This window comes from Lysinibacillus sp. NPDC093190 (genome assembly GCF_050280425.1).
In the GTDB taxonomy this organism is placed as follows: Bacteria; Bacillota; Bacilli; order Bacillales_A; family Planococcaceae; genus Lysinibacillus.
Map to the genome: position 1 here is coordinate 230,687 of NZ_JBNNVG010000002.1, position 57,671 is coordinate 288,357.

53 protein-coding genes, 5 pseudogenes and 1 riboswitch (1 of these 59 cut by a window edge) are annotated in these 57,671 nt (G+C 33.7%); of the genes and pseudogenes, 19 read left to right on the top strand and 39 right to left on the bottom strand.

Features of this window, described 5'->3' with window-relative positions; genetic code table 11:
* Positions 1-100: 100 nt before the first annotated feature.
* Positions 101-208: riboswitch (SAM riboswitch) on the top strand.
* Between the two features lie 108 nt (positions 209-316).
* Entirely contained in the window at positions 317-1,612 is a 1,296-nt protein-coding gene (locus ACQKOF_RS03105; RefSeq protein WP_427553609.1) for a Na+/H+ antiporter NhaC family protein, read from the top strand.
* 167 nt (positions 1,613-1,779) lie between these two features.
* Here the strand turns inward: ACQKOF_RS03105 and ACQKOF_RS03110 are convergent, their stop codons facing one another.
* The 6 genes from ACQKOF_RS03110 to ACQKOF_RS03135 all read right to left on the bottom strand — a co-directional run bounded on the left by ACQKOF_RS03110 (position 1,780) and on the right by ACQKOF_RS03135 (position 5,734).
* Positions 1,780-1,938: a DUF3951 domain-containing protein gene (locus ACQKOF_RS03110; protein WP_415732456.1), complete on the bottom strand. Its 159-nt coding sequence runs from the start codon at positions 1,936-1,938 to the stop codon at positions 1,780-1,782.
* 460 nt (positions 1,939-2,398) lie between these two features.
* Positions 2,399-2,944, bottom strand: coding sequence for a DUF2812 domain-containing protein (locus tag ACQKOF_RS03115; RefSeq protein ID WP_427553611.1), 546 nt, complete (start codon positions 2,942-2,944; stop codon positions 2,399-2,401).
* The gene (locus ACQKOF_RS03120; protein WP_427553613.1) at positions 2,944-3,261 is read right to left on the bottom strand and encodes a PadR family transcriptional regulator; all 318 of its coding nucleotides are present in this window, start codon (positions 3,259-3,261) and stop codon (positions 2,944-2,946) included. Before ACQKOF_RS03120 ends, ACQKOF_RS03115 begins: the two co-directional genes overlap by 1 nt.
* Before the next feature lie 136 nt (positions 3,262-3,397).
* Positions 3,398-4,504, bottom strand: coding sequence for a PA2928 family protein (locus ACQKOF_RS03125; protein ID WP_427553615.1), 1,107 nt, complete (start codon positions 4,502-4,504; stop codon positions 3,398-3,400).
* 32 nt (positions 4,505-4,536) lie between these two features.
* Complete coding sequence (locus ACQKOF_RS03130) at positions 4,537-5,373, bottom strand: CbrC family protein (protein WP_427553617.1); 837 nt, start codon at positions 5,371-5,373, stop codon at positions 4,537-4,539.
* A 52-nt stretch (positions 5,374-5,425) separates the two neighbouring features.
* Complete coding sequence (locus ACQKOF_RS03135) at positions 5,426-5,734, bottom strand: antibiotic biosynthesis monooxygenase family protein (protein WP_376071201.1); 309 nt, start codon at positions 5,732-5,734, stop codon at positions 5,426-5,428.
* A 91-nt stretch (positions 5,735-5,825) separates the two neighbouring features.
* Between ACQKOF_RS03135 and ACQKOF_RS03140 the strand changes: the two genes are divergently transcribed.
* Positions 5,826-6,512, top strand: a complete 687-nt coding sequence (locus tag ACQKOF_RS03140; RefSeq protein WP_427553619.1) for an ArsR/SmtB family transcription factor — start codon at positions 5,826-5,828, stop codon at positions 6,510-6,512.
* A gap of 36 nt (positions 6,513-6,548) precedes the next feature.
* Here the strand turns inward: ACQKOF_RS03140 and ACQKOF_RS03145 are convergent, their stop codons facing one another.
* On the bottom strand, positions 6,549-7,439 hold the full coding sequence (locus ACQKOF_RS03145; protein WP_427553621.1) for a DMT family transporter: 891 nt from the start codon (positions 7,437-7,439) through the stop codon (positions 6,549-6,551).
* A gap of 164 nt (positions 7,440-7,603) precedes the next feature.
* Here ACQKOF_RS03145 and ACQKOF_RS03150 point away from each other — a divergent pair, with 164 nt between their 5' ends.
* Together ACQKOF_RS03150 and ACQKOF_RS03155 are read left to right on the top strand one after the other, a co-directional pair.
* The gene (locus ACQKOF_RS03150; RefSeq protein WP_427553623.1) at positions 7,604-8,275 is read left to right on the top strand and encodes a response regulator transcription factor; all 672 of its coding nucleotides are present in this window, start codon (positions 7,604-7,606) and stop codon (positions 8,273-8,275) included.
* Positions 8,275-9,510 carry a sensor histidine kinase gene (locus tag ACQKOF_RS03155; protein WP_427553625.1) on the top strand — a complete coding sequence of 412 codons (1,236 nt, stop codon included), beginning with the start codon at positions 8,275-8,277 and terminating at the stop codon, positions 9,508-9,510. The genes ACQKOF_RS03150 and ACQKOF_RS03155 overlap by 1 nt, the downstream gene beginning before the upstream one ends.
* 55 nt (positions 9,511-9,565) lie before the next feature.
* Here ACQKOF_RS03155 and ACQKOF_RS03160 read toward each other — a convergent pair whose 3' ends face one another.
* From ACQKOF_RS03160 to ACQKOF_RS03175, 4 genes are read right to left on the bottom strand one after another with little or no spacing between them, the layout of a single operon-like run.
* Positions 9,566-10,117 carry a ferric reductase-like transmembrane domain-containing protein gene (locus tag ACQKOF_RS03160; protein WP_427553627.1) on the bottom strand — a complete coding sequence of 184 codons (552 nt, stop codon included), beginning with the start codon at positions 10,115-10,117 and terminating at the stop codon, positions 9,566-9,568.
* Complete coding sequence (locus ACQKOF_RS03165; RefSeq protein WP_427553629.1) at positions 10,118-11,017, bottom strand: FAD:protein FMN transferase; 900 nt, start codon at positions 11,015-11,017, stop codon at positions 10,118-10,120.
* Between the two features lie 13 nt (positions 11,018-11,030).
* Positions 11,031-11,273 (bottom strand): hypothetical protein, encoded by a 243-nt coding sequence (locus tag ACQKOF_RS03170; protein ID WP_427553631.1) that lies wholly within the window; start codon positions 11,271-11,273, stop codon positions 11,031-11,033.
* Between the two features lie 11 nt (positions 11,274-11,284).
* The gene (locus tag ACQKOF_RS03175; RefSeq protein WP_427553633.1) at positions 11,285-11,926 is read right to left on the bottom strand and encodes a copper amine oxidase N-terminal domain-containing protein; all 642 of its coding nucleotides are present in this window, start codon (positions 11,924-11,926) and stop codon (positions 11,285-11,287) included.
* 274 nt (positions 11,927-12,200) lie between these two features.
* Here ACQKOF_RS03175 and ACQKOF_RS03180 point away from each other — a divergent pair, with 274 nt between their 5' ends.
* From ACQKOF_RS03180 to ACQKOF_RS03190, 3 genes are all read left to right on the top strand, one after another.
* Positions 12,201-12,668: a LytTR family DNA-binding domain-containing protein gene (locus ACQKOF_RS03180; protein WP_427553635.1), complete on the top strand. Its 468-nt coding sequence runs from the start codon at positions 12,201-12,203 to the stop codon at positions 12,666-12,668.
* Between the two features lie 81 nt (positions 12,669-12,749).
* Complete coding sequence (locus ACQKOF_RS03185) at positions 12,750-13,307, top strand: hypothetical protein (protein ID WP_427553637.1); 558 nt, start codon at positions 12,750-12,752, stop codon at positions 13,305-13,307.
* Positions 13,291-13,674, top strand: coding sequence for a DUF3021 family protein (locus tag ACQKOF_RS03190; RefSeq protein ID WP_427553639.1), 384 nt, complete (start codon positions 13,291-13,293; stop codon positions 13,672-13,674). Before ACQKOF_RS03185 ends, ACQKOF_RS03190 begins: the two co-directional genes overlap by 17 nt.
* Positions 13,675-13,882: 208 nt before the next feature.
* Here ACQKOF_RS03190 and ACQKOF_RS03195 read toward each other — a convergent pair whose 3' ends face one another.
* The 11 genes and pseudogenes from ACQKOF_RS03195 to ACQKOF_RS03245 form a co-directional block, all read right to left on the bottom strand.
* On the bottom strand, positions 13,883-14,902 hold the full coding sequence (locus ACQKOF_RS03195; protein ID WP_427553641.1) for a DUF418 domain-containing protein: 1,020 nt from the start codon (positions 14,900-14,902) through the stop codon (positions 13,883-13,885).
* A 485-nt stretch (positions 14,903-15,387) separates the two neighbouring features.
* A complete protein-coding gene (locus ACQKOF_RS03200; protein WP_427553643.1) occupies positions 15,388-16,626 on the bottom strand; it encodes a HAMP domain-containing sensor histidine kinase in 1,239 nt (412 codons plus the stop codon).
* Between the two features lies 1 nt (position 16,627).
* Positions 16,628-17,323 (bottom strand): response regulator transcription factor, encoded by a 696-nt coding sequence (locus ACQKOF_RS03205; protein ID WP_427553645.1) that lies wholly within the window; start codon positions 17,321-17,323, stop codon positions 16,628-16,630.
* A gap of 85 nt (positions 17,324-17,408) precedes the next feature.
* Positions 17,409-19,388, bottom strand: a complete 1,980-nt coding sequence (locus ACQKOF_RS03210; protein WP_427553647.1) for an ABC transporter permease — start codon at positions 19,386-19,388, stop codon at positions 17,409-17,411.
* A gap of 2 nt (positions 19,389-19,390) precedes the next feature.
* Positions 19,391-20,098: an ABC transporter ATP-binding protein gene (locus tag ACQKOF_RS03215; RefSeq protein WP_376071119.1), complete on the bottom strand. Its 708-nt coding sequence runs from the start codon at positions 20,096-20,098 to the stop codon at positions 19,391-19,393.
* A gap of 324 nt (positions 20,099-20,422) precedes the next feature.
* Positions 20,423-21,094, bottom strand: coding sequence for a lipoprotein BA_5634 family protein (locus ACQKOF_RS03220; RefSeq protein ID WP_427553649.1), 672 nt, complete (start codon positions 21,092-21,094; stop codon positions 20,423-20,425).
* Positions 21,095-21,505: 411 nt separating this feature from the next.
* Positions 21,506-22,372, bottom strand: a complete 867-nt coding sequence (locus tag ACQKOF_RS03225) for a hypothetical protein (RefSeq protein WP_427553651.1) — start codon at positions 22,370-22,372, stop codon at positions 21,506-21,508.
* Positions 22,373-22,785: 413 nt separating this feature from the next.
* The gene (locus ACQKOF_RS03230; RefSeq protein WP_427553653.1) at positions 22,786-23,736 is read right to left on the bottom strand and encodes a quinone oxidoreductase family protein; all 951 of its coding nucleotides are present in this window, start codon (positions 23,734-23,736) and stop codon (positions 22,786-22,788) included.
* A 392-nt stretch (positions 23,737-24,128) separates the two neighbouring features.
* A pseudogene (locus ACQKOF_RS03235) lies at positions 24,129-25,205 on the bottom strand (sensor histidine kinase); the annotation flags it as partial.
* 80 nt (positions 25,206-25,285) lie between these two features.
* A pseudogene (locus ACQKOF_RS03240) lies at positions 25,286-25,589 on the bottom strand (two-component sensor histidine kinase); the annotation flags it as partial.
* On the bottom strand, positions 25,582-26,244 hold the full coding sequence (locus tag ACQKOF_RS03245) for a response regulator transcription factor (protein WP_370045809.1): 663 nt from the start codon (positions 26,242-26,244) through the stop codon (positions 25,582-25,584). The pseudogene ACQKOF_RS03240 and the gene ACQKOF_RS03245, both read right to left, overlap by 8 nt.
* 405 nt (positions 26,245-26,649) lie before the next feature.
* Between ACQKOF_RS03245 and ACQKOF_RS03250 the strand changes: the two genes are divergently transcribed.
* On the top strand, positions 26,650-26,808 hold the full coding sequence (locus tag ACQKOF_RS03250) for a hypothetical protein (protein ID WP_427553656.1): 159 nt from the start codon (positions 26,650-26,652) through the stop codon (positions 26,806-26,808).
* Positions 26,809-27,190: 382 nt separating this feature from the next.
* Here ACQKOF_RS03250 and ACQKOF_RS03255 read toward each other — a convergent pair whose 3' ends face one another.
* Together ACQKOF_RS03255 and ACQKOF_RS03260 are read right to left on the bottom strand one after the other, a co-directional pair.
* Positions 27,191-27,481, bottom strand: a complete 291-nt coding sequence (locus ACQKOF_RS03255) for a hypothetical protein (RefSeq protein ID WP_427553658.1) — start codon at positions 27,479-27,481, stop codon at positions 27,191-27,193.
* 48 nt (positions 27,482-27,529) lie between these two features.
* Positions 27,530-27,661, bottom strand: a pseudogene (locus ACQKOF_RS03260) (ABC transporter ATP-binding protein); the annotation flags it as partial.
* A gap of 222 nt (positions 27,662-27,883) precedes the next feature.
* On the opposite strand from ACQKOF_RS03260, the gene ACQKOF_RS03265 reads away from it, so the two are divergent.
* Positions 27,884-28,507: a hypothetical protein gene (locus tag ACQKOF_RS03265; RefSeq protein ID WP_427553660.1), complete on the top strand. Its 624-nt coding sequence runs from the start codon at positions 27,884-27,886 to the stop codon at positions 28,505-28,507.
* Between the two features lie 70 nt (positions 28,508-28,577).
* Here ACQKOF_RS03265 and ACQKOF_RS03270 read toward each other — a convergent pair whose 3' ends face one another.
* The 3 genes from ACQKOF_RS03270 to ACQKOF_RS03280 all read right to left on the bottom strand — a co-directional run bounded on the left by ACQKOF_RS03270 (position 28,578) and on the right by ACQKOF_RS03280 (position 33,577).
* Entirely contained in the window at positions 28,578-30,557 is a 1,980-nt protein-coding gene (locus ACQKOF_RS03270) for a cation:proton antiporter (RefSeq protein ID WP_427553662.1), read from the bottom strand.
* A 435-nt stretch (positions 30,558-30,992) separates the two neighbouring features.
* On the bottom strand, positions 30,993-32,471 hold the full coding sequence (locus tag ACQKOF_RS03275) for an Lsa family ABC-F type ribosomal protection protein (protein ID WP_427553664.1): 1,479 nt from the start codon (positions 32,469-32,471) through the stop codon (positions 30,993-30,995).
* A gap of 560 nt (positions 32,472-33,031) precedes the next feature.
* Complete coding sequence (locus tag ACQKOF_RS03280; protein WP_427553666.1) at positions 33,032-33,577, bottom strand: TetR/AcrR family transcriptional regulator; 546 nt, start codon at positions 33,575-33,577, stop codon at positions 33,032-33,034.
* 242 nt (positions 33,578-33,819) lie between these two features.
* On the opposite strand from ACQKOF_RS03280, the gene ACQKOF_RS03285 reads away from it, so the two are divergent.
* The 4 genes from ACQKOF_RS03285 to ACQKOF_RS03300 all read left to right on the top strand — a co-directional run bounded on the left by ACQKOF_RS03285 (position 33,820) and on the right by ACQKOF_RS03300 (position 38,657).
* On the top strand, positions 33,820-36,018 hold the full coding sequence (locus ACQKOF_RS03285; protein WP_427553668.1) for an MMPL family transporter: 2,199 nt from the start codon (positions 33,820-33,822) through the stop codon (positions 36,016-36,018).
* 271 nt (positions 36,019-36,289) lie between these two features.
* Entirely contained in the window at positions 36,290-36,727 is a 438-nt protein-coding gene (locus ACQKOF_RS03290) for a LytTR family DNA-binding domain-containing protein (RefSeq protein WP_427553670.1), read from the top strand.
* Between the two features lie 12 nt (positions 36,728-36,739).
* Positions 36,740-37,171 carry a DUF3021 family protein gene (locus ACQKOF_RS03295; protein ID WP_427553672.1) on the top strand — a complete coding sequence of 144 codons (432 nt, stop codon included), beginning with the start codon at positions 36,740-36,742 and terminating at the stop codon, positions 37,169-37,171.
* Between the two features lie 184 nt (positions 37,172-37,355).
* Positions 37,356-38,657, top strand: a complete 1,302-nt coding sequence (locus ACQKOF_RS03300; RefSeq protein WP_427553674.1) for an alpha/beta hydrolase family protein — start codon at positions 37,356-37,358, stop codon at positions 38,655-38,657.
* 314 nt (positions 38,658-38,971) lie between these two features.
* On the opposite strand, the gene ACQKOF_RS03305 is transcribed toward ACQKOF_RS03300, so the two are convergent.
* Complete coding sequence (locus ACQKOF_RS03305) at positions 38,972-39,583, bottom strand: class I SAM-dependent methyltransferase (protein WP_427553676.1); 612 nt, start codon at positions 39,581-39,583, stop codon at positions 38,972-38,974.
* A gap of 570 nt (positions 39,584-40,153) precedes the next feature.
* Between ACQKOF_RS03305 and ACQKOF_RS03310 the strand changes: the two genes are divergently transcribed.
* Positions 40,154-40,438 (top strand): gamma-type small acid-soluble spore protein, encoded by a 285-nt coding sequence (locus tag ACQKOF_RS03310; RefSeq protein WP_427553678.1) that lies wholly within the window; start codon positions 40,154-40,156, stop codon positions 40,436-40,438.
* A 408-nt stretch (positions 40,439-40,846) separates the two neighbouring features.
* Here ACQKOF_RS03310 and ACQKOF_RS03315 read toward each other — a convergent pair whose 3' ends face one another.
* From ACQKOF_RS03315 to ACQKOF_RS03330, 4 genes are all read right to left on the bottom strand, one after another.
* Positions 40,847-42,784 (bottom strand): LTA synthase family protein, encoded by a 1,938-nt coding sequence (locus ACQKOF_RS03315; RefSeq protein ID WP_427553680.1) that lies wholly within the window; start codon positions 42,782-42,784, stop codon positions 40,847-40,849.
* Positions 42,785-43,906: 1,122 nt separating this feature from the next.
* Positions 43,907-44,596 carry a hypothetical protein gene (locus ACQKOF_RS03320; protein ID WP_427553682.1) on the bottom strand — a complete coding sequence of 230 codons (690 nt, stop codon included), beginning with the start codon at positions 44,594-44,596 and terminating at the stop codon, positions 43,907-43,909.
* A 109-nt stretch (positions 44,597-44,705) separates the two neighbouring features.
* Entirely contained in the window at positions 44,706-45,476 is a 771-nt protein-coding gene (locus ACQKOF_RS03325) for a hypothetical protein (protein WP_427553684.1), read from the bottom strand.
* 961 nt (positions 45,477-46,437) lie between these two features.
* Positions 46,438-46,854, bottom strand: coding sequence for a hypothetical protein (locus tag ACQKOF_RS03330; RefSeq protein WP_427553686.1), 417 nt, complete (start codon positions 46,852-46,854; stop codon positions 46,438-46,440).
* A gap of 302 nt (positions 46,855-47,156) precedes the next feature.
* Here ACQKOF_RS03330 and ACQKOF_RS03335 point away from each other — a divergent pair, with 302 nt between their 5' ends.
* Entirely contained in the window at positions 47,157-48,221 is a 1,065-nt protein-coding gene (locus tag ACQKOF_RS03335) for a beta-propeller fold lactonase family protein (protein ID WP_427553688.1), read from the top strand.
* 702 nt (positions 48,222-48,923) lie between these two features.
* On the opposite strand, the gene ACQKOF_RS03340 is transcribed toward ACQKOF_RS03335, so the two are convergent.
* The 4 genes from ACQKOF_RS03340 to ACQKOF_RS03355 all read right to left on the bottom strand — a co-directional run bounded on the left by ACQKOF_RS03340 (position 48,924) and on the right by ACQKOF_RS03355 (position 51,389).
* Positions 48,924-49,727 (bottom strand): hypothetical protein, encoded by an 804-nt coding sequence (locus tag ACQKOF_RS03340; RefSeq protein WP_427553690.1) that lies wholly within the window; start codon positions 49,725-49,727, stop codon positions 48,924-48,926.
* 14 nt (positions 49,728-49,741) lie between these two features.
* Entirely contained in the window at positions 49,742-50,038 is a 297-nt protein-coding gene (locus ACQKOF_RS03345; RefSeq protein ID WP_427553692.1) for a hypothetical protein, read from the bottom strand.
* The gene (locus ACQKOF_RS03350; protein ID WP_427553694.1) at positions 50,031-50,606 is read right to left on the bottom strand and encodes a hypothetical protein; all 576 of its coding nucleotides are present in this window, start codon (positions 50,604-50,606) and stop codon (positions 50,031-50,033) included. The genes ACQKOF_RS03345 and ACQKOF_RS03350 overlap by 8 nt, the downstream gene beginning before the upstream one ends.
* Positions 50,607-50,750: 144 nt before the next feature.
* A complete protein-coding gene (locus ACQKOF_RS03355; RefSeq protein ID WP_427553696.1) occupies positions 50,751-51,389 on the bottom strand; it encodes a hypothetical protein in 639 nt (212 codons plus the stop codon).
* Between the two features lie 246 nt (positions 51,390-51,635).
* Here ACQKOF_RS03355 and ACQKOF_RS03360 point away from each other — a divergent pair, with 246 nt between their 5' ends.
* Together ACQKOF_RS03360 and ACQKOF_RS03365 are read left to right on the top strand one after the other, a co-directional pair.
* The gene (locus ACQKOF_RS03360; RefSeq protein WP_427553698.1) at positions 51,636-52,829 is read left to right on the top strand and encodes a hypothetical protein; all 1,194 of its coding nucleotides are present in this window, start codon (positions 51,636-51,638) and stop codon (positions 52,827-52,829) included.
* A gap of 251 nt (positions 52,830-53,080) precedes the next feature.
* Positions 53,081-53,695, top strand: a complete 615-nt coding sequence (locus ACQKOF_RS03365) for an exosporium glycoprotein BclB-related protein (RefSeq protein WP_427553700.1) — start codon at positions 53,081-53,083, stop codon at positions 53,693-53,695.
* 198 nt (positions 53,696-53,893) lie between these two features.
* Here ACQKOF_RS03365 and ACQKOF_RS03370 read toward each other — a convergent pair.
* Positions 53,894-54,070: pseudogene (locus ACQKOF_RS03370) on the bottom strand (YfiT family bacillithiol transferase); the annotation flags it as partial.
* A gap of 89 nt (positions 54,071-54,159) precedes the next feature.
* On the opposite strand from ACQKOF_RS03370, the gene ACQKOF_RS03375 reads away from it, so the two are divergent.
* Positions 54,160-54,399 carry a recombinase family protein gene (locus ACQKOF_RS03375; RefSeq protein ID WP_427553760.1) on the top strand — a complete coding sequence of 80 codons (240 nt, stop codon included), beginning with the start codon at positions 54,160-54,162 and terminating at the stop codon, positions 54,397-54,399.
* A gap of 361 nt (positions 54,400-54,760) precedes the next feature.
* Here the strand turns inward: ACQKOF_RS03375 and ACQKOF_RS03380 are convergent.
* Positions 54,761-54,907, bottom strand: a pseudogene (locus ACQKOF_RS03380) (hypothetical protein); the annotation flags it as partial.
* 542 nt (positions 54,908-55,449) lie between these two features.
* The gene (locus ACQKOF_RS03385) at positions 55,450-56,982 is read right to left on the bottom strand and encodes a thiol-activated cytolysin family protein (RefSeq protein ID WP_427553702.1); all 1,533 of its coding nucleotides are present in this window, start codon (positions 56,980-56,982) and stop codon (positions 55,450-55,452) included.
* 669 nt (positions 56,983-57,651) lie between these two features.
* Here ACQKOF_RS03385 and ACQKOF_RS03390 point away from each other — a divergent pair.
* Positions 57,652-57,671, top strand: the beginning of a protein-coding gene (locus ACQKOF_RS03390; protein WP_427553704.1) for a YjcZ family sporulation protein. It continues 97 nt past the right edge of the window; the window shows 20 of its 117 coding nt (coding positions 1-20); the start codon lies at positions 57,652-57,654; the stop codon falls past the right edge of the window.

A 57,671-nucleotide genomic window follows, 5' to 3' on the forward strand; every position in this document is an offset into this window, starting at 1 on the left:
CAGAATGTAACTTTGAAGTAAAGTTTGAATAAAAATATGTTGCAAATATTGATTTTTTATTTTAATATTTATTATTGTGAAAAAAGAATAATATTTTTGCTTCTTATCAAGAGAGATGGAGGGACTGGCCCGATGAAATCTCGGCAGCGGAACTTATGATTTAAGTTACTGTGCCAAATCCAGCAGGCAAAGGCTTGATAGATAAGAGGAGTGTTTTATAGATATAAGGCCTCTTCTTGTTGGTACAAGAAGAGGCCTTTTTTTCGTAAAAAGAATGGACAAAAGACGTGTCCAATTTTATTTTTTGGAGGTAGACATGAAGAAAGGGAATCCATGGGCGCTGATCCCATTTGTTGTTTTTTTGATTTTATTTATTGGTTCAGGGGTTATTACAGGTGATTTTTATGCCTTTCCTGTCATTGTAGCCATTTCCATTTCAGGCGCTGTGGCTCTGGCGATGAATCGAAAAGAATCGTTTGCGCAAAAGGTTGATATTTTTTGCAAAGGCGCAGGTAATTTAAATGTCATGCTGATGGTTGTTATTTTTCTCTTGGCTGGGGCCTTTTCAGAGGTAGCAAAAGGCATGGGGGCAGTGGACTCCACTGTTAACTTTGCTTTATCGGTCGTTCCACCAAACTTGCTTGTCGTAGGCCTGTTCATCATTGCCTGCTTTATCTCCCTGTCAATGGGTACATCGGTAGGAACGATTGTTGCACTGGCGCCAATTGGAGTTGGGATAAGCGGGCATATCGACCTTTCCATGGCTTTAGTAATGGCAGCGATTGTTGGCGGTTCGATGTTTGGCGATAATTTATCTTTTATTTCAGATACAACAATTACTGCTGTTCGTTCACAGGGTGCACAAATGAAGGATAAATTTAAAGTGAATTTTTGGATTGTGTTGCCGGCAGCTATTGTAACGAGCATTATTTTAGGGTTTATCACAATGGGTGAAACGGCACAAGTGGAACATTTAAGCTATAGTTGGGTAAAAATTATTCCCTATGTTTTGGTTATTATTTTAGCGTTAGCTGGAATGAATGTTTTCCTTGTTCTAGCATTTGGGATTGTTCTCGCTGGGGCTGTTGGCTTAGCGGATAGCAGCTATCATTTAATGAGCCTTTTCCAAAAGATTGGTGAAGGAATGGCAGGCATGTATGAAATGGCATTTCTTGCGATATTAATAGCTGGCATGGTGGAGGTTATTAAGTTTAACGGAGGAATTGACTTTCTGCTTCACCTTGCGACACGAAGAATTAAATCGAAAAAAGGTGCTGAATTTGGCATTGCTGGCCTAGTTGGCCTAACTAATTTATCTACGGCCAATAATACGATTGCTATTTTAATTGCTGGTCCGCTTGCAAAAAATATTGCTGAACAGTATGGGATTGAGCCAAGAAAGTCTGCAAGTATATTAGACATTTTCTCCTGTACGATCCAAGGCATACTGCCATACGGAGCCCAATTCCTGGCAGCCGCAAGCGTAGCTGGAATATCGCCAGTGAGCATGCTGCAATACTCTTTCTATCCAATCCTTATAGGAATTTGTGGAATTATCGCTATCCTTATCGGATACCCGAAAGAAAAGAAAGCCCGAACTTCATCACTTTAAAAAGTAGTGATTTTACATTAAAATAATCCAATTGTTTTGAAAAAAAATTAATCAAAACGATTGGATTTTTTATTTGAGGCAAGTCTGCAAGCTCGCTTTAATTAAATTAAGTTGGCACCTGTTAAAATTACCGTACTTTTTGAGGATTGAACCACTCACTTAAAAGTTCAATTGTCATGTTTTCCTCCTCCATTCATGGCATCATCATATGGTGTATAGGTCATAGTAGGTACTTTCTTTTTCACAAAAACGCGATAAATTGCACGAACCAAAATGCTTGAAAAAATCAGACTTACAATAAGCGCAACGCTATTCCCAATATTCATTCCATCTTATCCTTTCTCACCAAGTAGTTAGTTATGGTTTTCCTATTTTGTAGGCGTACTACCAATTAATGTAGGCAACTGTACTATTATATTGTCATCAAACATTGGACATGCTCAGATTGTAAAAATAATTATCCCAAAACACACTTAATTATATGATATTTCGACAATAAGTCAGTTTTTCCTGTAGTTCGGTGCATCTATTTCTTTTTCAGCAAAAACTTCATTACTGCAGGCATTCGCCGTGCCATTTCTTTCAAAGAAGTTGCTGTTTTTTTGCACTTCGCTTTCGTACAAAAAACATCTGTTCCCCGACGCCCCCAGGAAAGCCCCAGTTGGAACGGAAATCAATCCCCTCGTTTTGCCGAACCCCCTTACTTTATTTAATAGCATAATTTCATTGACACACTAATTTTCAACAACATGAAAAAACAGCTGATAAGCTTCAGCTGTTCGTTCTTTATATATGCTTAGATTTCAATCGTAGGTTTTTCCACATATGATAGTAAACTCCACCAGAAGTCATCACTGCTGGAACAGTAAAAACAAAGGAATATGTAAATCCTTGCTCTGCAATGTGTTGAATTATCCCAGTGGTAAATGTCATAAATACCCACAAAACCATCGTTATAGCAAGAGCAATGGATGCTGCTAGATTTACAGGCTTTGCAAGACGCGCTAATTTATCAATAGAAGACTCAGCGTCACTATAAATGGGTGTAGTTTCTGGTGCTGCCTTAAAAATATGCATATCTGCACTAGAACAAACATGTGTCCAGCCACCGAAAGCAAATAGTTCAAAATACTCCTCTTCTTCATCCTTCCGTAATTTACGATAATCAATACTAAAAATTACGTCTTCTGGTTCACCCTTCTCTAGCCCATAGCCAGCAAATCGAAATCTTTTTAAATGCCAGCCCTTTGCTGCTTTTTCGCTTAATTTTTTCATATCGCGCTCCTCAGAAAAAGCTAAACCATATGATTCCATATATCTCCTATTTCTCACTATTTTTGCCCCCCTTGTAGTCCCTGCTCTGCCAACTGAATCATAACCTTTCTTCTTTCGATATCTTCGAGCAATATTTCTCGACCTTTATCCGTTAAGACATAGACCTTTCTGCGAGAATCCGAATCATCGTGTAGCTGAATAAGCTGTTCAGCTACTAGTTTTTTTATAATTGTATAAAGGGATGCTGGACCAACTACGAAAGTACCCTTTGTTGTCTCCTCTATTAAACTCATGACCGCATAGCCGTGTCGAGGCTCTGTTAAGGCAGCCATAATATAAAAAACAGAATCTGTTAACTGCTCTAATGATTTCATGTCTACACCTCCAATATATCACAAAACGATATATCATTAAATAATATATCATTTTATGATATACAGAGCAACTCTATAAAAAATCCCCGCCAAGTCGTTACTTGGAGAGGATAAATAATACAATGCTCTGTAATTTTCACCGAATTGGGCGATTCCAACGTAGCTGATATCTGAACATTTCTTTTTTCGTATCCTTATCTAACAATAAAAACTCATCTCCTGCTTGAATCGCATAGTAGTTCTCTAAAGTACGAACACCTGGTTTTTTTTGCTCAGCGTTAACGACACCTATATTTTCTTCCCAAATAATGCGATGGTTTTTCATATCATATGATAATACGATACTGTCTGCACTTTCTCGCTTCGTTTGTCGATAAGAAACAATGGCATTTTGTTGTTGCAGATCAACATCTAACACAGCTGGCTCAAGATTCTTGTATGCTTGAATAGAAGGTTCAGCTAATACATTGCTACTAAATTCTCGAACCTCTTGATAATTCTCCAACGGTTGATTGTGCGAAGCAAAATAACCTGGAATATCAGATTCTATGAAAAATTTTGTAGAAAGGTATTTTTCAGCTTTGTTATCTTCAGTTAATTTTTTGCCATCAAAGCGATAAAATTTTCCATCGACACCCTCTAAATAAAGATTATTTTGCAACATGATTATATTGTGGGAACCATTATCTAAAACATCAATTAACTGTTTATGCTTTTCTGTAAATTCTTTTTCAGAGAGCTTTTCTTTTCCAGTTTGAATATCCAAGAGTGAAAGTTTTCCGTATTCATCATCACGATGATGAACAAGAAGTCCGCCCATAAAAATGCCAATGAGTGTCTCTTTACTTGAAGAAGATTTCGTCCACTGTTTTTCACCTGTTTGCAAATTAATTGCTACAATTTGATGATGTGAAATAATTTGCGTAATGCCATTACCTGTACCGTTATTTTCAGATCCTTCAACCATTTGGACAGCAATTTTCTGTGCATCATCTGTATAAATAGGAGATTCAGAATTGATTGGGAAGTTTCGACCAGCTAAGCCAAAAACAATCATCAAAAGATTACCTAAAAAAGCGTAAAGGATAAAGGTTATGACAAAAGCAAGATTAAGTCGGCGTTTGAACAAAGCATACAATAATAATAAAAGCCCAACGCCAATGACGATACCTAGAAAGATATCGTGGACAAACCAACCATTAAAGCGCCACGAATCAATATATCGTTGAAAAAAATTGTCCAATTCTCCTCCTCCTCACAGACTGTTTTTCAAATTTAACTAAAATCAGAATAAAGAACATAGCGACCACATTCTAAGCATTGAAATAAATACCCTTGATGATGGCCATCATTCACTAGTGATTTTGACAACTCCTCAGTAGAAAAACCAGTATAATTTTCAAATTGTTCTGTAATGCCCAACTCCACTAACTCACTCCAGCCAACATAGCCAATAAATGCACAATAATCTGAGCAATGAGCCACCCAATTATTACCTTGCCAACTAACATAACCAGGCGTTCTGCACATTACTTCTTCAGCAAAATCGGAATTTACAACATTCTCATCATTTAGTAAGTCCTGCTGGAAAGAACCGTCGTATTTTTTAGCAGCTGCACCACTATGTATACATGTCGGACAGAGATAATCAGCCTCTTCGATAGCGTAAATCCCTCCAGTATAATAAACATCTACTTTCTGTTCGCAGCAATCACAAGTAACAACTTCTTCCGCTTCAAAGATTTTAGATTTTAATGGAGCTGGCAAATATTTAAATTTAGGTATTAGCGTTTTAATTGTTTTATCCTCTTTAATTTTACAAGGATACAAAGGCTTCACACAATTTGGATTATCTACGTAATATTTTATTGATCCAAATTTTTTCTGATCTTTCTTGTTCTCTAAATCCATAACTGAAGTAAAAATCTTATATGCCTCTGAATACATTCTAAGCATACAGTAGATGTCTACAAGTATCCTTAAATTTCCTTCAGTATGCTCTTGAAGTTTCATTTTTTCCTTGAACTCATGCATTCGATTAATGCTAACAGGATCAGAAGGATTGAAATTTTTTCTTTGTTCATGCCACTCTTCTAAAATAAACGTGGTCATATTTTAACACCTTCTATAATTGAAATAATCGTTTTAACGTTTCTCGATTTAATTACATTGTAAAAGAATAATCTTTTATGACTTTACAAATTTCCACATTATATTGCATGTACCATTTTTCTTTTCCGAATTGCTGTGCGACTAGATGTTTTGAATTTTCTTTCCATGCCTGAATTGCCTCTAGTGACTCCCAATAGGATACAGTAATGCCCTTCCCTTCAGCATTTCTAGCACTTTCTACACGGAGAAAACCGGGCTGTTTTTGTGCTAGTTCATCCATTACTTCTGCCATCTTGGCATAGCCTTCTCCATCTTCGTCTGTTCTTTGCGATGTAAAAATTACGGCATAATAAGTTTCCATTACTATTTACTCCCTCCTCAATATGTATTATTGTAAACGATAAATACTTTTACGAATATCAAAATGTGGAATGCAGAAAGGATTGTGACAAATGGGTATTAATCCAAACATGGCTGAAGTTGCTTCACTCCTTGGAGAAACTTCAAGAGCTACAATGCTTGCTAGTATGATGGATGGTCGTTTTCATACAGCCAGTGAATTAGCTTATATGGCAGCCATTAAACCCCAGACAGCTAGCTTTCATCTTGCAAAGTTAGTAGAAGGCAAACTTGTGAAAGTAGAGAAACAAGGTCGTCATCGATATTTTCAATTAGCAGACGAAGAAATTGCTCATTTACTAGAATCCTTCCTAGCGATTTCTCCCCCACCTGAAGTACGCTCTTTAAAACAATCTAGCCAAATGAAATTACTACAGGGTGCAAGAACTTGCTATGATCATTTAGCTGGTAAACTAGGCGTTCAATTAACTGACTCTTTGGTTAACGCAGGCTATCTAAAACTAGAAGAAAAACAGTTTCTCATAACATCTGAAGGTGCACAATTTTTTACGGATTTCGGTCTTGATTTAGATGATTTAAAAAGAAAGCGTCGATCATTTTCCCCTGCATGTTTGGATTGGAGTGAACGACGTTATCATCTAGCTGGTGCTCTTGGTCAAGGAATGCTTACACATTTTTTAAGCTTGGGATGGCTGACTCGTGTCCCATCTATTCGTGCCATTAAAGTGACTGAAAAAGGAAGGGCTGGCTTTAAAGAAGTTTTTCAGTTAGATATTTAAAATAGCACAAGACTCTTCCTTCTTTCCGCGGACAGTCTATACTCGACTCCCCGCGGATATTTTTTTAACGTTAGTTGTAAAGTTACGATTCACTAAATAAATACCAGCAATAATAAACAGCCCTCCTACGACTAGTGTTGGTTTTAATGGTTCATTTAATAGTACCCAGCCTGTTAACACGCCAAAGAAAGGGGCTAAAAACAAAAAGGCACTCGTTTTTCCGGGATCACTATTTTGTAAAAGATAATACCAGCCTGCAAATTGAACAATTGACGAGAAAATACTGAGCCATAATAAAATGAATAAAGAATGACTATTCACAGTAAAAAATGGTTGTTCTAACACGAAACTTGCCAATAAAAGTAATAAACCACCAAAAAGCATTTGATAGGCTGATAGCACCCATGTATCAAATAATACGCCCCATTTTTTAGCTAATAGTGTCGCAATTGCCCAAAAAACCGCTGAAAGAATACCAAAAATAATGCCGATTTTCACTTCAACTTGTGCACCCATTGTAATCGCAACACCAATTAACCCCAAGAAAACACCGCACCATTGATACAATCGGTAACGTACCTTCATAAATATAGTAGCGAAGATGACTACAAGCAAAGGATTCGTAAATGTTAGAATAGAAGATTCACTTGCCGTAATTGTTCGTAAGCTTAAAAAAATACAGCCCATTACACCAGCAGTTTGAAATGCTCCAATCGTTAAAATTTTCATCCAGCCTTCTTTTGAAGTCGGGTGAGGTCTTTTTAACGCTATCACGACGACAGCCATCATAATCCCTGCTAGTATAAAGCGGAGTGCAGCTAATAACAGTGGAGATGCATAAGGCAACCCCAATTTTACAATGGCAAATGAAGATCCCATTAAAAATGTCGTTAAAACTAACAATGCTATAAATTTATAAATATTCATTATTTGTCCCCCTATTTCAATATTTAAGGACATTATAGATAGGAAAAACTTCAACTCTTATCGAAGTATGGAATACATATAGTGCAGGAAGGAACTTTTTTCAGTTTCATATCATTTTTTTCTGCGTATACTTAGCTGAATATAGGTAATAGGAGGAAGCTACTTTGAAAATATTACTAGCAGAAGATGATGCACGATTAAGAAGAAATATCGTTCATATGTTAAAAAAAGAATTTCACCATGTGACAGAAGCGGAGAATGGGCAGGAAGCGCTAGACCATACTCTTATAGAGCAATACGATCTTGTTATTTTAGATTGGATGATGCCGCATCTTAGTGGAATTCAAGTGTGCCAGCAGCTACGAAAAACTGGATTCAATGGTAGTATTTTAATGCTAACAGCGAAGGACGACACAGAGGACATCATTAAAGGACTTGATAGTGGCGCAGATGATTACATAGTAAAGCCATTTAAAATAGAGGAACTGTTAGCAAGAGTTCGCGCATTATTACGGAGAAAAGATAAAGTGATAGAACAGGTCATCCAGATCGATCAATTACAGTTGAATGTAGATTCCCGCGTGTTTTCGTACAATAATGAAAGTATAGAACTAACAAAAAACGAATTTTTACTGTTAGAATATTTATTTATCAATAAAGGTCGTGTACTAACTAGAGAACAAATTTGTATTTATATATGGGGCTACGATTACGATGTTTCGAATAATTCCTTAGATGCCTTAGTCAAGCTTGTTCGAAAAAAAATTGATGATAGTCAATCCAAATCACGTATTCAAAATATTAGAGGTATTGGCTATAAACTGAGGGAAGACTAATGTTTCATAAAACGAAAAAAAAATTATCCTTTTTGTATGCAACTCTTTACTTTTTGTTATTTTCACTATTCGTTATTGTTCTATACTTTTCCCTCGTAAAATTAATGGAAAATCAACAAATAAACGAATTAGAAGACTTTTATGGTAGACAAGAGCATGATTTCTTTGAACATGCTTATGCCAACACTAAATCTTTAAATTATGACCCAAATCGCAGTTTTTTTTACTATATTTACACAAAGGAGCATGAGTTTGTCCATGGTGACGAATCTTACAAGGGACTGAAGAATCAGATTGAAAAAGCATTTGGCAATAGGAGCCCAAATGAGGAACTTGTACAGCATTATGAATGGCAAGAAGAGCATTTTCTACTTCTAAAAAAGCCAATTTTCAACGACGATACCGTTGCAGGCTATATTATCGTTGGTAAATCTGTGACGTCACAGCATCATTTTTTCCAAATGACAAAGTATTTACTAATAGTATTAACTTGTATTTCAACGGTCTTAATCGGTCTACTGGCTTATTATATGGCGGGTAAAGCGATGATTCCTATTCAATGGTCGTTCGATAAACAAAAAAAATTCGTATCCGATGCATCCCATGAATTACGAACACCATTAAGTATTTTTTATAGTTCACTTGAAATTTTAGAAGATGAGGAAGCAAAGCAATTAAGTCCTTTTGGAAAAGAATTGATTGCGGATTTAAAAGATGAGGCTGAAATAATGAAAGAGCTCATAGAAAAGCTACTGTTCTTAGCAAGACATGATCAGCAGCAGGTTTCCACTCAAAAAGAAATCATACCGTTATCAACTTTACTCAAAAAAGTGAGTACAAAATTCCAAAGGATTATGCCTCCTGACATACAGTTTTCTACTGAAATCCAAGAAAACATCGAGCTGCTTGGTGATGCTTCAAAGATACAAGAGCTGCTCTATATTCTTTTAGATAATGCGATAAGATATACAAATAGTGGAGCAATAACACTGACGCTTTTAAAAAATAGAGATTCTGTAAAAATTACTGTTGCTGATAGCGGCGTTGGTATGACTGAACAGGAATTGCCTTTAGTGTTTGAGCGATTTTACCGAAGTGATACTGCTCGTCAACGAAATGGCACTGGTTTAGGTCTTGCCATAGCAAAAGCAATAGTGGAGCAGCATGAGGGGAAAATTTATGTGACAAGTAAAGTCGATAAAGGCACTACATTTCATATTGAATTCCCAATATAAATATTGTTCAATTAAAGGAAGCGGGGCTTTTTAAAACAGCCCCGCTTCCTTTTAATTATTGTTGTGACGTTGAAATATTTACTTTTTTCATGAACTGGCTTATTGTTCTAGCAATCAGTACTAACATGGTAACCCCCGCAGAAACTACATAAAACATGATAATCAACGTATTTTCTGTATCCGTTCCAATTAGCACTCCATGAGCAAGTGATAATGCCCATGCTGGTAACACAAGAAAGTGAATTTTTTTCCATAAGGAGCGATTCATTGTTCGGATCCATAAATCCGATGTCATGATTACTATTAAAAATAAATAAAATGCTATTGTTCCTAGAGCCGATGGTAGAGAATGATATTTTGCTGCGAAAGGAATTAAAATCCCAACTATGCTATAAGGCTGATAATGATCGATTAAAAGCACTAACATATGCGCGATTACGGTAATTAACCCTAGCCATCCCGCATTTTGATGTAGATGATAAATTAAATTTTTATGGGATTTGACAAATGATGATTTTCTCAACAAACCAAATATAATGGAAATTGTAAAGTAAAAATACGCTAAAAACCCTAATAATCGAATCCATTCCCACGTACTGATGATCATTTATTTCACCCCCGTCATTCTCCAATTTGCTGCTTGCCCTTTTTTAACAATGAAGCGGGCACTTTGTTGACACTTATTTTCGAACCATTGCTGCAATTCACACTCATCCATAAGAAAGCAAAGCTTTGCACCAACCTCTGCATCACATAAAGAGGGCGTTACGACTGAAGCTTGTAATACTTCAGTATTTGCAATTTCACCTGTTTGTCCGTTTAATAAATGATGCTTCTTCAATGTTCCTTGCATCCAGCTTCGATAAACTCGATTAGATGTAGCGATGGCACCTGTTTTCATCTTAATCGAGCTAATTTCCTTGTCGATATCCCAGGCATCTACAACACCGATTGTCCATGTCTTTTCCCCGGAAGACCACATTTTCATATCCCCTCCCCCGTCTATTAGCCCGAAATCTGGAGATACCTCTTCTTCAAGCCAATTCGCCAATTTTTCAATAGCATACCCTTTGGCAAATCCACCTAAATCAATTTCCTGCGGTGCTACTTTCATTACTTGCGCGTCGCCTAGAAATTGAAATGGTTGATCTGCAATCAGAGGTTTGTTTTGAAATGCCTTGCTTTTAGCTGCATCAAATGGAAAAGATTGATTGTAGCCATGCTGTTCTAATTGGCGTTTAAGATACGGTGAAAATAAACCATTAGAAAGTTGATAATATTGATCCGCTTGCATTAAACAATCATATAGTAATGAACTAATGCGTAGCGTTTCTCCAATTTTCAAATCATTTAGTTGTGATAATTCATTATTCGATTGAAATCTTGACCATTCTTGTGCTACGTATTGAAGCCATTTCTCGGCTTTTTCTTTCCATACAAAATGAACACCTTTTGGCATAGCTATATAAAATTCAGTATTCATTATTTGCAAAGTTAGTGTATCCACACGACCAACTCCATTAAGTTCTTTTCGTTTTGCGCTCACTTTTGACAGTAGGTTGACTTGTAATTTCAAAGTTTGTCCAATCTAGCTGAACTAGTTCTTTTTCTTTTTTCGTCATATTTTTCTGATCTACTTCCTGAATATTATTTGTGCGTGTTGTTTCGGCTTCTGTTGGGCTGTTAATTTGGGTTAATATCGCTGCAGACAAAAGAATCCCTGACGTACCTAATACCCATTTTGCCTTTTTCGAATCTTTCATAGTGCTTCCCCCTAATTCGTAATTGGTTGGCAGACAAATGTTTGATTATTCTCTTGCCACTCTGCTATATAACCTAAGCCATTCGTTATTGTACTAATAGGTACATATAATTCTTCATTCATGTAAAATACTTGTGCAGGAGATGGTGTTTTCACATTGTTATCATAAACAACGTTAGTTCCAGCTCGGTAAATTAATTCATTGGCTTCATTTTGGATAACTAAAATTTTACTTGCTTTGTAAAAGGTTGCTTTTGCTCCTAGAACCTGTGCTACTGCTTTTCCCGGTACAAATAATTCCCCGTCTTTTGGTATAACAAAAAAGCTCAGCTCCTTATTTGTACCTTCTACCTTTAATGTGACCTTTTGAGAGCTTGTAAAAGGTAGCACTTCTTTATCTGCAGCAACTGTTCGTGTCCAAATATTCCAAGTACCTTTTGCCCTTACAGCGTCTTGAAAATAGTAGGTTTCGCCTTCTTTTTCATCGTCATCGTAATATTTCTCATCGTGCTCGTCATCGTCGTCCTTATAGTCTTTATACTTTTCATGTTTTTTATCTTCATGTTTGTGATCATCTGCATGTACGACTACGTCATTTGTTATAAAACTTGCCAATATTAGAACTACAACAAGACTAATTTTTTTCAGCTTCATCTACAATACTCCTTTCCTTTGACTTCATTGTAGGTTTTAAAAATGATACAAGACTGAATTTTTCAAACAAATTTTTACATTTAAAAAGGCCATCTCTATGGACAGATTGCTCTGTACTTAAAAATGGCTTGGTTCATAAATCTATTTTTTGTATACAACATCTTGGTAAAAACTATCCTACAATTACAAAAATCAGAGTAACTTTTGATATACTCTTTACATATATTCACTTTAAATTACAAAGAATCAAGTTTGAAAGGAAAATTTGTCTTAAATGAAAGTAAACATTAAAATTATTGAAAAACTTAAAGAAGAATCATGTACATTTAACATTCACAAAGTAACGTCATTTATTCAAGATATCGTATCAACTCTTGAAAAAAACACTGACAACTATTTACTAGCAAAGTCTTCATCAAAAAACGAACAAGAAAAAATTCCTTATTCCAATATATTTTATTTAGAATATCTTGAACGAAAAATATTCATTTACACAAATGATACTATTTTTGAAACAAAAAGCCCTTTATATAAATTGGAGCATGATCTTCCCAATAACTTCATCAGAATCTCAAAAACGATCATTATCAATATTCATTTTTTAAATAAATTTTCGGTTAAACCTAATGGTAATCTTGAAGCAATTCTCTCGAATGAAGAGAAAGTAATTGTGTCAAGAAAATATGTATCTCATTTGAAAAAGACACTAACAAGATATTCCAAAAGTCCACTTATGTATTGATTTTCACCACATATGTTTAGACGTATTTCTTTATTCCCTTTTTGATGCCATTATGGATAACATCAAAGGAGGCAATAAAGAATGTATAACATTATTAAAGAAGTAGTTTTAGGAACGCCACTGTGGGTATGGATATTATTATTTATTTTAATAAAAAGAGGTATTGGTATTTCCCAGGAAAGACCAATCAATTTATCTAAAATGTTTTTAGTTCCTTTCATATTTATGGTATGGGGATTTGAAAAAATGATCACTCAATTTTCACACTTAGAATTTTGTTTGATTAGCTATTTCTTTTTCATATTTCCTGGGACTTTAATTGGTTATTTGTTGTATAAAAAATATCAAATTTTTTTCAAACAGGAATCAGTAATCTTTAGAAAGAAGTGTTATCTTCCATTAATCATTATTCTGATAAATTTTTTGGTGAAGTATCTTTTAAATGTAACTTTAGGCATCTCTCCATCATTTTATAATGACATAACATTTAATATAATTTATTCTGCCATAAGTGGACTATCTATAGGGCTTTTCTTCGGGGGAATTCTTTATACCTATAATGTACAAAAGGATGTAAATGAACCTATTTTAAATCATAAAAATTTTGAGAGGAAGACATTCTTTGCAATTAAAAAATAGAATATTTTCAGGTTTAGGAACTGGCGCATTTATTTATATGATCATTTTACTATCGAGAAATAAAAATATCATTACTTCAGAAGCAGAGATTATTAGTGTTTTAATAATCTCTGCTTCTGCGGGTATTTTTACAATCATTTTTGAAAAAATTAACTATTTGTTTGCTTTATTAATCCATTTTATCATGATGTTTCTAGTAGTCTTTTCTATATCTTTATATAACAAGTGGACAGATAATTTTCTAAGTGTAGATTTCCTTGGAGGATTTTTATTAATATATTTGTTTGCTTGGATCATAACACTTATTAAAACTAAAAAAGAGGCGAATGAACTCAATACCTTACTAAAACAGATAAGAAATTTTTAAAAAGGATGCGTTGGTTCATACATGTAGAACAAAAGACTGAATCTTTAGGGTCACATTTATCTAGTGACCCTTTAATACTATCATCTTAAAGAATCTCGTAAACGAACTGAAATAAGTAGATAGTGCGTTCAATAAATGTGTCAGTAAATCTATTGAATATATTTCGTTGGTAGCCAAGTAAAATCAAATTCCCTATTTATTGGGTAAATCAAGCTTCATTAAAACTCTCTTTAATGATTTTTTTCTTAATCGGAACTTTACGCCAATAAGTGAAGCATCGTAATAACAATTCAACTGGTCCGATATTAAAATACTTTAACCATACTATACTAAAAGTAATTAAAACAGCGTGGATTATGAAGCACACTATTAATGAATTAATCGGTGTAATACCAATTATGAAGCAAAATACAATAAGTAAGGCACTTTGTGCAAGATAATTTGTTAAAGACATTTGTCCATAAAATTTTAATGGAGATAATATCATTTTTGCCCTATCCCATTGTAAAATAATAAGAAGACTGCTAATCATCATAAAAGCAACTGTATAATCTTCTAGCATTTCAGTTCCTGAAGGAGGAATGTCAATTGACATCTTTATATAAAATAAAGATACATAAGTACAAATATTAACTATTAAAAAAATCGAAATATACTTTAATTTCCCACGGATATTTTCAAAAAATTTAAATTGCCCCATCGTAAAACCTAGCATCATCAATGCAAACCATTTACTTATGTCGGATAGTATTTCTAGCCATATGATTCTCTCACCATAATACGGTTGACAAAAAGATGTAACTATAGATAAGGCTATTAGTGAAATCGTTATTATTAAGTTGTTCCATTTACTTCTTTTAAAAAATATTGCCATAAACAGACCAAGTACTGCATACACCATTAATACATCGGTAATCCCTGGCGGTGCATATAATGTATGCAGCAGTCCTAGTACAAATAAAAAACCGATTCTGCGGAAATACAAAAGGTATCTATTGTTTATTTTTTGTTTGGATTGATTCATAAAAAGATAACATCCAAATCCAAATAAGAAGAATAAAATAGGGTAAAATTTCCTGTTGAATATAAAAAATAATACTTCGTGTAATTCATTATAGTTGGACGAATTCATAACCTGAAAGCTATTCACAAGAAGTACCCCCAGCAAGGCAAACCCTCGTAAGTAATCCATAGTGTCTATTCTTGCATACGTATTTAATTTATTCATTCAGAATCTCCTAGTAGAAAATTATATTTTTAAGCATTAATACATAAAAAAGCTACTGTTTTTTCATTTTGTCAGCTCCTTATTTTTGATACTTTAAACATAAACGTTATCTTTTGATAAATGAATGACTGTTCCCTTACAATATGACATTTAATCTTACTAAATTGTAAAATTACTGTAGAAGGTCCTTTCATGTTTTGATTTGATCAGGAAAAACCGAGGCATGTATTTAAGATTTTGCTTCCCAAATATCAAAAAAGTCATCCTTTCTAATCAAGTTAAATTAGAAAAGATGACTTTTTTTATGAATCTTTCGTTTTAAATAAACTATAATAATTAGCAGCAGAATTGCAGGGGTGTATCTGATTTAGATAAATTTCAACCTAAATTGCCATCGCTAATAGACAGCCTCCTATTTTTCACCCTAAAATAAGTACAGTTTTAAAAGAACTTTCATTCTTCTTGAATCAACGCCTTCTTACATTCTAAAATTTTATGAAGGTAATTGTAAATTTTGTATAGGCATTTTTCTCACTTTCAACTTTTATCAAGGCTTGATGCGCTTCAATAATTGCTTTTGTTAACGCCAAGCCAATCCCCGTCGAATCATGTTTTTTAGAACTACTTGCTTTATAGAATCGATTAAAGATATGCGGTAATTCCTCAACTGCAATCCCCTCTCCAAAGTCTTGAATCACAAGTTCCGTATAAATGGGTGTATCTTTGAGTTGAAGTGTGATTTTATCACCATGTTTGGAATGCTCAATCGCATTCTTTAACAAGTTCACCAAAGCTTCTTGCATCCATAATTTATCGTGGAAAACTACTATTTTCTCCGGCTCATCCCAGTCAATTGACAAGTTCCTTTCATTGATCATATTTTCCAAACGATTTAAAACTTCATGAATCGTTTCCACCAAGTTTAACGGTTCTTTATCAAATGAAATAGCTCTGGCATCAATTTTCGCTACTTTTAACAAGTTTTGAATCAAGACATTCATTCTGCTGATTTGAACTTCATTATTTTGCAATAATTGAACTTGCTGCTGACGGGGTAAGTCTTCATTCAATAACAATTCATTGTAGATGGATATCGTCGAAAGTGGTGTTTTTAATTGATGGGATATGTCTTGTAATACTTGACCTAAAAACTTCTTTTCTTCAAGCAAATCACTCATGCTTTTTCTAATAATATCTTTCATGGAACGTAAAGAAATTACTAGTTTGGCAATATCGCCTTCTTTATTTTCATTTATTGTAGCCGAGTAATCCCCTTCGATTATTTTTTTTGCAGTCGAAGTAAGTTGTTTGATTTTATTGAAGAAAATAGTGTATTGTATGTAGTTTGCCAAAAACAATAGACATCCGAAAATAATCAACCCCCAAAAGATTAATTGATTATGGCTAAAAATTTGGTTATTTAAAAGTGGAAAAAGTTCTGACTCCAAATCTTCATATAATCCATATTGTTTAAAGATTTCTCTTCCTTTTTCCTGATACTCATTGGAATCAGAAGAATTGTTTGTTAAGACTTTCATAATTTCTGCTTCATTCTCAGGATTTTGTTCAACCAATCTGGCGGTAATTTCCCCCCAGGTTGTAATCGAATCACTTTTTAAATGATTATAAAATAGTTGATGTGTCATAAACTGATAGATCATTAATAGAAAAAACAAAGCGAACAATATGATCATATAGCCTTTTATCTCTGTATTTTTTATCATGTTACTGTCTGCACACATCCTTATCCCAACGATATCCTAATCCTCTTTGGGTGATGATAAACTGTGGATTTTTTGGGTTATCTTCGATTTTGTCTCTTAAACGCATAATATATACAGATAACGTATTTTCATCAAAAAATACTTCATCACCCGTAATTTCCAGAAGAATTTCATTTCTTTTTAATACTTTGTAAGCATTCTTCATAAAAGTTAACAGAAGCTTATATTCTAAATTCGTTACTGGGACAACTTCTTGATTTTTATAAACCTTGACTTGGTTCATATCAATTTTTATATTCTCAGATGTTAAAATCAATGAAGCTTCTTCTAACTTAGTTTGTTTACGCAATTGCACTCTTACTCTCGACATAAGTTCTCTAACTCGAAAAGGTTTTGTTATATAATCGTCCCCACCAATATCTAGTCCCATTACTACATTCGCTTCTTCGTCAAGGGCGGTTAAGAAAATAATAGACATGGCATCGTTTTGTTTTTTAAAGTGCATGCATAGATCATAGCCATTTCCATCTGGAAGGTTGATATCTAATATAGCCAACTTAAAAATAGTATGATCAAACTGGTTTCTCGCTTCTTTTACACTAGAGGCTCTAATCACCTCATACCCTTCATTTCTTAATGAAAACTCGATGGCTAAACCAAGAGCCTCATCATCTTCAACCAGTAATATCTTATTCAAATATACCCTCTCCTTCCTCTCACTCCATATTAGCAGTTACTGCCAAATCAGAATAGCCTGACTATAAATAGCCAGGCCTTTCGTATTATTCTTCCCTTATCGTATCTATAATATTATCCTGCTGGATTCTTCTCAACGGTAGCAAAACAGAAACATAACTAATTAATAGAGCGGCAGCAAACGTAATGAAACAAGCCTCATAGGGAATCGGCCACGCAACCTTCAAGACACCGGAAGCAGCCAAATAAATAATATATGAAAGTATACAACCGAAGAAAATGCCTTGCAAGCTTCCAGAAAAACCGTAAATCAGTGCTTCATAGATAATCATTTTTTTCAAATCCCTTTGAGACATGCCTATGGATTTTAGTGCAGCCAATTCTTTTCGTCTAATCATGATACTTATAGTAATCGTATTGAGGATATTTAAACTGCCAATTAAAGCAATGACCACAATAAAAGCATAGACAAGAATTTTGATCACGAGAACGGTTTCCTTCTTGTCTTTATTCTCTTCAAAGTGATTAACCACTGTAATGGAGTGTTTATTTCCAATAGTCTTCTGGATGTCCTCAACAGTCGCGAGAGATTGAGCTGTATCCTTCAATACAATTTTAAAACTTAAGTCCTGATCGTAAACTTCGGATACATTTTGAATTAACTTTAACTGATCCATAATTTTCAGGTTCTCAGAAGATGCTTGATTGTCATTTGGCAGATAGATTGTAAGATCCGATTTAGTGGAAGGATCGTTCATAAATTTGGATGAAAATGCGATATCCATCAACGATGAAAAAGAAATAAACAAGACACTGCTTATAATAATTGATAAAATGGTAACCATATAGCGGTTTTTATTTCTTTTTACATTTTTCAAGGCCATGTTTAAGGGGAAAGATAAAGGCTTTTTCTGAACGGTATTCTTTTGTTTTCTGATTGCCTCTTTTTTAATTGACAGTCTGCTGCTGATTGCCAGCAATGGCGATATTTTGCCTGCAAAAAAAGCAGGGTAATAACTAGACGCTAAAACAGCTATCAGGGTAAGAATCGAACTGATTAATATTATCTTCCAATCGACATTGAACATCGAAATATTCTGACCATCTTCTAATAAAATCAAGAACATAGTTTGGAGAATAGCAAGTGCCAAAAAGCTGCATACAATCCCAATTGGTATAGCGATGACAGAAAGCACAACAGCTTCTTTCATAACAATTTGTCTAATTTGCTTTCGCGTAGCGCCGATGCTTCTCAACAAGCCAAACTGCTTCATCCGCTCTACGACACTGATTTGAAAGGCGTTATAAATGACAACAATTGTAGAAATGACAACTATACTGACAACAATAACAAGAATGGCCAGAACCCATTGCTCCGATTCCGGTTTCAAAGCTTGAATCAATTGAGTATTAATATCAATGTTATTGCCTTCAGTCATTGATTTTAATTCGTCTATAACCTCGTTAAAGTCTGCTTTCTCGTTAATTTCAATTAATATCCTTCCTTCTCCAATAGCAAACTCACTTTTATATGTTAATAATCGGCCCTCTTTACTTTTCTGTGTAAACTCACTATTATTCAGTAAACCAACCAGTTGATATGTTTTTCCATCCAGTTCAAATGAATCACCGATTTGAAGATCTTTTTTTATATAAGGAAGTACCCAGGAATCTACAGCTGCCTCATAGTCATTGGTTGGTAATTTGCCATCAAGAAGGCTATAGGTTAAAAATTTCAAGGCGTGATGATCCGCGAAATTCATTTTCACAGAAACATCTCCAACAGGAACGATGTCTCCCTGAGACATTAAACCAAACGATTCAATTTGGGGATTAAATTTGACTTTATTTAATAGCTCTTCATCATAATCTGAAATACCTACATGAAAAGAAACTCCGCTTAACTTCTTGGTATTCTCAATATGGGTAAGTTGTGATCCTTTCATAAAGAGGCCAATCGTTGAAATTAACGCTACAGAGAGTACGATTCCAACCAAGGTCAAAATGGTTCGTTTCATATTCTTCTTTAAATACCTGGTACCTAATTGCTGATAACTATGAATCAAAATCATTGTCCTCCAGTCTGTAACTTTTTCTCAGTCAGTCGCTGATCAGAAATGATTTTACCGTCTTGTATTGTGATGATCCGATCCGAAGCCGATGCTATCGTTAAATCGTGAGTAATCATGACAATGGTTTGATTGTATTTTTTTGCCGTGAATCTTAATAAATCCATAACTTCTTTCGTATTTCGAGTATCCAAATTACCAGTTGGCTCATCTGCAAGAATCAAATGCGGACGATTAATAAGCGCTCTACCAATTGAAACCCGTTGCTGTTGCCCTCCAGATAGTTCGGAAGGCAAGTGATTCATGCGTTCTTGAAGCCCAAGGATATTAATAATTTCATTTAGATACTCCATATCTATAGATTCACTATCTAATAACGTAGGCAACGCAATATTTTCCTGAACATTTAATACTGGTATCAAATTAAAGAATTGAAAAATAAATCCGACTTTTCTTCTTCTAAATATGGAAAGCTCATTATCTGTATATTTATAAATATCACTGTCCCCAATGAATACCTTTCCTGAACTAGGGTGATCCAATCCACCTAAAATATGTAGCAGTGTACTTTTTCCAGAACCAGAAGCACCGACAATTGAGACAAACTCGCCTTGCTGAATAGAAAGATCGATCCCCTTTAATGCATCTACCCTGTTATTACCTTCGCCATAACTTTTCACTACATTTTCCATTCGTACAACTTCCATATAATCCATCCTCTCCTCAATCAATTATGCCTCGGCATAATTGCGTCCAGAATCGGCTTTGTGCTTAGGCCTGCGTGAGGGCCGACACGATGTCGGTCATTTCGGTAATGCCACAGGACGTGGCGTTTTTACCGATGCAGGTCAGTTAGCCGTTATCGCATGGATGCGATGATTTTAGGCTAACATCCTTTAAGAACTCCTTTCCGATTCTGTGACATCCGCCGGAGGCTTTAACTTCTTTCAGTAGCTGACACTTCGCTTTCGCTACCAAAACATTTGTAGCTGACGCTTCGCTTTCGCTACCAAAACATTTGCTGAAAGAAGTTAATCTTGTATGTCTACAAAATTTACTTTGTCTTCGCTATCTGGATAGACGCTCTCTATTTCTTTGAAAACTTGGTTTGTCTTTTCTTTATCTCTGTAATCGAATTTACTACCACTATTTAACTGAAACAATGTGAGCATAGACTCAGAATCAGTTAATTCATCATAAGTTTGGTCATTTAGAATAACAAGATCCATGGGAATATATCCGATCCATGCTTGATGTTTAAGATAATGTACAGGTATCATTTGTCCATTCAAGTCTATTTGGTGAAATTCCATATCCCCATCGCTAAAAGAATAGAACAAATTCAGTGAACCGGGTAATTCTTTAATTTCATGAACAGGTTCTGAAATGATAGACCCACTGTTTGGATCTTTTCTTGCCCTAATAATTCCTTTCTTAACTAATTGTTCAGCAGTAGTTTTGTTAATAACTGCATACTTTAAATTTGATTCACCTTTTTTTGTTACTATGAATTTCATTTTGTAGTCAACTGTTTGTTTAGTTATATTTTTATACAACTGCTTAACTTTATTGACATCCTTTTCTGTGCCGATCACTAAAATTCCATTGACTGATTGTGGTGGACCTTCAATAAGACGTTTTACTCCAAATCCTATACCAATAAAAATGGCGATAACTAAAACTAAGCCTATAATTTTTTTCATTTTATTTCTCCTTATTTACTTGATGTCTAAATTATAGACTAGATATTCTTTATAATTGAATAACTGTTGTCTAACTATTTATCCGCTACTCTTACTCATTTGTAAGAATACACATTTTCTATATATATTAGTGTTTATTTACTTTTTGCAGGAGGAATTAAGATTGAAAGTGCTTTGTAGATACTAACACCTTAAGGGCTAAAAAGTATTACTATTAACGGAACGGCAAATGGAAAAACTCCATTTTAATTTTAATCAAAATGGAGTTATTATAAGATTTTTATAAGCGGACTTCATTTCCAATTCACAGAATTTTTAAAATTATTAAAAATTTCCGTTTTTTGATAATTTGTGTCAATTCACCAATTTATAAATGTCCTCAATGATTTATAGCATTCTAATTAGAATTCGTTAATGGTAAAAAGCTGCGGCAATTTCAAGTGCTTTTAGTGGCTCTTTGATTGAATCAAGTGTATAGACAAGTTTTTCGTCCTGCCAAACAATTAAATTTCCTGATTTATAAACATCTAAGCGCGCAAAACCATTTTGTTTTGGAATAGGAAGCATATGTGTTTCTAAAAATTGGACTGTCTGTTTAGCAAGCTTCACACCTGCTTCTGGATTGTCTGTTCGTGTATGTGTCGCTAATGCCCATCTTCCCTCATTCCAACCAGTCCATAACGAACCAGCTCCAGCATCCTGATAACCTTTAATGTTATAGCCAAGATCAACCTTTTGACCACCATTTTGACTAAAGTTCTCAAATGAAATTTGCTCATTTGCTTCTTTAGCGTTAGGATATTGCTTTACTACTAGTCTTGCAATAATCGTAGCTGTCTGTAAATTTTTAAGTTTCCTATCATTGATTGGCAAATCCTCTTTACTTTCAAAAAATAGTACTTCAACTTGGTTAGCTTTTGCCTGCGCTGTTGCAGTTAAAAATGTACCTTTTGTTATCGGAAGCCCTTTTGGTAAAATTATAGGTAAATTCGTTTTAAGCTGGTCCTTTATATTTTTTAGTGCTCCAGCCTGTGTATTAGATGCTACTGTGTTTCCCTTATTTGTTTTGGGCGGTTCCTGTTGATTTTCATGTGATTGACGTTCTTCTTCTTTTGGCTTGTTTGTCATGTTAGGTTGTTGTTCTTCTTGTGACTTATTTGTCATGTCAGGTTGTTGTTGTTCTTCTTGTGACTTGTTCGGCACAGGTTCATCTTTATCAGAGCATGCACTTATTAAACTGAAACTTAAAAGTATGCAGGTGAAAAGTATTTTTTTCATGGCATTGGACCCCTTTATTTCTTTTTTCTATCCTTAATCAACTGAAAATTTTTGTTATTTAAGATCATTAATTCGTTTCGTCAATTCAATCAATTATGCCTCGGCATAATTGCGTTCGGAGGCTTTAGGCCAACAGATGTTTTTTGTGCGAAGAATTTTTTCATTTGATTGCCCCTTTTAAACCTTAATGTCTGAATTATAGACGAGTTATCCTAAGCAGATGAATGACTATTGTCAAACTATTTATTCTCCTAGTTTTTTGAGGGCAATGCTATCCAATTTATTGATCATTTCAAAGTAAATGTTGGCATACGTGTTTTCCTGTATCCTTTCCACCCAAATAGAATTATTCCTATATTACCATATAATTACATACAAATACGAATGGAATACCCTTTTTCGTTATCAATTACTTAAGGCTTTAACGAAATCCTTCCAACCGAGTTTCTATCTTCCATTTTGGAATGTGCCTTGGCTACATCTTTTAAGGGATATACATGGTCTATTTCTATTGAAATACTGTCGTTTGCTACCCACTTTTGGAAATTCTCCATATATTCGGGCCAATATTTCATATACGGGAGTCCATTTGTTCTTGTTAAAAATAGAGATCCTTTTTCTTGGAGTTTCATTATATCAAATGGCTGAACATATCCACTTGACTGACCATACATCACTAGATACCCCCCTAAACCAAGACTATTCAGATTTGATTCAAAGGTATCCTTTCCAACCCCATCATAAACCACACGGACACCCTCCCCATTTGTTATTTCTCTAACTTTCTCAGAAATGTTCTCTTTTGTGGAAATCAAAACGATATCTGCACCAGCTTCAAGCACAAATTTCGCCTTTTCTTCTTTTGATGTTACACCAATTACTTTTCCTCCTCGAAGCTTTGCCATTTGGCATATTAAACTTCCAAGTCCGCCAGCTGCTGCTTGGATTAAACACCATTCTTCCTCTTGAATAGGATAAGCTTTATGTGTAAATGCATAGGCTAAAAATCCCTGTGTCAGTCCGGATGCTGCTTGTTGATCAGGAATATCTATAGTTATTGGAATCATTCTCTTTGCTGAAGCAACTACATAGGTTGCATAGGTTCCCCCGCCTCCACAGATTACCCTATCTCCAGGTTTTAAATGGTCAACATTTTCACCTACCGCTTCAATAACACCCATACATCGACTACCAATCGAAATCGGCAGGTTATTATTGAAACCTACTTCCTTTCCGTAAAATTTTTGCTTTACTAGGTCACCACGACGCATCTGAATATCAAGGAAATTCACAGAGGCAAACTTTACTTTGACGAGCACCTCATCATTACCTATTTTAGGGATATCAAGCCATTCTAACTGCATTTAGAGAGTTTGAACCTCATAAGAAAAGAGCAGTTGCCCGATAATAAAAAGGAAATTCTCTTTTCTATTACACCACTCGGCTATGAATTGTTTGAGGTTCACAAGGACCTTCATGAGCATATAGAAAAGAATGTAATTCATTTTTTAAATCAATACCAAGCTAATGAATTGGGTTTTTTAACTAGGGTATTAGAAGACATCTTAAAACAATCATTGGTTCAATTAGAGGAGTGAATTACCCCGACTTACCTTCTTTATGGCTACCAGAAACGATTAAACGGCTTGAGTCCTTAAAATTAGGGCTCAAGCCGTTTAAAATATTTTTTTATTTCCGTTGTCTAATAAAGCAGTTCAGCCTGGTTATATTGATAGAAAATTCCTTTATTTACGTTTTAATCTTTACAATCGAAATAAGGTATATTAACTAAAAATTGAACTTCATTTTCTATATTAGTTATTGAATAGGTAACAGATAGGGATTCAAAAATTTGTTTTACTATATATAGACCGAGACCGCTTCCACCTGTATTTCGATTTCTTGACTTTTCGATTCGATAAAATGGCTCGAATAATTGTTGGATTTCTTCTTCTTTAATTTTAACACCTGTATTAATCACTTTTATTTCAACCTGACTTTCTTTTGGAAGCTCAGTTACCTCAATAAATACTGTTTCTCCTTGTGGTGAATACATAATCGCATTATGCATTATGTTTTTAAAGGCTTTTTCTAATAAGTCACGATCTGAACGTACATTTATGAAAGAAGAAATTTGTTTTATTATCTGAATGTCTTTTTTAGAAGCAAAAAAACCGAGATCTTTCGTTATTGTATCAAATAATTCTGAAAGGTTAACTTCTTCCAATTGCAGTTTAAAGGTATCTTGTTCTAGTTTAGACATACTCAAAATTTCTCGAACCAATTGCTCCATTCTTTCGATTATTTCGTGGTTTTTTTCTAAATAGAAGTCACGATTTTGATAAGGGCCGATATTATAAATCATCCCTTCTAAATATCCCTTCATCACAGTGAGAGGAGTTTTCAATTCATGTGCAACAGTTGCGAAAAATTCTCTACGTTTTGTTTCGATTTTTCTTTCTCTTTCAATATCATCTTTTAATTGCTCATTTGCTATTTGTAAATCGATCATTGTTTGTTGCAAATTATTCGACATCTCATTCAAGCTATTGGATAGTTCCTCTAATTCGTCATTTGAACGAACTACTATTTTTTCGGAAAAATCCAGATTTGCCATCTTTTGCGCACCCTCATTTATATAAATGAGAGGTTTTGTAATGAACCTTGAATAAAAATAGGCACTACCCAATCCAATACACACTACAATGATACTTATATAAGGCAGAAAACGTACTAAAACCCGTGACGCTTCATCAATAGGTTGAAATGTCGCGAATACAGTAACCGTTAAATTACCTTCATCTAGAAATTGAATCGGCAAAGTAACAAAAAATGCATTCCTAGGAGTTTCTTCATTCTGTATTAATGCTGTTTTTGCCGTAACATTTGGTGGTTGCGTAATTCTCTGCATCATAAAATTAGGCGAATATATAATAGTTCCTTCTTTAGTTTGTAGGTAAATGAAGGCATTGTTATTTTTGATGTAGTCGTCAAAAAGCGGTATCGCATTTGTTAATGTTAAATTCTTAGAATTATGGATTATTTCCTCTATTCCCGATTGGAGCTGATTGGTTTTATATTGTTCATAAAATGTTGGAAGGAAGAAGTATAAAGTTAAATAAATCAAGACTGCAAAAGATAACAATATGAGAGACGTGATCATAAAGAGCTTATAGGTTATTTTTTTCATCTTCATGATGTTGACAATCCTATTCATCGATTTTGTATCCAATACCCTTCACTGTTTTAATGTAGGGTATATTTAATTTTTTTCTTAAATTTTTTATATGTGTATCAATCATTCGTGTTTCTCCTGCATAATCATATCCCCAAATTTTTTCAATGATGATTTCTCTAGTAAGCACTTTTTTTTGATTATGAAGTAGTAGCTGTAGAATTTCGAATTCTTTTGTTGTTAATGGTATTTCAATCTCATTTACATAAGCTTTATAACCATCCCGATCGACATTTAATTCATTAAAACTTAAATGATTCTCCTTATTATTACAATAACTTCTTCTTAGAACGGCTTGTACTCGCCTAATTAACACATGAAATGAAAATGGTTTTGTTATATAATCGTCAATACCGAGATCAAAGCCTTTCATTTGATCTTGTTCTTCTTCTAAAGCGGTTAACATAATAATTGGTATACTTGACTGACTACGGATCATTTTAGCAACTTCAAACCCGTTAAGGTTCGGCATCATTACATCAAGAAGAATTAGATCAAAGGCTTGTGTATTAAATCGCTTCATTCCCTCTAATCCATCTGATGCAACCTCTATCGTATAATTTTGCGTCATCAAAAACTGTTTAATTAATTCTTGAATTTCTAAATCGTCTTCTACTACAAGAATATGATAGTTCATCGATATATCCCCCTCGTAGCCATTATAACCGTTCAATTTGTAGTTTATGTGAAGATACCTCATATTCCCTTTAAAGCCTCTACTATCCTCACATTCATAAAGAAAATTTTCATTCTCACATGGAATCGAAATAACTATATTTCCTTTTGTAAAAAGGAATTTAACAAATGTTTTGTTTTGGTAACCCCAATGAGAGCACAATACTGGAAGGAAAGCTTTTGGGTTCAACTTCTCTACATAAACACCTCAATATCTCCACACAGATACCATATTGGTCATATACACTAGTTGTTAGGAAGAAAATTGATTCTATTATATGTGTTCTTTCAATAGGATGTGCACGTCTAGATTTATATGTCTATTCAGCAGTTTTCTTTCAACTTATTCAACTAAGGAGAAGCTTTTATGTATAAAATTAATCTACGTCCATTGATGTTATTGGTCGTATTTACGTTGATATTGTGTTCGTGTTTAACATACGTATCGCTTAAAGCATTAGGAGCAGAGGATATCTTCTTTAAGTTTATGAAGTCACTTGTTAATATGGCAATGATTAATAAATAAGAATCCATTTTGAAAAAAGATGGATTCTTATTTTGTCGTTTTAAGATTTATTTGTTATATTTTCTACTTATGATAGATAACAATTTCATCCTTTAGCATAAGATTTTTATACATCCTCCTTCATTACTTTCCTATCAATAAGGATAAAGTCTTTTTAAGAGCTTCAATTCTAAAAATCTCTACTGGTAGATTTCTTACATAAAATTTTGATTAAGACACAAAATTCCCCCTAAGATAAACATGTTGTAATTTTCACCTGTTTATCCTAAGGGGAACGTATGTTATTCATAACCAATATTTAGGGTATAGTTCATTTCTACTTGAAGGTAAATTTGTCGAGCAATAGTATCATAGATTTATTTAATGCATGAAAGAATTTCAATTAGGAGATGTAGAACCTTGTAGATGATAAAGAGTCCCACTGTTCTGGTATCCGTTCACCTGATTTTGATGAGAACTCCTCCCACTGCTCTGGCGTCATTTCTCCTCTTGGGTTTGGAGATTCCCATTGCCTCTGATCAGGAATCTTTTCTTCTGAATACGTGTTATTATCTTGATACATATTGGTTTCATTTTGATCCAAGTCTCCACCTAAATTCACCAAATTTATAAATAAACCAATGGCTATTCCAATAGATACTAAACCAATGGATGCTGCTACTTTTGTCCACATTTATTTCATTCCAATTTTACATTTTTATAAAAGAGTTTCGATAAAATTTTATTCCCGTTTCTTCTTCAAATTTTTACAAACCAAATTTCGTTGTTCAAGATAAACTACCTTATCAGACTGTTTAGCGACTTCCTGGGAATGCGTAACAACGATGATACATTTATTTTCTTTATGAGCTAGTCGTAAAAGATTAACTTATCTCAACCGAATATTTCATTTTTATTCAAATTAACCCAACGGAGAATTTAGGTTAATAAAAAGTTATAGATATCCATCTCATCATTTGAGGTGGTTTCTTTTATTTAAAGGGTGGCAAGTTATGGAACGATTCTCCTTCAACTAACAATGCAGGATAGTTAAAGAACATTTAGGGTACGTTACTTTTAAAAAGGAGTAACCTAAATGAAAAATCCATTCTTAATTAGTTTGTTTATGTTTATATTTTCGTGCAGTCTTTTCATGTTATTAGGAAATCCTGTTTATTCACAAACTACACCTTCAGATAAAATTGAATATTTATATCCTGCAAATAAGGAAAAAGGTTTTGATGAAACTGTAGATGAATTTTACCAGGCATTAAGAGACCTAAAGTATCCTGTACATCAGGAGCTTTATCAAAGACATAAGCAGGAGCAAAGACAATTGGATACTGTTCTTTTTAAAGAAATGTCTGATGCATCTGTAAATATTAAAAAAAAGTTATTGTTTAATGAGGTAGAAGGATTAAATTATGTAACTTTTGATGGAAATATTCTTCGTCCCTACCCAGATATAGATATTAACTACCATCAGACTGTTAGCCCTAATAGGCAAGTTTATTTCTTTTATTCCTTTAAAGACACAGAAACAGAATTTAGAGGTAGATATGCAATTTATGATGTTGAAACAAAAGAAACGGTAGCAGGCGGATATACTTATATGCCAAAGTCTCCTACTTTCAAGGAACACTTACTTCCTAATGGGCCTATCCAGGCAAAAATGCCTCTGAACCAGCAGCCATTGCCAATTGCATTATTGACAGATTAGTGATTTGGTAGCTAACTCAAAGTACCAAAGCAAATAAAAAGCCCAGCAGATTATGCTAGGCAGTCACCATTTATTCTTCCGCTTCAAGTAAAATAACACTTTCCAGATTATTTACAAATCTTCTTAATTCTTTTGCTAATTCATTATTTATATCACCAGCCTGATACCATTCATTTATAAGATTTCTTTGTGCTTCAATGGCTATAAAAGCTAAGTCTTCTTTTTGTTCTTCCTGTTCTGAAGAATCCATTTTATAAGATGAATATTGTAAGTGACGATAATACATTTCCACTTTTTGCGCAATATCTAAAGAATATTCATTCGTTTCTTGAACATGCTTTATAATTGATGATGTCACATAACCTTTTAAATCTTTTTTTACATGATTAATTTGTTCTACAACATTGGTTGGTAGTTTGCTCATCTTCCGTTCACGTAAAAAATAACGTAAACGACGTTTTAACAAAGTAAATGTTCGATTATTTAACATATCTTTTCTTTCTTTAAGAATATACTCAATTTCCTGTTGAATTGATTCATTTAATCCACGCTCAGCCATATATTGCTTCGTATAAATTATTTCTAATTCCATCCCAATTTTTCTAGCTTCCAACATTTGTTGCCTGTATGCTTGAAATGCTTCTTCTGACTGTTTTCGCTCAACATTCATTAACATTGCGTTATATTGATTCATTAACTTTAGAGCTATAGCAGCATTTTCTTCAACTGTTTCACGTTGAATACTACGAATCGCATGTTTTAACATTTCTCTTTTTTCATTCATTATATTTGGCTGTTGGGCTTTTTCTTGATCATTTAATAAAGGTAAAAATATGGTTGCCATTACTAAAGTGAATAAAATAACACCTGCAGCTAAAAAGATGAGTAATTGACGATCCGGAAATAATGCTCCTTGATTTGTTACTAGAGGTAATGATAATATACCTACCATCGTGATAGTACCACGAACGCCAACAAGCGTTGTCACAATATGATCTTTAATTGTTACTGTTTCTTCGTTCTTAAATATTTTTTTATCTACTACATGAAAGAACATCACCCAAACAAAGCGGATGATTAACACCATCAAGCCAATTCCTAGCACATATAAAATCAGGATACTATTGTGAATTTCCTCGCTTACTAGTATAGAATTCGTGGCAGAAGGTAACAGTAGCCCTAGCAGGAGGAAAATAACCCCATTTAATGTAAAAGTCACAATTGACCAAACATGTTCTGTTACCACCTGTTCCTGTGCAATGAAACTTTCGGTCTTTTCTTTAACAATTGCCGCAATAATTCCACCTGTTACAACTGTAATTACTCCTGATGCATGAAACACTTCTTCTGCTATCAAATATAAAATAAATGGTGTTAGAACTTGTAGCAAGACGTAAAATGTGGAATCCACTATTCCTATACGGCGAAGATGGAGTCTTATCCAAAATATTGATAATGCGCCAAAAATACCTATAAGTAAACCAACAAAAAACATATAAAGAAAATCACTTGTTGCTGATTTCAATGAAAAATAACCCGTTACAATCGCCGCTACTGAATATTTAAACGCGATTAACCCCGATGCATCATTGATTAAAGATTCCCCACGAACTAAATTCATTATACGATCTGGAATATGAACTCGTTTGGCGATGCTATTTACCGCCACTGGGTCAGTAGGTGATAAAATAGCCATTAAAGCAAAGGCAGCCGCTAAAGGAATCGACGGAATCATCCAGTGCACAAACAGACCACCAACAATAGTCGTTAATAATACTAATACAATAGCGTTGCCTAAAATCGGTAACCGCATTTTCCATAATTGTTCACGAGGAAAATGTGCTCCATCATGATAAAGTAACGGTGCAATAAACAATAGCAAAAACCATTCCGCTTCAATTTCAATGGTAAAATTCTTTGCTACTAAAGCAACTAGAATTCCAACTGCAATTTGAATTAGAGCAATCGGGATGAAAGAAATATAATGTGCCAGGACATTTGTCACTAATAATAATACAAGTAGAATTAATATCGATACCAAGATCTCCATGTACGGCCTCCTTCCCTAAGAAATATTGTTTTTCAAGGTCAACCAAGTTTTAACCTACTTCCTTCTAATTGTAAACCAATTTTCATATTTGTTCTGCTGTTCACAACAGTAAGATCTAACTTTACACAGTTAGTATTTGTTCACAGACTTAATTTACACCAATTCCACCGACGAGTGAACCATTCTACTAGGTTAGATACAGTAAAAAGCCGTCTCTCTAATAGTGAAACGGCATTAATAAAATAATTATTAGCAAGGGTCACTCTTTTAAATCAACCGTATTACATTTAGTTTCTTTTTCTAACCTTAAAATAAACATTAATTCAACATTAAATGATTTTTAGATGTTTTTCATTAAACCAGTATTTCACAATAAAAGAATCCATTTTGAAAAAAGTTTGATCAAAATGGATTCTTTTCTTACATATTATTTACCTACATAGATATAGTTTTTGTTGCAACTGTTTGTTGAAATGCCTGATCATGCTCAACAATCACCATTGTGGGATTAAATCTTTGAATAAGCTCTTCAATTTGCATACGCGAATAAATATCAATAAAATTTAATGGTTCATCCCAAATATATAAATGAGCTTTTTCACATAAACTTTTGGCTATAAGCAACTTTTTCTTTTGCCCACCAGAATAATGAGCTATATCTTTCTCAAATTGAATTCGGTCAAAATCCATCTTACGTAGAATGGATTTAAATAACGTTTCATCAATCTCATGCTCTTCAATAAAGTCAGATAACAGTCCCTTCAAATGAGAAGTATCTTGTTGAACATAGGAAATAATAAGGCCTGAACCTAAATTCATTGAGCCGGTATGCAGTATCGAATTTCCTAGAATTAGTTTTAGGATACTACTTTTTCCGCTTCCATTCTTTCCATCAAGTACAATTCGGTCACCTTGTTCCACTTTAAAGCTTATTGGTTTATTCACTATTTGTCCATCGTACTTAACAGACACATCCGCCAAAACAATCAATTCCTTTGACTGATATTCCAAAGGCTCTAATTTTAATGACTCCGTTTTTTCCACATTTTTTAGCAGTTTTGACTTTTCCTCAATAGCTTTTTGCTGCCTTGATTCAAGGTTCTTTGCTCTCTTCATCATCTTAGCCGCTTTATGCCCTACAAAACCCTTATCCAACTTAGAACCTGAATTCGTCGTCCCATTTTTGGAAGCTTCCACTTGATTAGACCAACCTGTTGAACGCTTTGAAGACTGTTTTAATCTCCCTATGTCTTTTTGTAGACGCTGATTTGTTGCCTCTTCATGTTCCTGCTGTCTATCAAAATTTAACTTCCAAGAAGAATAGTTACCACTTTGAACTTCAATATTTGCTCTATTTATAGATAAAATATGGTCAACGCATCCATCTAAAAAAATTCTGTCATGTGAAATTAAAATAAACCCTTTTTTCTTCCTTAAATAATTAGAGACAATCTTTCGTGCATCAGTGTCTAGATGATTGGTTGGCTCATCAATTAATAGAAATTGACCCTCAGTCAAAAAAAGTGCAGCAAGTAACACCTTTGTTTGTTCTCCATTTGATAATGTATTAAATGGTCGGTACATCGCTTCGGCATCTACATTTAAGTAGGATATTTCACGAAGATATTCCCAATCTTCTGCTTGGGGGCAAATTTCTTCAAAAATTTCATAAGTATACTTGTTTTTATCCGCAACTGGATACGGGAAATAATTAAATTCTACTGAAGAAATGATTTTCCCACTATACTCATAATTCCCTAATAATAAATTAAAAAATGTTGTTTTACCTCGCCCATTTCTACCGATAAATCCAAGTTTCCAATCCGTATCTATTTGAAAGTTTACACCTTCAAAAATATTGTCAAAGCTACCTGGATAAGAAAAAGTTAAATCTTGAACTTTTATCATTGACATGATAATTCCTCCTTTGTATACCTACACTTTTTACTTTTCATACAAAGTCGGCACATCCATCTATTCTAAATTTCTCCGCATAAGTTTGATGGATATTAACGACTTATTCGGAGTATTACATGCGTAACAATAGTGTCTGAATCGCTCATTTTTCACTCTCCTTTATTTTATTAGATTGAAGTTACGGAAAAAATTTTTAACCATGAGAGAATAAAAAATCCTCCCAATTTGTAAATTGGAAGGATTAGTCTTTCACTTATATTAAATAAGTTCTTTTTGCCATCGGAAACATGACAAATAAAGTGTAAACTGATTTATAAAAATGGACAGACTAATCCTATATTTTGTGTTTGAAGTTATTCATTTCAAATAAAAATATAGTTTAGTTAATCATTGTCCATTCATCAGTCCTCTCATCATTGTAATTTTATATTAACAAATTTTTTCATGGAATACAATTCATCATCATCATCTTAAATTACTGTTTGTTGCTCTTTTGATCACAAGCAGAGCACCTAGACTAATTCCAAATTGACTTCTAATACCTAATAACAAATCGTTTATTGAGAATAGGTGACATTCATACTTTCTAAGATTTGTACAACTTCTTCAGTTGGAATTTTCATATCATCATTTATCCATTTTCGAATTACTTCAATGATTCCTCCAGTCGAATAAGTGAAAAAATATTCTAAATGAGTCTCATTAGCATTTGGCAACTGTTTTTTTATTTCTAGAATTGCTATATCTTGTGCAGAATTCAAAACTGTATTTAATACACGAGAGCCATTTTTTTCATTAAAAATGATTTTACAGAGTTCTTTATTTATAAGTATCAATTTTAAAAGTTCATTTAGTATATTTAGTTCTCCTGAACAATTAATTGTACTCATCATCTTCTCTATCATTTCTTCTTCAATACTTCTCATTAAATCAAACGGATCATTATAATAAGAATAGAAAGTTCCGCGATTAATATCTGCTTCTTTACAAATATCCGTAACTGTAATTTTATTTAAGTTTTTTTCTTGTAGTAGCAGTAAAAAAGCCTCTATAATTACTTTTTTACTATACAATGTTCTTCGGTTTCCTGGTGTACCAACCACTTTTTTCCCCTCCCACTTATTAACCAAATTATTTCAATATGTTTTTAAATGAACAAAATATTAATAAATGATTATTTAATAACACATGTTTTCATTTTGCTTATTGTTACCTTCAATTAGCTTTAATATACTATGTCTACACCATTAAATCAACAATGTGTATAATTAATAACTTGTCGTTCAAATAATAACTAGTTGGTTTAATGTGCTGTATGTAATATTAAGATGAAAGGAAGCTGTTAATGGCAAAGTATCTTTATAAATTAGGAAAATTGGCTGCAAACAATAGTAAAAAAATAATTGGAGGCTCATTAATAATTCTCCTTCTGATAGCAATTATTGCAATGAACCTGGGATCAAATTTTTCTGAGGACATGTCTATACCTGGGGCAGAATCAGAAAAAGCCCTTCACCTCATAAAAAAGGAATTTCCCTCAAATACAGGTCAAGTACAGTTAGTATTTAAAGCACCCGAAAATAAAACCTTAGATTCTGAAGAGATTAACAATGTAATTACGGATACATTGAGAGCGATAAAAGAAAAAGATAGTCATATTGTTTCTGTAGCAAGCCCTTTAGAGTTAGGAAATTTAAGTAAAGAAAAGAAAATTGGTTATGCAATTGTTACTTATAATGTAGCAGCAGACAAGGTATCGGAAAAATCAAAGAAAAATATTACAGAGAATATCGAAAATATACGTGATGCTGGCATTCAAACAGAACTAACTGGTGATGTTTTATTTTCTGAAATGGAAATTGGAGGAACAACAGAATTAATTGGGGTAGTTGTTGCTTTTGTTATATTGGCAATTACTTTTATTTCCTTCTTAGCGGCCGGGTTGCCAATTATTACGGCGGTGATTGGACTAGCTATAGGAATTTTATTAATTATGATTGGCACAAATTATTTGGAAATTACCTCTGTTTCGATAACGTTAGCAGCAATGTTAGGGCTGGCAGTAGGCATTGATTATGCTCTCTTTATTATGACTCGTTTTAGACAGCAAAGGAAAGAAGGATATTCTGTCCAAGAGTCTGTAGCAATTGCAAACGGAACAGCCGGTAGTGCTGTAGTGTTTGCTGGTATAACAGTCATCATTGCGCTCTTAGGTTTATCTGTTGCAAAAATACCATTTTTAACAATGATGGGTCTATCTGCTGCTCTTTGCGTATTATTCGCAATATTTATTGCAATAATTGTGGTTCCAGCCTTTTTAGGTCTAATCGGACATAAAGTTGGACCAGATAGAAAAAATACTTTTTTAAGTAAAATTATTAAAAGTGATAAAAAACTAACTACTTCCGATAGATGGGGAAATTTTGTAGCAAAACGACCGTGGAGGGTGGCAATCATTGGAGTTTTACTTTTATCTATAATTGCTATTCCTATTTCCCATATGGAACTCGCATTACCAGATAACGGTTCGAAAAATGAAAAGACAACAGAAAGAAGAGCATATGATTTACTTGCCAAAGCTTATGGCCCAGGTCATCTTGCAACATTAATTGTAGCGGCTAAAACCTCCAGCGAAACAACCAATCCACAAGTAGCCTTAAATGATACTATTGAAGAATTAAGTGGGTTTTCAAATGTTAAAAATGTTAGCCCAGCAATTCCTGGACCTTCAGGAGAATTGTATCTTATTTCAATAACTCCAGAGACAGGAGCATCTGATTCAGAAACAAAAGATCTTGTAAACGATATTCGAGAAAAGGCAAAGACCTTGGAAAAATCCGAACATATAAAATTAATGGTTACAGGTACTACGGCGGTAAACATTGATATATCACAAAAATTGAGTGATGCATTGCCAATATTCGCTTTATTAATTATTGGATTTTCATTCATTTTATTAGTACTAGTATTCAGGTCAATTTTAGTTCCATTAAAAGCAGTACTAGGATTTTTACTATCTTTAGGTGCAACATTAGGATTCACTGTATTTGTTATTCAAGATGGAAATTTAATTGATTTATTTGGATTTCCTATTGCCAATCCTGTATTAAGCTTCTTACCAGTCATTGTGATCGGAATTTTATTTGGGTTAGCAATGGACTATGAGGTTTTTCTAGTTAGTAGAACGCGTGAAGTATATACACATACCGGGGATGCACGTAAAGCTGTTTTAGCCGGAATGAAAGATAGTGGTGGAGTAGTAACAGCTGCAGGGTTGATTATGATTTCAGTATTTACTGGATTCATGTTAGCTCCAGATCCAATAATTAAAGCGATGGGCTTTTCACTCACATTTGGCGTTATATTTGATGCTTTTGTAGTAAGAATGGCTATTGTACCGGCAGTAATGATCTTAATGGGAAAAGCTTCTTGGTACTTACCAAAATGGCTAGATAAATTACTACCAAATTTAGATATTGAGGGAGAATCATTTATGAAAGAAATAAAAGGAAAAGAAAAAATGTTAAGTTCGAATAAGGAATAAAGAACTCTCTTTAAGAAGATTTAAGTACGGCGAGTGAAAAAAATTCACTCGCTATTTCTTTATCCATATATAGTTATAACTATTGTGATTATACCTGTAACTCGCCCCCTTCTCCTACACTTGACTTAGCAGATTCTGGATATTATTATAAAATAAAATCCAAACAGAGGTAATATCATTATGATAACAACCTTTTTAGCGGTGCTCCATTAGAAAGTTTATACAGAGTTCGAGTTAAACTGAAATAATTTGAATTTTCGTGGGTGATGATATGAAAATTTCAATAGAAGAAATAAGACAAGAATTAGAAGAAGAAATTCTTATTAGATGTCATGAGGTTGATGACGAAATATATGAAATCATAAACAAGCTGAAAACTGAAAACCTCATTTTAATTGGACATCAAAATGATAATCTTCACCGCATTAAGCTAAGTGATATCTATTATTTCGAAGCAGTCGAGGGAAAAGTGTTTATGTACTGCAAGGACAACGTTTTTGAGATAAAACAAAAACTATACGAGTTAGAGGAATTATGCAAAGGGAAAAACTGTTTTCGCGCATCGAAATCAACAATTTTGAACATCACCAAAATTTCATCTGTTTATCCGACTATAAGTGGTCGATTCGAAGCTGTCCTGGATAACGGAGAACGTACTGTTATATCAAGGCAGTATGTACCTGTCCTTAAAAATATGCTTGGTTTGTAAAGAGGGATACATATGAATTTTTTTGAATTTGTCCAAAAGATAATTAAGAATTTCTTTATCATCTTCGGATCCATAATCATGATTATTACTATATTGCGACAAATGTATGATTCTGACATGGCCTTTGATTTGAAGTCAATTTATATCCTTATGGCATTTTCATTTTTAGGTGCATTAACGGGATTTATTTTATATTCTCCGAATGATCTAAGTGAGAAAAAAATGCGTATAAGGATTATTATTCATTTCTTCACTTTGGAGATTTTATTGATTGTCCTTGGCAGCGCTATGAATCTTGTAACTGGTCCGGGGGTAATCATTCTTGCACTGCAAATTGCCGTAATCTATATCATTGTTCATCTACTGTCATGGCGAAATGATAAAAAAGATGCAAAAAAAATCAATGAAAAACTAAAGTCAATTAAGAAAGACTTTGGTGAGTAGTCAAGAAAATCAATAAGCAGTACAGTAGTTGGCTGCAACAGATTATTTTACGGTAAGCTTTGAGCTTACCGTTTTTTGCATCTTATTGGCTTATAAATACAACTTACCGTTTTTCCATATACATCCTTTCATCTGTTTATTATGATGATTTCATAAAAATTTTTCCAATGAGGAGGAAATAACTATGGGAACTTTACTATTTTTAATGGCATTTATTTTCGAGATTGCTTTTGCAATCTACTGCATAGCAACTAAGCAAAACCATAAAAAAATAAAGAATTGGATTAGAATTGCTGTATTTATTGTATTTGTAATACTTACTGTTTCATCGGTGATTGTCTGGAGTTTTTGCTGGGTAATGCTTGCTATCCTACTTTTCTTATTAGCCGTAAAAGGGACAGTATCTCTTATCCTAAAGAAAACGAATATCAAACAATACAAAACTTCTAACATTGTGTGGAAGTCCATTATGATGATATTAATATTTGTCTTTGTACTTTCACCTGTCATTATTTTTCCACAGCATCAATCACCAAAAGTGACAGGAGAATATGAAGTCGCAACCGTTACTGACACATATATTGACAAGAATCGTATTGAGGAGTTTTCTGACAAGGGGGACAACAGAATTGTTAATGTGGAATTTTGGTATCCCAAAAACGCAGATGGAACATACCCTCTATTAGTATTTTCACATGGAGCATATGGTATTAAGACAAGTAACGGATCTACTTATACTGAGCTAGCAAGCAACGGTTATGTAGTGGTTTCCATCGATCATCCTTATCATTCCTTCTATACTCGTTCAGAGGATGGAATAGTAACTATGATCAGTTCAGATTTTAAAAATGAAGTCAAAAATACGAATAAAGGTGTTTATTCGAATGAAGAATGGTACAATATCATTGAAAAATGGATGAAACTGCGAACAAACGATATGAATTTTGTCATTGATACAATACTTACAAAAGCTAAAAGTGACAATGACCCTATTTATCAACATATCAATACAGAGAAAATTGGTGTGTTTGGGCACTCAATGGGAGGTGCTGCAAGTGTGTGGCTAGGTAGAGCACGCAATGATGTAAGTGCAGTAGTAAATATCGATGCCCCTTTCTTTAGTGAACTTGTTTATAACAAAGCTGATGATAATTTTATGGCAAGCAGCAAAGCCTACACAACCCCTCTTTTTAACATTTATTCAGACGATGTTTGGAGTCAACTGGATCGTACCCCTGTTTATGTAGCGAACAAACTCAACAATAAACAGTTCGAAGGAGCATATACAACTCATTTTAAAAGGGCAAAACATTTAAGCTTGACCGATTTACCGCTTTTCTCTCCTATAATGGCAAATATTCTACAAGGAGGAAAAGCCGACATTGATAAATATTACTGCATTGAAACTGAAAATGAACTAATTCTTAAATTTTTTGACTTTGCATTAAAGGGAATCGGCCATTTCACTCCCAAAGAGACATATTGATCACAAAATTTTTTTCGTCGTTATTTAGGATACGGCCCTCCCATCAAATACTTGTATAAATTTTAATAGAGGAAGCCCATTAACTTTAAAAACAAAGACTTATTGAGCATCCTCTATTAAATAACTTTTCTTTCATTGAAACATCTGACTTCAATCTTTCTAATGTGTAACGCTTGATTTGAAATCGTCTAAAGATGGTAAAGTAGTTATCAATCCTTATTTCAATCTATCGAGTTAGTTATTTCTTTTGTTGCTTTATCAGATAATACTCTTTTACAAGACTTAGAAGAAACTGCAAATTTTAAACCTATTTCTTACCGATGTCCCTTTTTTGAATCAAGAATAAACATAGAAGCATCTTGTCCCATAAATATTTTATTTCCTGTATAAAAAGTTTTGAATTGAATATCTCTATACCCTATTTTTGTCATAATGTCGGTTAGCTCTTCTAGATTAAATCCGTTATGAACAATATCTGAAACTATTTTTTCATTTTTATTAAAATCTACGATCAGTAGATGTCCTCCTTCATTAAGAACATCAAATAATCTTGATAAAACTAATTTAATATCATGAATATGGAGTAGAACCTGTGCCATAAAAATATAGTCGGCATGTAAATCCGTTATACTTTCCTTTTCAATATCAAAGCATAATGTATCTACTCTCTGAATATTAAAATTAGTTACTTTTTGTTTTATTTGATTAACCATGTTTTGTGATGTATCCAGAAAAAGCATAGAATTAAACTCATTTAACAAGTTCATTCCGACAAGACCCGTTCCACACCCAAAATCAACAGCATTCTTGCTTTTAGCGTCAACTAAATAATTTCTGATCACATCTGATGATACCTTTGCGATTTGGATTCTTTCAGGAGTGTCATATATATTAGCAATCATTTCAAACTTATCAGTATTTCCCATTATTATCTCTCCAATCAGGCGGCTTAATTAACAAACCTAAATACTAAAAAACGTGTCATTATTTAAGATACGATTCTGCAAATAATAATTCAACTAATTGCTTCGTTATTGACAGTCGTAAACTTTAAAATTCGACGCCTTTACATGCGAAGCCAATCATGCTTTTGGGATTATAAAGAATGAGACTCATTAAAATAACCCACCTATCAGTTATTAGTATTGGCCATAATTGTTATAAGTCCTTAGCACATTGTTAATCTTCAACTTTTTAGTTTATTACGGAATACGTGCGACATAGATACCATAATGTTCACGTTTATGTCTGGATTACATTTAGAGAGCTGTGTAATAAGGCTCGTCCGATGGTGGAAATGTAACTTTTTTTTGATTGATCAGGATGAATGGTTCGTATAAAAAACCTTTCTTTAGACTTTTTTTACGCTGGGATCTAAAATGGTAGGACATTGTATATCGATCAAAAAATAAAATTCGCCATTAAATTATGATTGTTGATTACGACTTCATTTCTACGAATAATAAAGCATCTTCTGTACAGACTAATTTCAGGAGGTGAAATCCATGAATAACAACAACCAAAACTTTAACCAAAAAACCCCAAATGCAATGAACTCGATGAACGAAGAATTTGGGAATGAAACTGATGTTAATCAAATAAGACAACAAATCCAGCAAGCAGAAGCTAACAAAAAACAAGCTTCTGGTACAATGAACTCGATGAACGAAGAATTCGGGAATGAGACTGATGTTAATCAAATAAGACAACAAATCCAGCAAGCAGAAGCTAACAAAAAACAAGCTTCTGGTCAATTTGCAAACAAAAACAGTACAAAATAAGTTGATTAATATCCCCAACCGGCAACCTTTTTTCTGCCGGTTTTTTCGCCTGCACTCGAAGTGCCGAATGCCTACTAAGGAATCTTTTATGTTCACAAATACATACCATTAAATGTATATTTTTCATCAAAAAAACAATCAAATTCAATTGATTATTTCAATATGATACAATCAATTAGCATTTTTATATTATTTTTCAAAGGATTTATGAGCAATCCAATTAAAAACAAATCTCTAGCTTCATTGGTTATTATTGCCGGTTCAATATCACCATTTTTCTACCTGCATTTCTATAGCGTGCCTGGGATAAAACTAGTTAAAACCTTAAAAAGCGCGAGAAATCAATTTTAGAAACGTTGATTTCTCGCGCTTTTCTGATGTGAAATTCCCTAATTTTACTTTAAAAATTTACTTATCTTTGGAGTAATTATACTTAGAACGATCCACTGGCGTATAATCTGTTGGCGTATAGAATCTCAATAAGTCACCATTCACGACTTTATCAGATAATTCCAATTTACGATCTACTTTATTTTTCATAGTTTTCGCAAACTCTAATTGACTATCATCTAGTAGTAAACCTGTTTTATTATCATAAAATTTCCCATTAATTGAATAAATCGTTGGACTGACAAAACCGCCATTTCTAAATGGTACAATTTCATCATGCTCTTTTGATAATAAGTCTGAACCAAATTGAACAAATTTTTGCGTATCAATTCCCAGTAAATGTAATAACGTTGGAAGAAGGTCTGTTTGGCCACCATAAGAATGGTTCGTTCCACCTTGCATTCCTGGAACATGTATAAATAATGGTACGCGTTGTAAATTAGCACTTTCATATGGTGTAATTTCTTTTCCTATGACTTGTTCCATCGCTGCATTATGATTATCTGAAATACCGTAATGGTCACCATAAAGAACAATCATTGAATTATCATATAAGCCTAATTCTTTTAATTGATTGAAGACTTGTTCGATTGCTTCATCTGCATAACGTGCTGTTTGGAAATAATTATCTACACTTGCATCTCCAGTATTAGCTTTATCAATTGTTACTAAGCTTTGATCCATTTTATATGGGAAGTGGTTCCCTACCGTAATCAATTTCGTATAGAAAGGTTGTGGTAACGAACTTAAAAGACTTTCAGATTGTTTAAAGAATGGTTTATCTAACAAACCATATTCAGCCATGTTTTCTGAAGAACCCGTGTCATAATAACTAGCATCAAAGAAATGCTCGAATCCAAATGATTTATAAATCTCATTTCGATTCCAGAAGCTTCCGTTGTTACCATGGAATACAGCCGATGTATAACCATAATCTTTTAAAATACTAGGCGCTGCTTGGTACGTATTTTGTGCTTTTGTAATATAAGCAGATCCTTGTGGTAACCCAAATAAAGAATTTTCTAGCATAAATTCTGCATCGGAAGTTTTACCTTGACCTGTTTGATGGAAGAAATTATCAAAATACATTGTATTCTTATCTTTTGTTAATGAATTTAAAAATGGTGTAACTTCTTCACCGTTTAATTTATAGTTGATCAGGAAGTTTTGGAATGATTCTAAATGTAAATAGATGACGTTCATTCCTTTTGCTTTACCAAAATATTCTGCATTAGGTTTGGCGTAGTTGGATTTTGTATAGTTCATTACTTCTGTAATATCACTACTATCCGCCAAAGCTCTCTGTGAAGATGCTTTCATCGTTTCTACTGAATCATAAATCGTATAGTTATACATTCCTAGATATTTCACAATATAGTTTCTATCGAAACCTCGAGATAATAGTTGCGGACGATCAGCTTCAGCTAGTCCTAAATTTAGGATTGATACTGCTAATGCAAAAGTAATGATTACCGTTGCTTTTTTATATCCAAAACGATTGGTATCTTTTTGTATTTTTCTTGAGAATCGTAGGTAAAACATTACAAATACATCTACAAAGAACAAGAGATCATAAGGCTTTAGTAAAGAAAGAACACTACCACCTAAATCTCCGAAGTTCTGCGTTTGGGTAACTGTAGGTAATGTAATGAAATCACTAAAAAATCGGTAATAAACAATATTGGCATATAAAACAATAGACATCAGAGTGTAAACTACAACTAGTGCAGTATATTTTCTCTTTCCTTTAAATAAAAATGAAAATCCTAGAAATAGCATTGCTGAACCTAGTGGATTTATTAGTAAAAGGAATTGTTGAAGGGATCCTTCTACTCCTAGGTTAAATTGTGCTGTTTGAGTGATGTATGTTTTAATCCATAACATTAAAACAGCTAATATATATATCCCTAAAAAGTTGTTTAATAGGTTATCTTTTTTACTTAATAAATTTTTCATTTTTGCACCTACCTTTTACTTAATCAATTATGCCTCGGCATAATTGCGTCCGGAATCGGCTTAACTCCTTGCCGATCCTGTGACATCCGCCGGAGGCTTCTTTCAGCAGTTGTTTGAACACCCGCTGAAAAGTAACTTAAACCCGCATTCATCTCACCAACTGTAAAGGTGGGAGACTTCTGTAACTGCCGTTTCACTTACGTTACAAAAAACATCTGTACCCTTTCTCTACGCTTTCGGTACAAAAGACATTTGCTGAAAAAAGTTAAACTTAAATCTAGATGTATATTAACTTAGATTATAAGTATTGCATTTGAAAAAATGTTATTTCACAGTAGCTTTTTTCGCAGCTATTGTATATTACTCCCCATATAAACTTCTGTCAAGTTGTAAATATAATTGAAGACAGTTAGTACAGCATGTAAATCTATTCCCTAAAAAATTCCTCAAATGTTAGTTTTTTAACCAATATTTACTGGGTATTTTAAACCATAACTCTTTCTTTTATATCTCCGTTAAGTTTTCGACCACGCTACCTTTTCACAATGTGGTGAGTGTTGATGGTGAACAAAGTTTTAGATGTAGTAGGTCACCAAAATATAAAAATTCGCTTTTCTCTAAAAAAACAATTTATCATGCAAAACATTTATTCTTTTGCTGCTCTCTTGGTAACTAATTATCTCTCTGCTCTTGAATATACTTTTTAAATTTAACTTCTTCTTTAACTGCCCATTGGACAATAGATAAAATCACTATGATTTTTCAAAGATGAAATCAGAGGTAAATGTTTACTTAAGCTTTCAGCATAAGACTCTGACCACATGGTTACTTCGAAACCTCCCCAAACGTCGTTGCTTTGTTACTATTTTACAAATTATAATAAATTCTTTTGCTGTAGCACTTTTAGTAGTCTCTTACCTGTAACTTTCTTGAAAAAAGGCTTTGGAATAAAGCCTATGCCATTCTGTTTTAAACCTTTTTTAATAGCGCTAATTTACATTTTGAAAAATGATCGATCAAAATGAAGTTTATCTTTTTAACTTAGTACGAGATTTTTATAAAAAAGTTTCATTATTTTTGTACTCCTTATTCCACTAAAGCCCTTGTTAGTTTAACAATTCATTATTTATATGGTTTAAATTCAATTGATTTTACTTGATACATTTTATCTCTGAACATATACATAATTTGAATATCTCCTATATATCCACCTGATGGTAAAATTTGACCTCCGATTTTTGCAATAAGTTGATTGTCTTTTATTTCAAAGTTGATAATATTGCCAAAGTAAATATCCGTAAATATATGCTCGGGTTTAATACCTAAAGGTTTAATATCAATTGTATATTTCTTGTCGCCTATACTAATATTAGCCTTGTTGGGTAATAACTCGGTCTTTACGTTTTTTAATACTATTGCAATTGGGTCATCAACAAGTACTTCAACAAGCTTTTTATTTAATAGTTGATTTTGTATATGGAAAACGTGAACTTCTCGTTCTAATATCCCTGTACCATAACCCTTGGTCAATATTATGATTAACTCATTCTTTCCGTCTTTATTAATGTCCTCGTAGATAATTTGAGGAGACCAACTAGGACTTGTTGTATTTATCCAATAAGGTTTTGAAAGGACGTTACCTTGAAAATCAATTTTAAAATCTGAATATACTTTATTCATCTTTTTCGCAAATATGGAAACATTCACTTTATCAGACTTTGCAATTTCATCATATTCATCTGTCATTGCTTTAGTTTTTATTAAAACAGCAAAAAGAGAAATGACAAAAATTAAAATAAGTTTTTTTTTCATAAGAAAACACCTCATATTTAGTGTTCTCTATAACTTACTGTTTATTCCACATGCACCGTTAGCACAAAAAGTGGTTGCTTTAATTGAACAATCACACCAGTTAGTTGAATTAACTTTCCCGTCTACACTGCATACGGCTTTCTTTTTCGGAAATACCATTTTGTATAGTAACTTTATTTATTTTAACACCATTTTCTGGAGTATCAGTCAATGCGATATGGATTCTATCAAAGAGAGCGCCACCATGATGTGCACTATAATTTAACGCACTTACATGAACGATATGTCTTCTAGTATCGCCATTTATTCTTTCAATTTTATCTATTTTTGGACACAAGACAAAATCGGAGTAAGTTTTGTCTAAGTAGGAATAATATTTGGTATATAATGTTTCTTCAAGCAACTCATCTTTTGGTGCACCGATACTTTCATATTTCCAGCCAACTAAGAGCCAATCATAAAGTTCGAATGATTCCAATCTAACCTTTTTATTATTTCCGGTAAATATAACCTCACCATCAGCTATCGTGCATGTTTTCACTTGGTTTTCGGACACACAATTATAGGCAGGTTCAATAACCGCAACGTCCCCGTTTTTCATTTTTATTTTCATTATCGAGATTACGGGAGTTTTATTTGACTCTAACTCAATTACTCCTTCGGAAGGACTTGCCGTGTTTATCCAGTTAACAACCTTACTGATGATTGCTTCCTCATACCCATCATTTTCCTTAAATGAACGAGTACCCCCATATAGACGGTTTACCTGAACAAATAAAACATCCTCTTTTTTTAATTTTGGTTGCATGTTTGCATTTACTAACTGCTTTTGGGAAAATAAACCAACAATCAACATGATCAGTATGACTAACTTTCTCAAGAATTGTCGCCACCTTTGGATGAAAATTTGTAGGTATTGTCCCCTTATATTAAAACTAAATACTAATAAAACTAAGAAAAAAGAACGTTTTTCAATTCCTTTTTTATTCAACTAACTGCACCGTTAGCACAAGAAGCGGTTGCTCTAATTGAACAATCGCACCCATTAGCTCAATAAAGGTAGTTTTGTTTTTAGTGGTTTATAAACCAAACAAACCATCATTTTACACGTAAACAGTCAGCAAAGAGTGCAACTAAAACTTACATTAATAAATACTGTGAATTAGAGGATTTAGCCAAATTGAAGCGGTTAATAGAAGCTCGAACAAAGGAATTACAAAGTGAATAAACACAAAATGACCAGGTACTCATGAATAAGTGAGTCCTGGTCATTTGTTTATATGGCATCAATTATGCCTCCGCATAATTGTGTCCAAAATCGGCTTTGTGCTTACACAAAGAACGTGGCATTCTTTAAATTCACAAAAAATAGATACAAAACAATCTATTTATTTAATTTTCTCACTATCACTATTGGTAATTTGACTGTACAAGATATTGTTTAATTCTTTGACTGAAATAACATTACTTAAATTTCTTTCTATTTCATTATTAAATAAATTCTCAATTTCTCTAATCTTAGGGACTAATGCTCATTTGTCCTGGTGTGACAGATACTAATTTCTTTGCTAATGGTGGAGTTTCATTTGGTAGTAAACGTACTCCTAAAGATGTAGTTAACACCACTTTTAAAGGTTTACATAGAGGGAAAGTTTCTATTATTGATGGAATTAACAATATATTTACTAGTATTATTCTACCAAAAAATCTATCTCGTAAAAATATGGTGAACATGGTAGGAAACATAATGAGCAAACGAATAGATTAATTATTAATGAACTTAGATTGAAGAAAACCATATTATAATTTTTAAACTTCATCTAGTCCTGGAGATTTGGCAATTAATCGGTCGTGGGAGGAGCAGAATCAGTTCTAGCAGCCTTTAAGAGAAATACAGCATTTGCTACTGTTCTCGCTTCACCAGGCTCAATATAAAGATCGCTACCATTTTGTTCAGACTGGTAACGACCTTTAAAGTGTGGATCGTTTAAGGGATCTATGCGACGGTAAAATTCAGCACTACGATAGTAGGCCGAAGCGCGCAAGAATGCCTCCCGTGCGCTAATCTTGTCTCCATGCTCAAAGGAATATTTACCGCGTTCATAAATACTGTCTGCGATAGCTTTCCACTCCCTCATCCATGCTTCTTCATCACCCTCTGGGATTGCAGCAGCGGTCAAGAACACTTCATTGAGATCAGCGCCGTTGTCAACTGCGAATCCAGCAGCACGCAATGTACAGTATTGTGTAACTTGCATTAGCCACTATCATGCCTGAGAGAGCACCATCGTCTGTTGTAAAGGCAGAGACATTTACTGCGATGTTTATGACATTTGTTACATTGGCTGCATCATTTGTTGAGCATTCTGTAGATTTAATTAGTTCGAAATATTTTTCATCACCAGGAAACACTAAAATTCAGGAATCAAACATTGCTTGGAAACTAATAAAAAAAACCACTCGACACTATTCAGAAGTTTTTGGTTTAGGTAAAACGTACAAGAAACATAATTCTGTTTACATATAATATCAATATAATATGATAGAAAGGTTGTGCAGTGTGAGGAAAGAACATAACAATTTTAAAAAGTTCAAGTTTAAATCAAATCCAAGTTGTCGTTGTCATTGTTGTGGTTTTTGTTGTCCTTGTCGTTGTAAGCCACCATTTATACCTGTACCACCAACTCCACCTTGTCATTTTTTAGTGTACGTTACAGACGCTGGTCAGTTAGTTACTCCTGATAATAGAGTATCAGTAATTGATACAGCTACAAATACTATAGTCGCTACCATTCCAGTAGGAACTGGCCCTCTAGAAGTAGCGATTTCACCTGATGGAGAATTTGGTTATGTTACAGCTTTTTTATCGAATAATGTAACGGTTTTTAGTACTGAAACAAACAATCCAATCACTACCATTCCAGTAGGAATTAATCCTCTTGGTATAGCGGTTTCACCAAATGGAACACTTGTTTATGTATCAAATCACGGTTCAAACACTGTATCTGTCATAGATACAGCTACAAATACCGTAACCGCTACTATTCCAGTAGGGCTCCAGCCTCAAGGCATAGCTTTTACTCCAAATAGTGCATTTGCTTACGTTGCAGACGAAAATTCAAATGCAGTATCCGTTATAAATACAGCTACAAATACCGTGGTTGCTACAATCCCTGTTGGAATTCGCCCAAGATCGATCGTTTTCACACCGAGCGGACAATTTGCTTACGTTACAAATGAAAATAGTAACACAGTATCTGTAATTGAAGCAGCTACAAATACGGTAGTTGCTACAATCCCTGTGGGAATAGGACCTGTTGGAACAGCAATTACACCTGATGGAACACTTGTTTACATTGTAGATAAAGGTAGTAATGCTGTATCTGTCATAAGTACAGCAACAAATGCGGTGATTGCTACAATCCCTGTAGGAGCATCTCCTGACCAAGTTACCATCTTGCCGGATGGAACACTTGCTTATGTCACAAATCAGGCTGACCAAACTGTGTCTGTCATCGATATAGCAACAAATACGGTAATCGATACAATTCCAGGATTTAACGGTCCTACTGGTATAAAAACCGGGACAATTTGCCAAACAGGCACCTCTCTAGATTCGGTATAATGGTAGCGACCAAACAGCCAAAACCGAACGGAGTGAATGCCCCTTGACTAATGTAAAACAAATAAGTCTGTTTGACGTCCATGAATTATATTTAATGGAATTCGAATGAAGATGTTACTATTCAACTTGTTGAAAATTCATCATCTGTTCAACTTAATATAATGAATCCCGACATAGAATTAAAAGAAAAAGATCTTCCTTTTCTTTTAACTGTACCCTATAAGATAGACACTTTGAAAAAAGTCTATCTTATAGGGTACTTTTGTTTATAATGAGAAAAAAGATGTTGGGGTAGAGTGAAATGACCAAAAGATATTTTACGAAAAATGAACAAAAACAGCTCAAATGTAATCCGAATGTGCAAGCAATTAGTGAGAAAGCAATCACTTATACGGACTAATTTAAACTTTAGTTTATTACGGAAAATAAAAAAGGTGAATTACCAAGAAAAATTTTTGAAAATGCTGGTTTGGATGTTGAATTAATCGATATAAAACGAATTGGAATCTTCAGGCAAACGCTGGCGAGCTGCTTATCGTAAAGCAGGTGGAGAAGGTTTACAAGATACACGTAAAATAAATTCAGACCTTCTGAATGCGAATTGACATTAGAAGAAAAATTGAAGCGATTAGGCGAAAAATCGATTACTTCTACTTTCGGTCGCACATTCAAAAGTAAAACCTCCCCCCTTTCCATCATACTTTATACAGTTTTATCAGTATTTATTTCTATAGTAAGCTCGTTCAATTTATGGTCTAAGTCATCAAGCAAGCGTAGTTTATAATTCAACTGCTTTTCAAAATCCATTGATTGAGCCAATACCTTATTTACTTGAGCATCCAAGTGTGTAAGGACCTCTGAATTCATCATCGTTTCTCCACTCAAAGATAAGGTATGTTTTTTTTCAACCGCTAATTCTTCCGATAATTTTTCTATCTCACTACTTTTTTCCTCTATATCTTTGGATAAATGCTTATTAAGATTATCTGAATTGGCTTGTTCTAAACGGGATCTTTCTATGGCTTCAATGATAGTCTTCATTTGTATGCTTATTTCTCTTGTAAAAACATTAAACCTATTTTCAAAGTAATCCACTGTAGTCCTATAGCTAGCATCTGAATTCACAGAAAGAAATTCATCTTTAGTGGATTTTAACGTTTCCTTCATTAGCTTATTTTCTGCACGCAGTTCTTCTAATTCTTTTAATAACCCCTCTATCGAAGAAAGTTGTTTTTTCTTCTGGATTTCTCTTGCTTGTATATCTTCATAGTAAGTTTTCAATTTTTTTTCATGGTCTCTCTTCTGCTTTAAAAGCTCCATCGAAAGATCCTTTTTCTGTTGCGTTAATTGAACATTTTCTCGCTCTAATCTCAGTACTAGTGAATAATAATCACTATCTCTGAGCCTTTTAACTTCATTTTTATATTTCGCTAATTCGGCTCTTAAAAAAATGATCATTTGCTGCAGCTGAATAGGATCATTGTTTTTCACAATATCATTATCCACACTTACACCTCCTATCACGACATTTTTTTAAGTAAACTAATCACTTCTTCAAATTGCTCCTTACTATTCTCTAACATCTCATCAAGCTGCTTGATAATCTTAATTTCTATTTCCTCATCACCAATTTCCTCAGCTTTGCTCTTTTCTCCTGACATTAAATAGGCAATAAGTAGATTCAATGTGCCTTTTTCGAGATAAGCGAAGCTATTATTTTCCGCATTACTATTGTTAGGTAGATTCGTAAGCTGTTCCTTCATTAGTTGATGGACAACACTATCTATTTTTTGATTCATATTTTCAAACTCACTCATTTTCATCCTCCTGTGTATGACTAATTCCATTGAGATTAATAGGATTTAAGACAACGATACCATCTTCTAACTGATCACAATATGTAAAACCCATGATACTTCCTGAATAAGAAAAATTATGACCCCATTTGATCTGAAAGTTAGGAAATGATAATGTTTCGTTTGGCTCTAACGTTGTTTTTCCTATAGGTCTAAGCCAGAACTCCTCCTTGCTTGATTGATCATTAATTCGCTCCCAGCTACTGTTTCCTTTTAAATTTGGTGCGAAATGTTCATAGACATACCTTCCAGAGAAAGAGAATGGAGAGTCTTCAGGTAGTTTTATACACAGATACGGATTTGTTATAGGCTGATTACCTATATTACGAATATGATAAGAGCCCAAGCATAAGCTCTCTTCATCAGGCCCATAAGAAATATTGAACGAGGATGTGAAATAACTAATGATGTTGACACTATCCGGAATAGTAAGATCCTCAACCGTTTTTTTAATTTCATGAACATAAAAATCCGTTTGTTTTTTTAGTTCATTTATCTTTTCTTCCACATGATCGATACGAATAGTCATAATTAGTGCCCCCTTGTCAATAGTATTAAATTAACCAAAGAATTCACATTTTAGGCGATAGCTAATATCTGAAATCCTTTCATAAAAAAAAAGAGAGGATTACCCTCTCTTTACGATATGATTTTCTTCTATGTGTTAGTACCATTAGCCGAGAGTTGGGAAAACAGCAGGGCACTGCTGAGGGCGAACTACACCCGGACATGTGAATGGTAATTCTGCTCTTGGTTCGCAGAAAGTTGCTAAGAATTCCACAGTAACTGGGAATGTAGATTGAATGCTTTGGCAAACTGATACAGTAATTGTTAGTGCAGAAAACGTAATTGTGCCTGTTCCAGCTGTTAATGTTCCTGTTGTACACACGAAACAATCTAAATCTGTGAATAAAATTTCTACGTCTGTCCCTTTCGGCGCACATAATGTAACTTGTTCGCAACGGGAAACTGGAATAGTATTGCTTGTGAACATAGTTCCATTCGGTAAACAAACAACTATCGTAAGAATAAAATTCTTTTGAATAGTTAGGTTTTGAAGACATACAGTTGAACCATCAATGGAGAATTGGCGATTCTCACGGTTCAAGATAACAATAGGATTAGTTGTTGCTGGAACTACCTTACATGTAACTACTGCACCTGTTAAATCAGTAGTTGGTGTTACTCCTGGAAAAGTAATTGGCCCAGTAGGAGAAATATCAAACGACATTTCCTTTACAATCCAGTCAAATACCTTATCGACGTTTATACAAATTAGCTCCTGTGCCTGGGATGGCATATTCTCTAGCATCCTTTTGACACCTCCATAAATTTTTTATCTTTCGTTTGTATCATATGTTTTCTAGCTATAAGTGTATGGGCTAACAAATAATTCGTTCTGAATTTTATTAGAAAACTTAAGTATCGGTATGTGTTGTTTTTGCTTACATCTCCTCTTCTTATGGAGAAACTAAAATGTTTGAAAGGACCGGTATATTTGTAACAGAAAGTAAATATTTTTAATAAAATATTAATGGACTGAAAGGGGTGAAATGCAATGGAAGATTCAAAATTGTACTCCACTCAAGACATTGAAAAATTGAAGCAAAAGATAGACGCCTACAAGGAAACGTTAACTTCATTGAAAATGGAAACCTCAATTGATGATTACCTATTTATGAAAAAGGATTTTGATGGGATTAAAACGCAAATAACACTTTTAGAAGGGCTAACTGAAACAATAGATGATAAGCAAAATTCACAAATCAGAGGCTATGAGGAGCAGATAAAACTTCTATCGACACAAATTGAGTCTCTGAATCAAATGATTGAGAAAATGAACCAAGAAATACTAAGGGCTTTAAACAAATTACTTACGATTGAAAATACTAAAGCTCCAACCACTACACCTAAAACTGAAAACATATCTAAATTTATCGCTAACGGTGCACAAAGGGATCCGATAATTACACAGACAACAAACCAATCGGCGAATACGTCAACACAGCCATCTTATAAAATGCTACAAAGTCTGGCAGGTAAAGCAACGAATGGCCAATTAGATGCAAACAATGGTATACCTTCCACTCCCAGCGAAAACCAAAGAAATATACCCGAAGAACGCCATTTTAATCAACAATACTTTCAATCAATAAATACTCATCCAAGCCAAATATATAATGGTCTATACAGAAATACCAACGCAGAATCGACCTTCCATTTTAAAAACGCTACGAATGCACAGGAAATTCCAATTAGAGTTTATGAATCTAATACTTTACCGTATGCTGAAATCCACAATTCCATTGACACTGATCTTAAAACGGAAGATTTAGTTAATTACAGAGAACTCGAAAAAATTAATAACACTGTCACTATAGATGAAATGAGCTCTGTAATAACAAATGAGCCTGTCTTTCCTGAAGTTTCTGAAATAATTAATGAACCTGCCTTTCCTGAAGTTTCTGAAGTAGTTAATGAGCCTGTCATTCTTGAAGTTTCTGAAGTAGTTAATGAGCCTGTCATTCTTGAAGTTTCTAATGTGATTAATGAGCAAGACGACACAAATACATCCCCAACTTTAAAAAGTGCCGAAATTGAAGTCTTTGAAGCTAAGATTGAGGAAGATGAGGCCCTTATACAAATTGAAGAGGTAAACAAACAACCTGAGCTAAAAGAAGAAGCAACTGAAGAAGGGCATAAAAAAGAGAAGAACTCTTTGTTTTTCAATTTCTTTCGAAAATGGAGTTAGTTTAAATTTGTGGTGTACAGAGCTTAATAAAACTGGGGAAGTATACGATGAATACGTCCAATAAGTATGAAAATACATATTGGACTTTTTTATGTTCAATTGGAAAAATAGGTCCCATTAGTTAGTACCCGCAAAATAACGCTTCACAAAAGAAGCTTCAAAAATTTCCACATATAAAAACTACGAATTAGATGATTGCCCTCCCCCACCAATCTTAGCTGAATAGAATAATGAAGAAAGGGGGTGTAAAAATGTGTATGAATAATTCAATGTGCGGGAGCGGCTGTGGCTGCGGAAATAAAAATGAGTGTACTGCACTTGGTCCTTTTGAAGCTATAGAGGCTGCATGTATTACGACACCAGCAGCAACAGGCTCCATCATCCCATTCTCTTCAGGAACAATTCCTGTTGTTTTAGTATCACTTGCTAGTGGCTTAATCGGTACAGTAAGTCTTGTAGGATTCGGCACATCTATTGCAGGGATAACTCTTACTGGTACAAATATAGATTTAACAGCTGTTACTGGAACGGAAGCCTTTTCAGTTCCACGTGCTGGTACTATTACATCTATTTCTGCATCCTTGTCTGCTACAGCCGCTTTAACCCTTGTAGGAACAGCAACAGTCACAGCACAAATTTACCGCGCGGTTGCGGGAAGTAATGTTTTCAGCCCTACAACAGCATTTGTTAATTTATCACCAGCTCTCTCAACAGTAGCAATAGGTACTATTACATCTGGTACTGCAAACGTTACACCAGTGCCAGTAGCTGCCGGTGACCGTTTATTAATGGTGTTCTCCGTTACTTCCTCAGGGATTGCTGCTACTATTGCTGGTAACGCAAGTGCAGGAATTAATATTGTATAAAAGATTATGTTCGTAAATTAGATTAAATCTACCATACAATATCATTATCCATGTATAATACGATAATTACTTGAAATCAAAAGTAATAAGTAAAGTAGGCGATTTTCTTCAAATCAGGAAATCGCCTACTTTTCGATTTAAAAAATATAGTTATAATTTCGCCAAAGCCATTTGAATATGAACAAGATGATCTGTTTAGCTTGTTAGCAAATACACCCAACGCTCATGTAAACTCTCAATCATTTTATAAGATGTTGAGACAAGCATTTCGGAATCGGGTAGCTTTGCCCATTCTTCCTCACTATAAGGCTTAATCGTTGGAGCATCCTCTGTCAAAGCTAGCTTAAAACGGATGTAGCTATTCATATGACTATCTGAAAAGAAACGGGTCAAAGATGGGTCATCTACAAAATGGAATAGTATCATATGGATATTATTAGGATAGAAACACTAAAACTGCTGAAATCCATCAAGAAGAAGAAGCAAAAGTTTACCGTATGATTGAAGACATGTATATAAAAAATGATTTATCAGCTGCAGCTATTGCACAAGTATTAACTGATATGAAGATTCCAAGTTCAGGCGGAAAAGATTTTTGGTTTGCAGAAACTGTATTGCGATTATTGAAGAATGATTTAATGATTTTCATAAAGGCAATGTGGTACATGGTCGATATGGTCGCTCTGCGGACGGGAAAGTTCTAGTAAAGGAAAATGAAGAAAATATTATTTTGATAAGGGAATCCATCAAAGAAAGATTGCGTAGATGGTCGTCAGATGATGTTATCCGATTATTAGATGGAGATGCCTTCCATATGGCCAAATCAATGACATATAACGCTTAATAATTGAGCGAGTTTCATATTTTCGGGATGAAGATGATAAAATTATCGTAAAGATTAAGTACAAATGACCACAACCGTTGATTTGGCGGTCTTTTTTTATAGTTACTAAACAACAACTATTCCAAATGTTGTTGTTTAGTTACCATTTTACAATAGAAATTTAATTTTCTGCTGTAGGACTTTTAGGTAGTCTCTTGCCTGTTGGTTACGTATCTGTCTGCCTACCTGAGTGATGTATGATCGATACCAGATCCTTTTGCCTTAGCTCGTTTTTCATCTAACTCCTTCATACCCTCAACCTCTAAATGCTTAATCCAACGTCTTACATTTTGATCAATCCCTAATTCTTTCGCTACTGATTTATAACTCCTACCCTCTTGTGATTAGAATTAGTAAAGTTATTTAATTTTGATCAAAAAGGTAAGAGCCTTACTACAATTTATAAGTAGCAAAGCTCTTTAAAGTTGTTTCAATCTACATCCATTAATAATATAACTCTTGATAAAATGAATAAAAAGTTGTTATATTTCTTATTTAACAAACGCACCCCTTTAGTAAAACATTAATTAATTATTTAAGTCTTCATTTTCCACCTTGGCCAACGCTACTATGTATGGTGGTACAACACTTGGAGGATATCAAGTTAGATGTTTGAGGAAATAGAATAGAAACGGCTGAAGTTCTTGTGTAACAAAGGTCTCAGCCGTTTATTTTCCCAGGATGGAAGTTTGGGTGCTAAAATAGTGTGTTGATTTTTATTTTAATAACTATATTTGACCATTTACATTTCATGAGCCCGATTCAAAAGCTCTAGCTTAGATTGTAATTACATCCTAATCATGAAGTACTTAAATTCTTTAATTTAATGCCTTCCCATAGCCATTGAAAGAGTACCTCTCATAACTAATACCTAATTAATATTACCTGTTGGGTATAATGTAGTTCCTCCAATTGAAACTTTTATTTCATTAGATAATGGAACATTGTATTCATCAATAATTGTTCTCCACCAATCCCATGCAAGACCTGTACATTCTCTTGCATAAATTCTTATATTTTTTGAATTAGGCGGAAGTGGTATTACTGTAGAGAAATGAGCTGTTTTGTCTTTCCAGTTCCCATCCCAAGTTTTATGGGATAGTACTTCTTTCCCGCTTTCATCATATGAAAATTCATCCCAGGCTACTTCAAATTGAGCAACATATGCACCATAATGATCAAGGATGATGCTGCCTTTAGAATATTCTGTAGCTATCGTCTCGATATAATCTGTATTGTTATGAACAGCAGCAATTGAATTATCCTTTAAGAAAACACTTGTATATGATATTGGGTATGCTGGATTTTTAAGACTAAATTCTGCATTATCTTTAATTATTTCTCTAATATCATTAAAGTCCTTTGAGACAACCTGGTTATGCTTTTGTGAATCTCCGCCTAATACTACAGCAGTAAAGGAACTTTCTTCAAAAATATCTTTGTACTGTCCACTAGTTTCTACATTGGTATTGACATCCTTCAGTAAGGCTTTAAAAGCAGCTTGTACATCCTTGCTCTTAGAGCTTGTTTCTAATTTCACATAAATTGTTCTCCCATAAGCTACATTTGACACCATAACGGGAGGGGCATCATTACTTACCCCTTTACGGGTTAACTCTTCAAAATGAATACTATCATCAAAAAGATCTGATGGATTGTTAGGTAGTTCTGCACTTACGGTATAAAATATTTGTTTATATGCCGCAACCATCACTTTTTTCTCTCCACTCGCAATCGCATTAAAGTCAATTCCCAGAGAATTGTCAAGAACTTGGGCGTTAACATTCAGAGTGTTTGCTATTTGAGATTTGCTATAAACCATAGATTCTGAATATTGTAGTCTTGCAGGTAAAGTATGGGTTGTTGAATATTTTTCACTCCAAATAGATACTAACTCATCTACTGCCCCAGATACATTACCATATGTTGGATTATCCACGGTCGTAGTATTTTCCCTTTTCATGCCAGGTAAATCTATGCTAATATTTAGCGGTTTTCTTTTGGCCACCAATAAACTAGGTTGATTGTCTGCAAAAGCTTTGTTTGCAAGTTGTAATGCTCCTGGATATGTACGATTCGCCATAGAATCGATAATTGAAATATCCACCGGTGAAGTTGTAAGTGATTTTTTGTTACGCTCAACCACTATAAATTTATTATTTGAGTTAATACCTTCTTTTGGGACAAAACTATCAACCTTGTCACCATTCACTGCTAAAACTTCGCTGTTATTGTAGTTCAAGTTTGCTATACCAGTATCAATGTCATTAGATTTGCTTTGTTCACTAGCTAAATTAGTATCAAGTGTTTCAGCAAAGGAAATAATCGGATAATTTATGATCCATAAACAAATAGATAAATATACTAAAATTTTTATTACTTTATAATAATTTCGAATTCCCAAAAAACCACTCCTTTTATAGGAAATTATACCACAAAAACGTATTATTCAAATACAGTAGTTTAGTATCATGTTTAACTTTTAGGATTATATATATATAGTAATATGACATATTCTAATCCCCATTTTTAACTACTATAGTCGTAACAATTACTGTGATACCATCTAATGAGAGTACGACAACTATTCCTTCTTTTTAGAGTCACTGACAAATTAATAAAGATATTTATTTTTAATTTTTATAATTGAGGTCATCTAATGAAATTAAATCTTCTGGTGCGGGACAGGTAGTCTCTTGCCTGTTATGTACATGTCTGCCAGCACTCGGTGACGTGATTAATTGGTTTACATGCTCAACCCTCCACAATCTATTTGATTATTTACATACAATGGATTCGGGATAGCAAACTCTCATCTTGCCCATTGTCTTTTTTAATACAACGCTGTCCCATACTTCATAATAAAAAGCCATACCCGATTGGATACGACCTTTAGTTAACAATATTTTTACCCTATCATCTTTTAATTTTTTTAGACGGCTCACTATACAAAAAACAATCCCATCCTAATTCTATAAATTTTTCCAACAGGATAAAAACCTCCTTAGTTTTCTATAACTATACAAACAATAGACATAGAAAGGAAGGAAATTTCATTGGAAACTTCGGTAATATGGGTAATTACAATAACAA

Excerpts from the sequence above, each read along its gene's own strand:
- ACQKOF_RS03105 (WP_427553609.1), top strand. The coding sequence starts at position 317 with ATGAAGAAAGGGAATCCATGGGCGCTGATCCCATTTGTTGTTTTTTTG.
- ACQKOF_RS03110 (WP_415732456.1), bottom strand. The coding sequence starts at position 1,938 with ATGAATATTGGGAATAGCGTTGCGCTTATTGTAAGTCTGATTTTTTCA.
- ACQKOF_RS03120 (WP_427553613.1), bottom strand. The coding sequence starts at position 3,261 with ATGAAATCATTAGAGCAGTTAACAGATTCTGTTTTTTATATTATGGCT.
- ACQKOF_RS03130 (WP_427553617.1), bottom strand. The coding sequence starts at position 5,373 with ATGACCACGTTTATTTTAGAAGAGTGGCATGAACAAAGAAAAAATTTC.
- ACQKOF_RS03135 (WP_376071201.1), bottom strand. The coding sequence starts at position 5,734 with ATGGAAACTTATTATGCCGTAATTTTTACATCGCAAAGAACAGACGAA.
- ACQKOF_RS03140 (WP_427553619.1), top strand. The coding sequence starts at position 5,826 with ATGGGTATTAATCCAAACATGGCTGAAGTTGCTTCACTCCTTGGAGAA.
- ACQKOF_RS03145 (WP_427553621.1), bottom strand. The coding sequence starts at position 7,439 with ATGAATATTTATAAATTTATAGCATTGTTAGTTTTAACGACATTTTTA.
- ACQKOF_RS03155 (WP_427553625.1), top strand. The coding sequence starts at position 8,275 with ATGTTTCATAAAACGAAAAAAAAATTATCCTTTTTGTATGCAACTCTT.
- ACQKOF_RS03160 (WP_427553627.1), bottom strand. The coding sequence starts at position 10,117 with ATGATCATCAGTACGTGGGAATGGATTCGATTATTAGGGTTTTTAGCG.
- ACQKOF_RS03170 (WP_427553631.1), bottom strand. The coding sequence starts at position 11,273 with ATGAAAGATTCGAAAAAGGCAAAATGGGTATTAGGTACGTCAGGGATT.
- ACQKOF_RS03175 (WP_427553633.1), bottom strand. The coding sequence starts at position 11,926 with ATGAAGCTGAAAAAAATTAGTCTTGTTGTAGTTCTAATATTGGCAAGT.
- ACQKOF_RS03180 (WP_427553635.1), top strand. The coding sequence starts at position 12,201 with ATGAAAGTAAACATTAAAATTATTGAAAAACTTAAAGAAGAATCATGT.
- ACQKOF_RS03185 (WP_427553637.1), top strand. The coding sequence starts at position 12,750 with ATGTATAACATTATTAAAGAAGTAGTTTTAGGAACGCCACTGTGGGTA.
- ACQKOF_RS03195 (WP_427553641.1), bottom strand. The coding sequence starts at position 14,902 with ATGAATAAATTAAATACGTATGCAAGAATAGACACTATGGATTACTTA.
- ACQKOF_RS03200 (WP_427553643.1), bottom strand. The coding sequence starts at position 16,626 with ATGATAAAAAATACAGAGATAAAAGGCTATATGATCATATTGTTCGCT.
- ACQKOF_RS03215 (WP_376071119.1), bottom strand. The coding sequence starts at position 20,098 with ATGGAAGTTGTACGAATGGAAAATGTAGTGAAAAGTTATGGCGAAGGT.
- ACQKOF_RS03220 (WP_427553649.1), bottom strand. The coding sequence starts at position 21,094 with ATGAAAAAAATTATAGGCTTAGTTTTAGTTATCGCCATTTTTATTGGT.
- ACQKOF_RS03225 (WP_427553651.1), bottom strand. The coding sequence starts at position 22,372 with ATGAAAAAAATACTTTTCACCTGCATACTTTTAAGTTTCAGTTTAATA.
- ACQKOF_RS03230 (WP_427553653.1), bottom strand. The coding sequence starts at position 23,736 with ATGCAGTTAGAATGGCTTGATATCCCTAAAATAGGTAATGATGAGGTG.
- ACQKOF_RS03245 (WP_370045809.1), bottom strand. The coding sequence starts at position 26,244 with ATGAACTATCATATTCTTGTAGTAGAAGACGATTTAGAAATTCAAGAA.
- ACQKOF_RS03250 (WP_427553656.1), top strand. The coding sequence starts at position 26,650 with ATGTATAAAATTAATCTACGTCCATTGATGTTATTGGTCGTATTTACG.
- ACQKOF_RS03255 (WP_427553658.1), bottom strand. The coding sequence starts at position 27,481 with ATGTGGACAAAAGTAGCAGCATCCATTGGTTTAGTATCTATTGGAATA.
- ACQKOF_RS03265 (WP_427553660.1), top strand. The coding sequence starts at position 27,884 with ATGAAAAATCCATTCTTAATTAGTTTGTTTATGTTTATATTTTCGTGC.
- ACQKOF_RS03270 (WP_427553662.1), bottom strand. The coding sequence starts at position 30,557 with ATGGAGATCTTGGTATCGATATTAATTCTACTTGTATTATTATTAGTG.
- ACQKOF_RS03275 (WP_427553664.1), bottom strand. The coding sequence starts at position 32,471 with ATGTCAATGATAAAAGTTCAAGATTTAACTTTTTCTTATCCAGGTAGC.
- ACQKOF_RS03285 (WP_427553668.1), top strand. The coding sequence starts at position 33,820 with ATGGCAAAGTATCTTTATAAATTAGGAAAATTGGCTGCAAACAATAGT.
- ACQKOF_RS03290 (WP_427553670.1), top strand. The coding sequence starts at position 36,290 with ATGAAAATTTCAATAGAAGAAATAAGACAAGAATTAGAAGAAGAAATT.
- ACQKOF_RS03295 (WP_427553672.1), top strand. The coding sequence starts at position 36,740 with ATGAATTTTTTTGAATTTGTCCAAAAGATAATTAAGAATTTCTTTATC.
- ACQKOF_RS03300 (WP_427553674.1), top strand. The coding sequence starts at position 37,356 with ATGGGAACTTTACTATTTTTAATGGCATTTATTTTCGAGATTGCTTTT.
- ACQKOF_RS03305 (WP_427553676.1), bottom strand. The coding sequence starts at position 39,583 with ATGGGAAATACTGATAAGTTTGAAATGATTGCTAATATATATGACACT.
- ACQKOF_RS03315 (WP_427553680.1), bottom strand. The coding sequence starts at position 42,784 with ATGAAAAATTTATTAAGTAAAAAAGATAACCTATTAAACAACTTTTTA.
- ACQKOF_RS03320 (WP_427553682.1), bottom strand. The coding sequence starts at position 44,596 with ATGAAAAAAAAACTTATTTTAATTTTTGTCATTTCTCTTTTTGCTGTT.
- ACQKOF_RS03330 (WP_427553686.1), bottom strand. The coding sequence starts at position 46,854 with ATGCAAGTTACACAATACTGTACATTGCGTGCTGCTGGATTCGCAGTT.
- ACQKOF_RS03345 (WP_427553692.1), bottom strand. The coding sequence starts at position 50,038 with ATGAGTGAGTTTGAAAATATGAATCAAAAAATAGATAGTGTTGTCCAT.
- ACQKOF_RS03350 (WP_427553694.1), bottom strand. The coding sequence starts at position 50,606 with ATGACTATTCGTATCGATCATGTGGAAGAAAAGATAAATGAACTAAAA.
- ACQKOF_RS03355 (WP_427553696.1), bottom strand. The coding sequence starts at position 51,389 with ATGCTAGAGAATATGCCATCCCAGGCACAGGAGCTAATTTGTATAAAC.
- ACQKOF_RS03360 (WP_427553698.1), top strand. The coding sequence starts at position 51,636 with ATGGAAGATTCAAAATTGTACTCCACTCAAGACATTGAAAAATTGAAG.
- ACQKOF_RS03365 (WP_427553700.1), top strand. The coding sequence starts at position 53,081 with ATGTGTATGAATAATTCAATGTGCGGGAGCGGCTGTGGCTGCGGAAAT.